Here is a 57,033-nt window from a genome sequence, read left to right on the forward strand (position 1 = left end):
ATCCACAACACCGCTTCCATGAACAGTCGATTGTTAGTCCCGCTGCGCCCGGGGTCTGTCGGCTTACCCAAGCAATGCGGTTCCATCTTCGCCCATTGGGCGTCCGTCAATACAAAGCGTTACATCCGGAGTGTGAATCACAACTCCAACAAAATGGGAACCCTAAATCCCTACAACCCTTAGAAGGCGAAATCCATGCCCAGGCGGACGGTGCGAGGGCGCATGGGGGTGTAGTCGTCGCCGGAAAGATCGAACGGCGTGCCCAGTGCGAAACGGTTGCCGGCGGCGTCGGCGATATTCGTCATGCCCAGCGACAGCCGCCATTGCCCGCGTGACAATGCCGCGGTGATGCCGGTATCGACATAGTCGCCCTGGCGGGTGCCCACCCGCGGCCCCACGCCCAGGCGGGAGGAGCCGACATAGCGCGCATTGGCCGACAGGCGCAGCAGCGATCCGTCGCCCAGCACCAGCCGGTAGTCCGCCGCCAGCCGTCCGCCCAGCGCCGCGACATTGGGCAGGGTCAGCTTTTCGCCGGCAAAGCTGAGCAGCCGCACGAAGCTTTCCGGGCGGCTGAGGCGGCTGTCATTGTAGATGATGGACCCGTCGACCGTGAAGCCGGCGATCGGGTGCAGCGTCAGCCGCGCTTCGGCGGTGTAGATGCGCCCGTCGCCGATGTTGACCGTGGTCGGCAGGCCGCGCCGGTCGATCAGGTCGGCCTGGATATCCTGCCAGTCGGTCCAGGCGATGCTGCCCGAAACGGCCACCGGGTCGATGCCGGGCAGGCCATGGCGGATGCCCGCTTCCACCGTCGTCGTGCGATCGTTGCGATAGCTCTGGGCGCGATAATCGTCGATCGAAAGCCCGCCGGGGCGAAATCCCTGCTGGAAGCGCAGGAACATCGTCGTGTTCGGCAGCGCGTCGGACAACAGCGCGAAGGAGGGCAGGAAGATCGTTTCATGGCGGTTGGAGGCGGCCACCGCGCGGGCCACGTCCGTCACGGCGAGCATAAGCGGCAGCGGCCCTTTCGACGTGCCGCTCAATGTGCTGCGGGTCAGCCTGCCGCCGGCGGTCGCGACCAGGCCGGGGCGCAGCTCGATCGAGGTTTCGCCAAAGGCCGTCCATTCGCGCTGCTCGTTGCGGACCCCGGCCGATGGCGCGGGCGCGCCCGGCGGGCCGAGCGTGCGGTTGATGTCCGACCGGCTGTCGAGATAGCTGAAGCCCACCAGCCAGCCGATGCCGTCATGCAGATCGCGGCTGAGGCGGGTTTCGGTGGAAAACATGCGCGTGTCGTTGCGCTGATGCAGCAGCTCGGGCGGGCCGCCGGGCTCCGACGCGTCATAGCGTTCGGACAGTTTCTGCCCGACGATGCCGGCCGAGGTGACGAGCGTGAGGTCGTCCCAGCGCCGCTCCGCGCGGACATTGCCCAGCCAATAGTCGCTGCCGCCATTTTCGGCGAAGGGGCTGGCGCGGGTCAGTTCGCCGGCGCTGCGGCTGGCATATTGCGCGTCGTCATAGCGGATCGACTGGTAGAGGCCGGTCAGGTCGATGGTCCAGTCCGTTCCGGGCGTGTAGCGCAGGGAAAGGCGGCCGCCGGCGATATTGGTGCGGTTGATGTCATCGAGGGCGCGCAGGCTGTCGTCGATATAGCCCCCCTCGCGCACGCCATAGCCCACGGCGCGCACCGCCAGCACGTCGGCGACCAGCGGCAGGTTGATGGTGGCGGCAAGGTCGCCGCCCGGCTCGCCATGCTGGGTGGCGGAAACGCCTGCGCTGACCTCGGCGGAGGCGCGCGTCGCATTGGGCGCATTGGGGACGAGGCGGATGATGCCGCCCAGCGATCCCGCGCCATAAAGCGTGCCTTGCGGCCCCTCCAGCACCTCGACCCCGGCGATGTCATACAGGCGCAGGTCCGGGTCGGGCGTCGCATAGTTGAGGCGCATGTCGTTCAGATACTGGCCCGTCGTCGCCTGTGTCGGCCCGGAAAAGCCGGAATCGGCGATGGCGCGGATGAACAGCTTGTTGCGGCCCGCGCCGACATGGGTGGAGCTGATCGCCGACACCCGGCCCAGCAACGCCGCCGTGCCGCTGGCGGCGTCGGCGGCGGGGAAGGCGTCCGACAGCATCTCGATCGTGCCGGCATAGCGGGCGAGCGGCATCGGGCGCTTGGCGGCGGTGACGATCACCTCGCTGTCGTCGGCCTCGTCCAGGATGGCGGGCGCCGGCATGGCGCGGGGGGCGGGGGCCGGCGAGGGGCGCTGGACCGGCGCGCGACGCGCGACGATGCGCCATGTCCGCGCGTCGATCCGCTCCGCGCGGGCGCCGCTGCCTGAAAGCAGGCGATCGAGCGCGTCGCCGGCGCTCATGCGGCCCCTGATCGCGCGGATGGGCAGGGCCGCGACGGCGGGATCGGTGGTGCCGATATTGCTGCCGGTCTGCCGGGCAAGCAGCACGATGGCGTCGCCCAGCCTGCCGGCCGGCACGTCGACCGCCTGTCTTTCGGTTGGCTGTGCTGCCCCGGCGGCCTGGGCAAGGCCTGCGGGAAGGGCGATCAGCAGCAGGGGACCGACGCAGGCTTTCAGGATGATGTCACCGCGGCGCGGCATCCTGTGGCTCCAGCATCCATGCGCCGTCCCGCCGGCGCGCGCTGACGCCCAGCAGCGGCGCGGCACGGGCGAAGAAGTGCCCGGCATCGCGGTCGATCAGGATCGTGCCGGTAAAGTGCATCGTCGCGACCCCGGGGGCCGCGCGCACCGGCACGCCCAGGCTGCGCGCGATATCGGCGGCGATCTCGTCCATGGGGGCATTGTTATAGGTGAGCCGGCCCGTGCGCCAGCTGCCGACGGCATCGGGCGCGACGGCGGCGAGCTGGACGGTGCCGTCGGCATCGCGCGCGGTGAGGCCGCGGCCGGCGGGCAGGGCGATGGCCTCCGCCTGCGGATTATAGACCACGGCGCCTTCGGACACGCCGATGCGCGTCATCCCGCCGGCATGGCTGATGTTGAAGACGGTGCCGACATCCTCGAACACCGCGTCGCCCACCTGCACGCGGAAGGGATCGCGCGGATCATGTGTCACGGTGAACAGCGCTTCCCCCTTTTCCAGGGCGGCCAGGCGTGGACGGGCATGGTCGAGCCGCACTGTCGTGCCGCCGTTCAGCACGATCTTCGTGCCGTCGGCCAGCGCGATCTCGCGGGTCTGGCCGGGCGCGGTGGCGACGCTGTAGGGATCGGCGCGGGGAATGGCGACAAAGGCGACCAGCGCGGCTGCGACGGCGGCGATGCCTCCGCCCGCGACCCAGCGCCAGCGGCGCGGCGGCGCGTCCTGGTCGTTTGCGGGGATGACGGGCGCGGGATGGCGCGCGGGGCTGGCATGGGGCAGGGCGGCGGGCAGATCGGCGTCGATCGCCGCCAGCCGGTCATAGGCCCGGGCGTGGGCCGGATCGCCCTCCAGCCATCGGGTAAAGGCTTCCCAGTCCGCAAAGTCCGGATCGCGGACGCGGATCACCCAGGCAAGTGCTGCCTCCTCTGTCATGGCCGTTGCGCCGATCATCGTTCCATTACCCCTGAAGGGTCAGACGCCGCCATCACCGGTCTTCCGTATCGAAATCTTGGCGCAGCGCCGTCATCGCCCGATAGGCCTTTTGCAGATCTTTCTCCACCGTCGTCAGGCTGACGCCCAGTTCCTGCGCAATGTCCCGCTGGCCGACGCCCTCCATGCGGAACCGGCGGAAGACCGTTTCCACACGGGCCCCAAGCGCGGCGAGCGCGGCCTGCGCCCGTTGCAGCCTTTCCGCGGCGATCATCTGCTCGTCCGCGGCGGGGGCGGGATCGCGTTCGGCCATCACCCCGGCGGTGGCGCCCGTCATGCCCTCATTCCAGTCCTGCTCGCGCCGTTCGCGCCGGGTGGCGGAGCGGTAGCGGTCCAGCATCAGGTTGTTGGCCATGCGGTACAGATAGGGCACCGGGTCCGCGATGGGGCCGTCCGGGCGGCCGCTGACCTTCAGCCACATCTCCTGCAGCAGGTCCTCGGCACTGTCCGCCGCGCCACGCGCCCGCAGGAAGCGGAGCAGCATCGCGCGTTGTTCCAGAAATATCGCTTCCAGTCCGCTTGGCATTCGTTCGGTTTCATTGGCCGCCCGCCGACGCGCAGCCGCGCCGGATGGGACATCTGTCATGAGGAGGCTTCAATCGTCGCTCATCAGCCCAAAGGCAAGGGTCGATCCATAAAAGGCGACGGCATCGTCCAGCGACAGCCGCGCCGCCCACCAGCGCATGTCGCACGCGGCATTGACGGTCGCGAGCACATTCTGCGCGGCAATCAGCGGATCGACGGCGCGGATCGAGCCATCGGCGACCCCGTCGGAGATCATCCCGGCATAGCGGCGGGCGAGCCGGTTGGATTGCGCCACGATGGAAGCGCGCACCGGCTGCGGGAGCACCTGCAGCGCGGTGGATCGCAGCAAGGGCGATCCGGCGCTGAACTGCAGCCGCAGCAAGCGGTCGATGGAGGCGCACAGCCTGTCCCAGTGCCGGATGCCGCGCACGTCCACCTGCGCCCGGGTGATCGCATCGAAACTGCGGCTGAAACAGGCGAGGACCAGATCGTCCTTCGTATCCAGATGATGGTAGAAGCTGCCCTTGGTGACGTTGATCTCCGACGCGATGCGGTCGACCGACGCCCCCTGATAACCCTTTTCGTTGATGAGGCGCGTCGCCGCCTGCAGGAACTGTTCCTGGCCGATGGCGATGGCTTCCTCCGGCAATGGTTCTGCCGGGACATCTGGCAGCGCGCTCCAGCGCATGCCCGGCGCGGCGATGCCCCACAGCAGCAGGTCCGTCATCCGCGCCTGCACCCTGGGGAAATCCGACGGATCGTAGCGGTCGATCCAGAAGGGCAGCCAGAAGATGGTTTCCAGCAGCACGAAAGTGCGGGCGGTCAGCCGGGCATGGGCGTCCGGTTTCCCGTCGGCACCCAGTGTCGCGCGCAGTCGGCGGAACAGGGCCTGGTAGCGCGACATCGCCTCGGCATGGGCCTCACCCTCCAGCGTGCGCAATTCCGAGAGCAGGGCGATGGGCGCGCGGTCCCCCGCATAGACCGCCTCAAGATCGGCGAAGGCGGCGGCGATGAAGGCGGTGATGGCCGCGCGCGATCCGCGCTTGTCCTCGGCCTGCGCCACGAAGCCCTCGAAGCGATTGAGGGCGGCATGGTAGCAGGCGAGCGCCAGCTGATCCTTGCGGCGGAAATAATAGGTGACGCTGGTCGTGTTCAGCCCGACGCGGCGGGCGACATCGGCGAGCGTCATGCCGAGCGCGCCGGTTTCGTTGATCAGCTCACATGCGGCGTCGACGATCCTGTCGCGCTTTTCGCGATAGCGCTTCGTCCCCTCCTTATGCGCCGTGCCTGTTTCTGCCCGTGCCATGGCGGTGGCTTATCAAGCAAGGCGGGCTGCGTCATCAGTAAATCGAACGATCGGTATGGAGGGCGGTATGGAGCGGGCGGTACGATGCGGGCGCGGCGATGCCCGAAGGGCGCATGGGCGGGGCCGTGTGCCGCGGTTTTCGTGGAAAGGCTGTTGTGATGCCGGTGGCGCTCGTGCAATCCTTGTCGACTGCCTATTCAGGGGGATTCGGGGATGAACCGCAACAGCCAGACCAGCCTGCCACGGCCGGCGCCGCGACAGTCCGACCCCGAGACCCTGGCGAGCGAGATCGTCGAGCGGCTGACCTATCGCATCGGCAAGGATGCCGCCGCCGCCAAGCCGCATGACTGGCTGCACGCCGTCATCCTCTCCATCCGCGACCGGGTGATCGACGCGTGGATCGATTCCACGCATCGAACCTATGAGGAGGAGGGGCGGCGGGTCTATTATCTCAGCCTTGAATTCCTGATCGGCCGGTTGATGCGCGATGCGGTGTCCAACATGGAACTGCTCGATGAAATGAGCGAGGCGCTGTCCTCGCTGGGCGTGGAAATCGACATCATCGCCGAGCTGGAACCCGATGCCGCGCTGGGCAATGGCGGCCTGGGGCGCCTTGCCGCCTGCTTCATGGAGAGCATGGCGACGGTGGATGTGCCCGCCTATGGCTATGGCATCCGCTATGTGAACGGCATGTTCCGGCAGGAGATTTCCGACGGCTGGCAGGTGGAGCTGCCCGAAACCTGGCTGACCCACGGCAATCCCTGGGAATTCGAGCGGCGCGAGGCGAGCTATGAGATCGGCTTCGGCGGCCTTGTCGATCCGGCCGACGATGAGGACGCGCACCCGCACCAGATGCACTGGAAGCCGGCCGAACGCGTGATCGCGACCCCCTATGACACGCCGATCGCGGGCTGGCGGGGCAGGCGGGTCAACACACTGCGGCTGTGGACGGCGCAGCCGATCGACCCGATCCTGCTCGACAAGTTCAACGCCGGCGACCATCTGGGCGCGCTGGCGGAAAGCAACAAGGCGGAGGCGCTGACCCGCGTGCTCTACCCCGCCGACAGCTCGCCCGCCGGGCAGGAACTGCGGCTGCGGCAGGAATATTTCTTCTCCTCCGCGTCCCTGCAGGACATCGTGCGCCGCCACATCCAGTATTTCCAGGACATCCGGACATTGCCGGACAAGGCCGCGATCCAGCTCAACGATACCCATCCGGCGGTGGCTGTCGCCGAGTTGATGCGCCTGTTGCTGGACGAGCATGGCCTGGATTTCGATGAGTCATGGGACATCACCCGCCGCACCTTCAGCTACACCAACCACACGCTGTTGCCAGAGGCTCTGGAAAGCTGGCCGGTGCCGCTGTTCGAACGGCTGCTGCCCCGGCACATGCAGATCGTCTATGCGGTGAACAGCCGCCTGCTGGCCGAGGCGCGGCGCAAGGGCCTGGGCGATGGCGCGATCTCCGCCATCTCGCTGATCGACGAGGGCGGGGAGCGGCGCCTGCGCATGGGCAATCTCGCCTTTTGCGGGTCGCACAGCATCAATGGCGTCTCCGCGCTGCATACCGACCTTATGAAGCAGACGGTGTTCGCCGATCTGCACAGCCTCTATCCCGATCGCATCAATAACAAGACCAATGGCGTCACCTTCCGCCGCTGGCTGATGCAGTGCAATCCGGGCCTGTTCGCGCTGATCCGCGAGGCGATCGGCGACCGCTTCATGGACGATGCCGAGGCGCTGCGCGATCTGGACGGCTTTGCGCATGACGCCGCCTTCCAGGAAAAATTCCGCGAGGTGAAGCGCGAGAACAAGGTGGCGCTCTCCAACCTGCTGCGCCAGCGGCTGAACGCGCGGATCGACCCGGCATCGTTGTTCGACATCCAGATCAAGCGCATCCACGAATATAAGCGCCAGCTGCTCAACATCATCGAGGCGGTGTCGCTCTACGACCAGATCCGCTCGCACCCCGAGCGCGACTGGGTGCCGCGGGTGAAGCTGTTCGGCGGCAAGGCGGCGTCCAGCTATCACAATGCCAAGCTGATCATAAAGCTGGCCAATGATGTCGCCCGCGTCATCAACCATGATCCGGCGGTGCAGGGGCTGCTGAAGGTGCAGTTCGTGCCCAATTACAATGTCTCGCTCGCCGAGGTGATGATCCCGGCGGCGGACCTGTCCGAACAGATTTCGACCGCCGGCATGGAGGCGTCGGGCACCGGCAACATGAAATTCGCGGTCAACGGCGCGCTCACCATCGGCACGCTGGACGGCGCCAATGTGGAGATGCGCGACCATGTGGGGGCGGAGAATATCTTCATCTTCGGGCTGACCGCTGACGAGGTGAACGCCCGCCGGGCGGAAGGCTATGAGCCGCGCAAGATCATCGAGGGCAGCGTGGAACTGTCGCAGGCGCTGACCGCGATCCGCTCGGGCGTGTTCTCGCCCGGCGACCGGGATCGCTATGCCGGGCTGGTCGACGGGCTCTACGATCATGACTGGTTCATGGTCGCGGCCGATTTCGACAGCTATGCCGCGACCCAGCGTGATGTCGATGCTTTGTGGAACGATGGCGCCGCCTGGGCGTCCAAGGCAATCTATAATGTGGCCCGCATGGGCTGGTTCTCTTCGGACCGGACCATCAGGGAATATGCGAGAGAGATCTGGAAGGTAATTCCGTGACATTGGACGGCATGTGGGTGATCTGAGCCCGGACCTGATCGAAAGACTGGTCCGGGGGCGGGAAGACGATCCCTTTGCCTGGCTGGGGGTACACCCGGCCGGGAAGGGCATGGTCGCGCGCGCGCTGCTGCCCGGCGCGCAGCAGGTGACGGCGCAGACGCTTGCGGGCAAGGCCGTGGGGACGCTGGCGCGGCTGCACCCCGACGGGCTGTTCGCCGGGCCGGTATCCGTCCGCGAGCGCCAGCCGCTGCGTTATGTCGCGACCTATGCCGATGGCGCCCGGTTCGAGATGGTCGATCCCTACAGCTTCGGCCCGGTGCTGGGGCCGATGGACGATTATTTCATCGGCGAGGGATCGCATCTGCGCCTGTTCGACCGGCTGGGCGCGCATGTCATGGCCCATGAAGGCGTGGAGGGCACGCATTTCGCCGTCTGGGCGCCCAATGCCCGGCGCGTGTCGGTGGTGGGCGATTTCAACCTGTGGGACGGGCGGCGTGCGGCGATGCGGTTGCGGCGCGACACCGGCATCTGGGAAATCTTCCTGCCCGGCGTCGCGGCAGGCGCCCATTACAAGTTCGAGATCGTCGGGCCGGATGGCGAGACCCTGCCGCTCAAGGCCGATCCCTTCGCCTTCCGGTCGGAATTGCGCCCCGCCACCGCCTCCATCGTCGCGCCGCCGCTAGATCATGACTGGGAGGACGAGGCCCATCGCGCCTTCTGGCGCGCCGCCGATCCGCGCCGCCAGCCCATGGCGATCTATGAAGTCCATGCCGGGTCATGGCAGCGCGACGAGCATGGCGGGTTCCTCGGCTGGGATGCGCTGGCCGACCGGCTGATCCCCTATGTGGTCGACATGGGCTTCACCCATATCGAATTCATGCCGATCAGCGAGCATCCCTATGATCCGAGCTGGGGCTATCAGACGACGGGGCTCTATGCGCCGTCGGCGCGTTTCGGGGAGCCGGAGGGGTTTGCGCGCTTCGTGGACGGTGCCCACCGGGCCGGCATCGGCATCATCCTCGATTGGGTGCCTGCGCATTTCCCAACCGATGCCCATGGTTTGGCGCGTTTCGACGGCACCGCGCTCTACGAGCATGAAGACCCGCGCAAGGGCTTCCACCCGGACTGGAACACCGCGATCTACAATTTCGGTCGGCGGGAAGTCTCCTCCTTCCTCGTCAACAATGCGCTGTTCTGGGCCGAGCGCTATCATGTCGATGCGCTGCGGGTCGATGCCGTCGCCTCGATGCTGTATCTCGATTATTCCCGGAAAGAGGGTGAATGGCTGCCCAATGCGCAGGGCGGGCGGGAGAACTGGGAGGCGGTGGAATTCCTGCGCACCACCAATGCCGCGCTCTATGGCGCGCATCGCGGCGCCTTCACCATCGCCGAGGAATCGACCAGCTGGCCCGGCGTATCGCGCCCCGCGTATGACGGCGGGCTGGGTTTCGGCTTCAAATGGAATATGGGCTTCATGCACGACACGCTGCGTTATCTGGCCCGCGACCCCGTGCATCGCTGTCATCATCATGACGACATCACCTTCGGCCTGCTCTATGCCTTTACCGAGAATTTCGTGCTGCCGCTCAGCCATGACGAGGTGGTGCATGGCAAGGCGTCGCTGCTGCACAAGATGGCGGGCGACGACTGGCAGAAATTCGCGACCCTGCGTGCCTATTATGCGATGATGTGGGGCTATCCTGGCAAGAAGCTGCTGTTCATGGGGCAGGAATTCGCCCAGCGCGCGGAATGGAGCGAGGAACGGGCGCTCGACTGGCACCTGCTGGACCATGCGCCGCATCGCGGCGTGCGGTTGCTGGTGGGCGATCTCAACCGGCTCTATCGTTCGCGCCCGGCGCTCCATGGCCGGGATTGCGAGATCCAGGGCTTCGAATGGCTGCTGGTCGACGCGGCGGAGGATTCCGTCTTCGCCTGGATTCGCCGGGCACCGGGAACGAAGCCGGTGGTCGTCATCAGCCACTTCACCCCCATCTACCGCCATGGCTATCGCCTGCGCATGCCCAGGGGCGGCCGCTGGCGCGAGATACTGAACAGCGACGCGGCCGAATATGGCGGCAGCGGCGCGGGCAATTACGGCTTTGTCGATGCTGACGAGGAAGGGTGGGCGCATGTCACCATCCCCCCGCTCGCCACGCTCATGCTGGAATCGGAGGATTGAGGATGACGACCAGGCACCAGCCCCTTGCGCGTGACGCGATGGCCTATGTGCTGGCTGGTGGGCGTGGCAGCCGCCTGGCGGAACTGACCGATGTGCGCGCGAAGCCCGCCGTCCATTTCGGCGGCAAGGCGCGGATCATCGATTTCGCGCTGTCCAACGCGCTCAACAGCGGCATCCGGCGCATCGGCGTCGCCACCCAGTACAAGGCGCATTCGCTGATCCGCCACCTGCAGCGCGGCTGGAACTTCTTCCGCACCGAGCGCAACGAGAGCTTCGACATCCTGCCGGCCAGCCAGCGCGTGTCGGAATTCCAGTGGTATGAGGGGACGGCCGACGCGGTCTTCCAGAATCTCGACATCATCGAATCCTATGCGCCCGAATATATGGTCATCCTGGCCGGCGACCACATCTACAAGATGGACTATGAGCTGATGCTCCAGCAGCATGTGGACAGCGGCGCGGACGTGACCGTCGGCTGTCTGGAGGTGCCGCGCAAGGAGGCGTCCGGCTTCGGCATCATGGCGGTGGACGAGAAGGACGTCATCACCGCCTTTGTCGAAAAGCCGGTCGATCCACCCGCCATCCCCGGCCAGCCCGACACCGCGCTCGCCTCCATGGGCATCTATGTGTTCAGGACCAGCGTGCTCGCCGGCCATCTGCGCCGCGATGCCGCCAATCCCGGGAGCAAGCGGGATTTCGGCGGCGACATCATCCCCTATATCGTGGAGCACGGGAAGGCGGTGGCGCACCGCTTCGCCAGCAGCTGCGTGCGGGCGGAGAGCGAGACGGGCGCCTATTGGCGCGATGTCGGCACCATAGACGCCTATTGGCAGGCCAATATCGACCTGACCGATGTTGTGCCGCCGCTCGACATCTACGACACCAGCTGGCCGCTCTGGACCTATGCCGAGGTCACGGCCCCGGCGAAGTTCGTGCATAATGAGGATGGCCGGCGCGGATCGGCCACGTCATCGCTGATCGCCGGGGGCTGTATCGTTTCCGGTTCCTCTCTGCATCGTAGTCTTTTGTTCTCGGGCGTGCGCACGCACAGCTTCTCGTCCGTGACCGAAAGCGTGATCCTGCCCAATTGCCAGATCGGGCGGGGCGCGCGGCTGCATCGCTGCGTGCTCGATTCCGGCGTCATCATCCCGCCGGGGCTGATCGTGGGCGATCATCCCGAGCATGATGCGGAGCGTTTTCATCTCAGCGAGGGTGGCATATGCCTCATCACCCGCGCCATGATCGAGCGGCTGGCGTAAAAGGGACGGCTGCGGGGCATGACATTGCCCTAATCCTGTTGCCACCGCGCCCGTTCCTGTGTTAGCCGCCCGCGCTTGATCCATGGGCGGCTGCGCCTGTGAAACACCGGACATATGAAAGCTTTTCCATGCTTATAACCCCAGCCCTTGCCCAGACTGCTGGCGGATCGGCCTCCGGCGTCAGCCTGATTGCCCAGATCGCGCCGCTGGCCCTGATCTTCGTGGTCTTCTGGTTCCTGCTCATCCGTCCGCAGCAGAAGCGCGTGAAGGAGCACAAGGCCAAGATCGACGCCGTGAAGAAGGGCGATCAGGTCGTCACCGGCGGCGGCCTTGTCGGCAAGGTCGTGCGCGTGGACGAGACTTACGCCGATGTCGAGCTGGCGCCCGGCATGAAGGTGAAGGCGGTCAAGTCCACCCTGACCGACGTCATCGATCCCACCGCCCGCCCGGCCAACGACTGAGCCCATATCCATGCTGAGCTTCCCCCGCTGGAAAGTCCTGCTGATCGTCCTGCCGCTGCTGCTCGGCATGCTGTGCGCCGTGCCCAGCTTCCTGCCCGAGAGCACGGTCATGCAGCTGCCCTCGGCGCTGCGGACCAAGGTGAACCTGGGTCTCGACCTTTCGGGCGGCAGCCATCTGCTGCTGGAAGCGAGCCCGGACGAGATCGCCGTCCAGCGCCTGACCAATATGGAGGATCAGGTCCGCACCGAGCTGCGCCGGGCCGATCCGCGCATCGCCATCGGCGATATTTCCCGGCGCGACGGCAAGCTCAGCTTCATGGTGCGCAACCCGCAGCAGGTGGACGCCGCCGTCGAGCGCATCCGCACGCTGACGCAGGGCGCGGCGATGACCGGCCAGCGCGACTTCAATGTGGAGGTGGTCAACAGTTCCACCATCGTCATCACGCCGACCGCGGCGGGCATTTCCAACGCCGTCGACAGCGCGATGGAGGTGGCGACCGAAGTCATCCGCAAGCGCATCGACGAAATGGGCACGCGCGAGCCCACCATCCAGCGGCAGGGCGACAACCGCATCCTGGTGCAGGTGCCGGGTCTCCAGGACCCCAAGGCGCTGAAGGACCTGCTCGGCCAGACCGCCAAGCTGGAATTCAAGCTGGTCGACTATACCGCCGACCCCGCAGAACTGGCGCAGGGCCGCGCGCCCGTGGGCAGCGAGATCGTGCCCTATCCCGGCAACCCCGCCGGCCCGCCGGTGATCGCGGTCAAGCGGGAGGTGATGGTCTCGGGCGATGAGCTGGCCGACGCGCAGCAGGGCTTCGACCAGCAGAACAACCAGCCCAATGTCTCCATCCGCTTCAACGGTTCGGGCGGCCGCAAGTTCGGCAAGGTGACGACGGAGAATGTCAACCGTCCCTTCGCCATCCTGCTCGATGGCAAGGTGCTGTCGGCGCCGAACATCAACGAGCCGATCCTGGGCGGTTCCGCCTCCATTTCCGGCAGCTTCACCGTGGAAAGCGCCAACCAGCTTGCCATCGCGCTGCGATCGGGCAAGCTGCCCGTCGCGCTGAAGGTCGTGGATGAACGCACCGTCGGCCCGCAGCTCGGCGCGGACTCGATCCATGCCGGCATCCTCGCATCGGTGATCGCCGCCGGTGGCGTGATCATCTTCATGCTGCTGAGCTATGGCCGCTTCGGCGTCTATGCGAATATCGCGGTGGTCATCAACGTCTTCGTCATCCTTGGCGTGATGGGCATCCTGAACGCCACGCTGACCTTGCCCGGTATCGCCGGTTTCGTGTTGACCATCGGCACGGCGGTCGACGCCAACGTGCTCATCTACGAGCGTATCCGCGAGGAGCGCCGACGGGGCAGGGGCGTCGTCCAGTCGGTCGAGTTCGGCTACAAGGAAGCCAGCCGCACCATCTTCGAGGCGAACGTCACCCACGCCATCGCCGGCGGCATCATGCTCGCGCTGGGCTCCGGCCCGGTCAAGGGCTTCGCCATCGTGCTGCTGATCGGCATCGCGACATCGGTGTTCACCGCCGTCACCTTCACTCGCCTGCTGGCGGCCTATTGGCTGCGGCACCAGCGCCCGACCGATATCCGCATGGGCCGGCTGCGCATCGTGCCGGACAACACCAATATCGGCTTCGTCGCGCTGCGCAAATGGGCGTTCGGGCTCACCGCGTTGCTGACCGTGGCCGCCGTGGGCGCGACCGCGCATCAGGGCCTCAACCTGGGTGTCGATTTCGTCGGCGGCCTGATGATCGAGGAAAGCTTCCCAACCCCGCCCGATCTTGAGAAGGTGCGTAGCTCGATCGACCGGCTGGGCGTGGGCGAAAGCTCGCTGCAGCAGTTCGGTGATCCCAAGACGGTCTCGATCCGCCTGCCGGCGCCGCAAAGTGCGGATGACGGGGCGACCAACGCCGTCGTCACCAAGGTGCAGCAGGCGCTGGAAAAGGATTTCCCGGGCGCCAAGTTCAGCCGCTATGACGCGGTGTCGGGCAAGGTTTCGGGCGAGCTGATCCAGAACGGCGTGCTCGCGGTGATGCTGGCGGTGATCGGCATCGCGATCTTCTCCTGGTTCCGTTACGAATGGCAGTTCGGCGTCTCCACCTTCGTCGCGATCATGCACGACGTGCTGATGACGCTGGGCTTCTTTGCGATCACGCGGCTGGAGTTCGATCTCAACATCGTCGCCGCCGTGCTGACCATCGTGGGCTATTCGATCAACGACAAGATGGTGATCGACGACCGCATCCGCGAGAATATGCGCAAATATCGCAAGATGGACATGAAGAGCCTGATCGACCTGTCCGTCAACGAAACCCTGCCGCGCACCGTGATCACCTCGCTGACGATCATGCTGGCGCTGGGCGCGTTGCTGCTCTTTGGCGGCCATGTGCTGCGCGGCTTCACCGCCGCAATGATGCTGGGCATTGTCGTGGGCACCTATTCGTCGGTCTATGTGTCCTCCTCGCTGCTCATCAGCCTTGGCCTGAAGCCGCAGCTGACCGACAAGAAGGCGAGCAAGGGCATCGCCGCCCAGGCCGAGCGCATGACCCGCAACGATGGAGCGACGCCCTGACCATCGGCGATCTGCGTGGCGGGCCCGCCGGCTCGCCATCCGGGGGCGGTAGCGGCATCCGCCTGCATCGCGACGACGATGGGATCGGGCCGCTCGTCACCGGCTTTTCCGGCCGCGGTTTCCGGGTGCGCGATGCGGTGTTTCCCGCTGGCCTGCTGCTGACGCCGCTCAGCGCCATGGCGTGGGACGCCGTGCCCGCGACGGTGGAGACACTGACCGTCGATGCGCTCGGCAACATGCTGGCGCTGGAACGCTTGCCCGAATTTCTGCTGCTGGGCACCGGCGCGTCGCTGGTCCAGCCGCCACGCCCCTTCGTCCGGGCGCTGGAAGGGCTGGGCATCGGCGTCGAACCGATGGACAGCCGCGCCGCCGCCCGTGCCTGGGGCGTGCTGAGGGCGGAGGAACGCTGGATCGTCAGCGCCCTGATGGGGCTCTGAACTGCCTCCCCCGTGCTCCTGCCTTCGCAGGAGCACGATGCCTTATTTCCCCGCGATCTTCCGCAGATGGGCTTCCAGCGCGTCGCCATTGGCTGTCCAGGTAAAGCGTAGCGCGGTTTCGCGGATCGCGTTGCGATCGGGCGGGTCGGCGATGAGGTCGCGGATGGCGGTGGCGATGGCCTCGACATTGCGCTCCACGATATGTCCCGCGTCCGGCCTGTCCAGCAATTCGCGCGCGCCACCCACGTCGCAGGTGACGACCGGCGTGCCGCTGGCCAGCGCCTCCACCCAGGCATTGGCGAGCCCTTCGGAGGAGGATGGCAACGCCATCACATCGGCGGCGGAATAGAGCGGCGGCAGATGGTCATGCGGCACCGCACCGAGCAGGCCCAGCCGACCGGCAACGCCCAGCTGGGCGGCAAGCGCACCCAGCATGTGCCGGTCCGGCCCTTGTCCCGCCAGGATCAGCGTCACCCCCGGCAGGCCGGGCAGGGCGCGCACCAGCAGTTCCTGCCCCTTGCGCGGAATGAGCGCGCCCACGCACAGCACCACTGGCCCGGAAAGGCCGAAGGCGGCCTTGGCCTCGGCCCGGTCGACGGGGTGGAAACGGTCGAGATCGACGCCGGTATAATGGACGGCGATCCGGTCCGCATCCATGCCCAGCTCGATCATCGTGCGGCGCATCGCGCCCGAGACGGCGAGCATGCCGGCGGCGGCATCGGCCGCCTTTTTCACGGCGCGGCGCGTTGCCGGGCGGCGGCCCCAATAATGGATGTCGGCGCCCCGCGCCTTGATCGACAGCGGGATGCCCAGGGCCCGGGCGATGCGCGCGCCCACCGGGCCATCGGGGTAGAAGAAGCTCGCGTCGATGACGTCGAAGGGCTGCTCGGCATGCAGCCGCCGGACCAGCGGCATGATCGCGCGGGTCATGCTGAGCACGTTCAGCCGCCCGCTCATGCGCGGGATGATGGGGAAGCGCGGGCGATGGACGGTCAGGTCGCGCCACCGCTCGACCTGCGGCAGGTGGCTGAGCGCCTTGTACCGGCCCATGCCGGAAAAGGGGGCGGGCGGCAGGCCGACGGGCGCGATGACTGTCACGTTCACATCCGGCCGGCTGGCCAGCTCCCGCGTCTGCCGCTCCACGAAGACGCCGAAATTCGGGCGGCTCAGGTCCGGGAAGAGCGTGGAGAGGGTGAGGACGTTGAGCGCCATGCCACTGGACCTATACCGCCATGGTTAACGCGGCGTTAGAGCAATTTCGCGCCGGGCCGGATCGTCCGACGGCCCGGACATCGCGGCATCGCGGCATCCGGAGCGTTTCGGTGTAAACGGATCACGTAAACGGACCATGTTGAGTGGACGATTAATGCCAGGGTGGATCGCCACGCAGCACATCCGGGTCCGAGAAGCGCTGGAACGAGTCCCGTGCTCCGTTTCAAATTCTGCGTTCGGGTGCGCGAAAATCACGCTTCTGCCCTGCGGTCGCCTGAACCGCATAGCTATCGACCCCGGCGCGCGATCATAGCGACCGGACGAGCCGCACCGCAACCGCGGCCCATGGCGGATCGCTCATCACCTGCTGCCGGGCGCCGGGACCGGAGGGCAGGATATGGACCATGCCGTTCTCCCGCCCGATCAGCCGACCGAACAGGAAGCGGCCGCCCGGGCGCGGCACCAGGATGTCGCGATTGAGCGCGCCGGCCAACGCCTCGGCCGTGATCCGGTCGCACCAGATCTGGTCGCCCGCGCGATAATCCCCCACGCCGCCGCGCACCGCGATCGCGACCTGACCGGGCGCGGGCAGTGGCGGGGTGAAGCGCAGCGGCCTGCTTGGCGCATGCGCGCCTTCATGGTCGAGCAGGGCGGCGACGGGCAGCGCTTCCTGCCCCGGCATGTCGACCAGTTCCGCGGCGGTCACGTCCAGCGCGGCGGCGATCCGGTTCAGCCATTTGACCGATACGGTGCGGGTGCCGGTTTCCAGCCGCCCGATGGTCTGTGCCGTGGTCGGCGGCACGCAGCGCGCGCCCACCTGTTCCAGCGTCATCCCCTTTGCCTTGCGGACTTCCCTTATGCGGGTGATCATCGGTGGGCCTCGCAGTTTCACAACCAATATGGTTTGCGTTCTGTCCTACAGATTATCCTACATGGCAAGAGCGGGCAAAAGGAGATGCCATGCCCGCCACAAGAGACACCCATGCCGGAACGCGCCAGTCAGGGGGCGAAAGACGCGCGCCCGCCGGCCAGAGTGTGGAACGGCTGATCGAAGGACCGGACGGCGTTGCCCGCCGGTTGCAGGTCAATCTGGGCGAATCGCCGCTGTCCTGGCTGCATGCGCGGGGGAAGCTCAGCGACCGGCGCTATCGTGCGGGTGAGATGCTGCGGCGCGACTGGGAGCGTGCCGGCCTTGGCCCGCGCGTCACCATGTCGTGGAGCCCGGCGCCGTCCACGCCGGGGCGTCGGGGGGCGCCCGATGGCCGCGATCCGACATTGGCGGCGCTGTCGGCGCGGGAACGGTTCGATGGCGCGATGCGCGCGGCAGGGCCGGGGCTTGGCGACATCCTCTGGCGCGTCGCCTGTGCCGGGGAGGGGTTGGCGGCGGCCGAACGCGCCCTCGACTGGCCCACGCGGGCGGGAAAGCTGGTCCTGGCACTGGCGCTGGACCGGGTGGCGGATTTCTACCGGATCGGGTGAAAGCGGCGGAAAGGCCGATCCGTATTACCCCGCCAGCCCTTCGGCCTTTTCCGCCAGTTCCAGCCAGCGTTCTTCGGCCGCGTCCTTTTCCGCGCGGGCGGTGTCGATGGCCATGGTCAGTTCGGCAAAGCGCGCGGGGTTGGCGGTGTAGAGCGCGGAATCGGCCAGCGCCTCTTCATGCTTCGCGATCTGCGCCTCCAGCGCTTCGATGCGGGAGGGCAGCAGGTCGAGGTCGCGCTGGTCCTTGTAGCTGAGCTTGGCCGATGTCGGGCGCGGCGGGGCGGCGGAGGCTTCCGCTTTCTTCGCGGCCCTGGGCGCGTTGCGCGGCTTGCGCTTGGCTTCCCAGTCGGCATAGCCGCCCACGATCACGTCCACCGTGCCGCTGCCGTCCAGCCCCAGCGTCACGGTGACGGTGCGGTCCAGGAAGTCGCGGTCGTGGCTGACGATCAGCACCGTGCCGGCATAGTCGGCGATCACTTCCTGCAACAGGTCGAGCGTTTCCAGATCGAGGTCGTTGGTCGGCTCGTCCAGCACCAGCAGGTTCGATTCGCGGGCGAATTCGCGCGCGAACAGCAGGCGGGAACGTTCGCCGCCCGAGAGCGTGCCGACCTTGGCCTCGGCCAGCGAGGGATCGAACAGGAATTCCTTCAGATAGCCGTGGACATGCTTGCGCACGCCGCGCACGTCGATCCAGTCGCCGCCCTCGGCCAGCACATCGCGCACGCGCTTGTCGGGCTGCATCAGGCTGCGCTGCTGGTCGATGATGATGCTGTCCAGCGTCTTCGCCAGGGTCACGGTGCCGCTGTCGGGTTCGATCTCGCCGGTCAGCAGCTTGAGCAGGGTGGATTTGCCCGCGCCATTGCCGCCGACGATGCCGATGCGGTCGCCCCTCTGGATACGCAGCGAGAAGTCGTCGATGACCGTGCGCTGATTGTCTCCGGCGCCAAAACGCTTGGTCACATGCGCCGCGCTGATGACGCTCTTCGTCTTGCTGTCGTCGCTCGCCACGGCGATCTTGGCGGTGCCCTGCGGCCCGACCATCGCGGCACGCGCGGCGCGCATGTCGTACAGCTTGGCGAGGCGGCCCTGGTTGCGCTTGCGCCGGGCGGTGACGCCGCGCTCCAGCCAGTGCGCCTCGATCTTGAGCTTCGCGTCCAGCTTGTCGGCGGCGCGGGCCTCCTCGGCATAGACGGCTTCCATCCATGTTTCGAAGCCGCCGAAACCCACTTCGTTGCGGCGGATGGAGCCCCGGTCCAGCCACAAGGTCTGCCGGGTGAGCCGGGTCAGGAAGGTCCGGTCATGGCTGATGACGATGAACGCGCCATTATAGCGCGCCAGCCAGCTTTCCAGCCAGTCGATGGCCGAGATGTCGAGATGGTTGGTCGGTTCGTCCAGCAGCAGCAGGTCGGGCTGGCTCGCCAGCGCGCGGCAGATGGCGGCGCGACGCCGCTCGCCGCCGCTGGCCGTCGCCGCCTCGCGGGAAAGGTCGATGCCGAGCTGGTCGGCAATGGCTTCCACCTCATGCGCGGGGGGCGTGTTCTCGCCCGCCAGCGCGAAATCGCGCAAGGTCGCATAGGGGCGCACATCGGGGTCTTGCTCCAGCATGATGACCCGGCTGCCCGGCGTCACGCTGCGCGTGCCTTCGTCCGCTTCGACCTGGCCGGCCAGCAATTTCAGCAGCGTGGTCTTGCCCGCGCCGTTGCGGCCGATCAGCGCCAGCCTGTCCCGCTCCCCCACGAAGATGTTGAGGCCACGGAACAGCCAGCCGGTGCCCTGGTTGAGGCCGAGATTTTCGAAGGAGAGAATTGGTGCCGCCATGCTGGGGCAGCTAGGGCCTGTGGAGGCAATCGGCAAGATGCTTGCGCAATGCTGACGACATGGGTCAGGCACAATTCATCTCGTGAGGTGTTAAGAGGCCGCGACCAAAGGACGCGGAGCAGCGACCAATGGCGATATTATGGAGACATGAGAGAGATGACTTCTGCCACCCCCACCGCCCTGCCGACCGCCCTTGTCGCCTCGGCGCTGATGCTGTCGGCCGCCATGGCCTCCACCGCGCGGGCGCAGACCAGCGTCACCATCGCCGAAACCGCGCCGGTGGTGACGCTGAACGTGACCCGCAGCGTCGATCATGCGCCGGACATCGCGACCGTCGGCACCGGCGTCGAAACCCGCGCGCCGTCCGCCAGGCAGGCGATGGCGGACAATGCCGGCAAGGCGCAGGCGCTGATCGCCGCGCTCGCCAAGGCGGGCATCGCGAAGAAGGATATCCAGACCAGCGGCGTGCGCCTGTCCGCCCAATATGATTATGGCCAGCGCAACCCCGACGGATCGCAGACGCAGCCGCGCTTCCTGGGCTATGAGGCGTCGAACCAGCTGTCCGTCATCGTGCGCGATGTGCCGAAGGTCGGCGACGTTCTGGACGCCATGGTCGCGGCGGGCGCGACCAGCATCAACGGGCCGACCTTCGGCATCGACGATGTCGAGCCGCTGGTGGTGCAGGCCCGTGGCGAAGCGCTGAAGGCGGCGCAGGCGCAGGCCGATTATTATGCGAAACAGGCCGGTTTCCGTGCCGCGCGGCTGGTGTCGATCACCGACAATGGCGGATCGGGCGGCGCGCAGCCGGTGCCGATGATGGCGATGATGAAGGCCGACCGCGCCGCCGGCACGCCGATCGAGCCGGGGCAGGTCTCCGCCTCCGTCACGCTCACCGTGCAATATGCGCTGGAACGCTAAAGCAACGTGCGCAGAAGTGGGAATCGGCTTTGCGCAAAAAACGATGCGATAACAAGGGATGAGCGCGGGCGCCCTGCGTCGGATGTAACGCGGCGCGCTCCAGGGCCGATCGACATCCAGTCGATGCGGTGCGGGCGGCGATGCATCGGGTCGTCGTCGCCCGCGCTCCATTCACGGGCTGTTCAATGCCGTTGCGCTATGCCAAACCCATGTCGATGATCTTGAAATCCGCCTCCACGCTTGTTCTGGCGCTGGCCGCGATCGCCAGCCTGCATGCGCCCCCGGCCGATGCGCTTGGCCGCAAGGACGAGCAGGATGCCGCCCGGCGTGCGTTGCTCGACGGACAGGTCATGCCCTTTGCCATCATCAAGCGGCGCGTCGAATCCGAAATGGGCGACGCGACCTATCTAGGGTCGGAATTCATGCGCGAGAGCAACCGCTACCGTCTGAAATATGTTAAGGACGGCAAGGTTGTCTGGGTTGATGTGGACGGCCGCACAGGCGATATCACCGGCTGGGCGCGCTGAAGCGTGGCCGTGCTTTCTTTATTGGGGAATATGTTATGCGGCTGCTGATCGTCGAGGATGAACCCAGCCTGGGCCAGCAATTGAAGGCGACGCTGGAAGGCGCGGGTTATGCTGTCGACCTGGCGACCGATGGCGAGGACGGCCATTTCATGGGCGCGACCGAAAGCTATGACGCCGTGGTGCTGGACCTTGGCCTGCCGGAGATCGACGGCCTCACCGTGCTGGACCGCTGGCGCAAGGAAGGCCGGGGTTTCCCGGTGCTGGTGCTGACCGCGCGGGACAGCTGGTCCGACAAGGTCGCCGGGCTCGATGCGGGCGCGGACGATTATCTCGCCAAGCCGTTCCAGAGCGAGGAGCTGATCGCGCGGCTGCGCGCGCTCATCCGCCGCGCCTCGGGCAATGCGTCGAGCGAACTGATCGCGGGCGACGTGCGGCTCGACACCCGCTCGGGCAAGGTGACGCTGAAGGGCGAGCCGGTGAAGCTGACGGCGCAGGAATATAAGCTCCTGTCCTACCTGCTCCATCACAAGGGCAAGGTGGTCAGCCGCACCGAGTTGATCGAGCATATCTACGATCAGGATTTCGATCGCGATTCCAACACGATAGAAGTGTTTGTCACGCGTATCCGCAAAAAGCTGGGCGCGGACGTCATCACCACCATCCGCGGCCTTGGCTACAGCCTCGACGAGCCGGTTGCCTGATATCGGGCGGCGCAGCGCATCCCGCGCCGCGCCGCCGGCCGGAACCTGTTGATGGACCAGGCGCAGGACATGATCGACGTCCGGTCCACCGGATCGCTCGGCCGCCGCATGATCGGCATCGCCGCGCTGTGGATTTTCCTGTTGCTGGTGGGCGGCGGCGTGGCGCTGGACCGGGTGCTGTCGGACGCCGTGACCCGCAATTTCGACGACGGCATGAACTATGTGCTGACGGCGATGATCGCCTCGGCGGAAATCGGGCCGGACGGCGAGGTGCTGTTCAACCGCGAACCGGCCGACCAGCGCTTTCTGGAGCCCAATAGCGGCGCCTATTACCAGATCAGCGGCAAGGGGCATGAGGACTGGCGGTCCCGCTCGCTCTGGGACCGGGCGCTGAAGGTGGACCTGAGCCACGCCGACCGGGATTTCCACGTCTATGACAGCAAGCAGTTTCCCGGCGAAGACCTGCGCGTGCTGGAACGGACGGTCATCATCCCCGGATCGGATACGCGCTGGCTGTTCATCGTGGCGCAGGCGCGCGCCGGGCTGGATGCGCAGATCAAGACGCTGCGCTCGACGCTGATCAAGAGCTTTGCGTTGCTTGGCCTCGGCCTCATCATCATGACGGCGCTGCAGACCGGCTATGGTCTGATCCCGCTGCGCCGGGTGCGGCTGGAAATCCAGCGGATGCGGGCGGGCACCAAGAACCGCGTAACCGAGCCGATGCCCGCCGAAGTGCTGCCGATGGTGGAGGAACTGAACGCGCTGCTCGCCCATAATGAGCGGCAGGCGGAAGAAGCGCGGACCCATGCCGGCAACCTTGCCCATGCGCTCAAGACGCCGCTGACCGTCATCATGAACGCCGCCACCGCGCAGGCGCCCGACCTGAACGAAACGGTGATCCGCGAGGCTACGACCATGCGGCGGCAGGTCGACCATCACCTTGCCCGCGCCCGCGCCGTTGGCCGGCGCGGCTCGGCGCATAGTCGCGCGGAGGTGTGGGCCAGCCTGGAGGCGGTGGAGCGCGCCGTGGCGCGGCTCTATCCCGATGTCCGCATCGACATGGACGGGGTGAAGGATGCCAGCGTGCGGGTAGAGCGGCAGGATCTGGACGAACTACTGGGCAATCTGGTGGAGAATGCCGCGAAATATGGCGGCGGCAGCGTGTTCGCGACGGTGCAGCGGGCCGGGGACATGGTGGAAATCCTGGTCGAGGATGATGGCACGGGCATTCCCGAAGCCGACCGGGAGCGGATTTTCGACCGGGGCGTGCGGCTGGATTCGGGCAAGCCGGGCACTGGCCTTGGCCTTGCCATCGTGCGCGACGTAGCGGAAATCTATGGCGGCGCGGTCAGGCTTGAGGAAAGCGAGGATCTGGGCGGCCTGCTGGTGCGCCTGCGCTTGCCGACGGCGGAATAGGGCCTGGGGTCAGGCAAGGGAAAAGCCCCCGGGACCAGGTCCCGGAGGCTTTGCCTGATGGTGCGCGATCTTAATGAAAGCTGTTGGCGATCACGGCGCCGATGATGCCGCTGCCGATGGCGATCAGCACCGCGTCATTGCCCGAACGCACCCACTGGTGGCCGCGCGGCGGCGTGGACAGGCGATAGCTGCGGGGGTTCTTGATCACCGTGTAATGCGTCGCATAGCGGCGGTCGAAGCGCTGGCCCTTGGCCCAGCGGCGGCCATTGTCCTTGCGCACGCCATTATCCCTGCGAACGTCATTGCCCTTGCGAACGACGGTCTGCTTCTTGACGACATGGCCATTGGGGCCTTGCTTCACGGTCGTATGCACGACGCGCTCGGGCGCGCGGGCCTGGGCCTGGGCGGAAACCAGCGGCGTGGCGATCATCGTCGTCGCGGCCAGCGCCATCAGAAATTTCTTCATGTCTTTGCTCCTTGTCCTGTCTCGGCGCCCCTCTCGGCGTCGAACACAGAGATAGAGGTCTATTGTCGCGAACTTGTGTCGCGAACAGCGAAAAGATGTCAAAAAATGTAACAAAAACATCGGTTTGATGAACGGTTGTTCAGGTTACTCGTGGCGCAGCGCGTCGATCGGGTTGAGCGCCGCCGCCCGCCGCGCCGGGAAATAGCCGAAAACGACGCCGATCGCCGCCGAGAACAGGAAGGCGAGCAGATTCACCTTTACATCGAAGATGAAAGGCACCTTCATCAGCGGCGAGATGATGATCGACGCGATGAGCGCCAGCAGCAGGCCGATGAGGCCGCCCAGGCAGGAAAGCACGATCGCCTCCACCAGGAACTGCATCAGCACCTCGCGCGCGACCGCGCCGATGGCAAGGCGGATGCCGATTTCCCGCGTCCGCTCCGTCACCGACACCAGCATGATGTTCATGATGCCGATGCCGCCCACCAGCAGCGAGATCGCGGCCACCGCCGCCACGATCTGCGTCAGGATGGTGGTGGTGCCGGTCAGCGTGTCGCTGATCTGCTTGGTGTCGAACACGTTGAAATTGTCGGCGGTGCCCGGTTTGATCTTGCGCCGCTCGCGCATCATGTCTTCCAGCGTCGATTGCACGGCGCTGGTTTCATAGGCGTCGTCCACCGCGACCATGATGAGGCTGATGTCGCGATTGCCGGTGAAGCGGCGCTGCACGAACTTGATCGGCATCATCACGACATCGTCCTGATCCTGCCCGAAGCCGCCCTGGCCGCGTGTCGCGAGCAGGCCGATGACCTGGCAGGAGACGCCCTTGATGCGGAAACGCTTGCCGATGGGGTCCGCCTGCCGGAAGATATTGGTGCGCAGCGTCGATCCGATGATGCAGACGGGTTTCCCGGCGGCTTCCTCTTCCGGCATGAACAGCCGGCCGCTGTCGATCTTCCACTGCTGCGCCTCGAAATAGGCGGCGGTGGTGCCGTTGACGGTGGTGGACCAGTTATTGCCTTCATAGATCGCGGTGCCGCTGGTCTGGGCCAGCGGCGCGACGGCGCGCACGCCGGTGATCTGGTTGGCGATGGCGGTCACGTCCTCCGGCTTGAAGTCGGGTGGGCGCGGGCCGCCGCCGCCGCGGCCGAAGCCCTGGCCAGGGCGCAGCTGCAGGATGTTCGCGCCCAGCGAGGAGATCTGCTGGCGCACCGCCGCCGTGGCGCCATTGCCCAGCGTGACCATGGTGACGACCGCCGCCACGCCGATGATGATGCCCAGCGTCGTCAGGAAGGAGCGCAGCTTGTGCCGCATGATCGCCCGGAAGGCGAGGGTGATGGTGGTGCCCAGCATCAGCCCCGCGTCCCCGCTTCGATGCTTTCGACCAGGCCGTCGCGGAAATGCACGATGGTGCGGGCGAATGCGGCCATTTCCTGCTCATGCGTGACCATCAGCACGGTGATGCCGCTGTTGCGGTTGAGGTCCGTCAGCAGCTTCATGATCTCGATCGAGCGTTCCGTATCCAGATTGCCGGTCGGCTCGTCCGCCAGCAGCACGTCGGGCTGGGTGACGATGGCGCGGGCGATGGCGACGCGCTGCTGCTGACCGCCGGAAAGCTCCGCCGGCGTATGATCCCACCAGGGTTTCAGGCCGACCTTGTCCAGGGCCGCCATGCCCAATTCATTGCGCGCGCGCTTGTCCTCGCCGCGATAGAGCAGCGGCAGCTCGACATTCTCCAGCGCGGTGGTGCGCGACAGCAGGTTGAAGCCCTGGAACACGAAGCCCAGATAGCGCCGCCGCAACAGCGCGCGCTGGTCCCGGTCCAGCGTCTCGACATGGCGGCCCTTGAACAGGAAGGTGCCGCCGCTGGGCACATCCAGGCAGCCCAGGATGTTCATCGTGGTCGACTTGCCGGAGCCCGATGGCCCCATGACCGCCACGAAATCGCCCTGCGCGATGTCGAGGTCTATGCCCTTCAGCGCCTGGAACGCCGTCGGGCCCTCGCCATAGACCTTGGTCACGCCGCGCATGCTGATGATCGGCTGGTCGGCCATCGCGATCAGCCGGCAACGACGCGCTGCGCCCGCAGCGGATCGGGAAGCTGCCGGGAGAGGGGAAGGGCGGCCGCCATGGCCGGCCCAGCGACGGACAGCCTCCGTTCCTCCAGCGCGACCCGCGGCGGATGTTCGCGGCGATCATGCGGCGGACGTTTCGCGGGGGTGGCGGCGGCGCTGTTGCCGCCGGCCTTCCTGTCCTGGCCGCTGCCATTTGCGGTCGCGTCGGGCTCTTCGGGCGCGGTCTGCCCGGCGGCAAGCTGGCCGGTGATGACCTTCATCCCTTCCTTCAACGCGCCGCCGGCGACGGCCGTGCGGGTGCCGTCACTGTCGCCGATGGTGATCTGCACCGGCTGCGGCTTGCCATCGTCGCCCAGCACATAGACCGTCTGGCTGCTGCCCGCGCCGAAGCTGACGGACTGCACCGCGCTGTTGCCACGCCGGGGGCGGGGCATGAGGGAACTGGTGATGCCGCCGCCGCTGCTCGCCGTGCTGGGCTTGAACCGCAGCGCGGCATTGGGAATGAGCACGACGTCATGCAGTTTCTTCGTCACGATGTCCGCCGTCGCGGTCATGCCCGGACGCAGCGTTTCATCGGCATTGTTGACGGAAAGCACGGCCGTATAGGCGACGACGGTGTTGGTACTGCTGGTCGTGCTGGACGTCGAGGAGGATGACGAGGAGGAAGAGGACGACGCGTTCGACCCCACATTGACGCGGGTGATGCGGGCGGGGAATTCCCGGCCGGGGAAGGCGTCGACGCTGAAGGAGGCTTCCTGGCCGTTTTTCACCTGGCCGACATCCGCCTCGTCCACGGAAACCTCGACCTCCATCTGCGTCAGGTCTTCGGCGATCGTGAACAGCACCGGCGCGTTGAACGACGCGGCCACCGTCTGGCCCGGCTCGATATCGCGGGAGAGGACGACGCCCGTCACCGGCGAGACGATCTGGGCGATGGAAAGATTGGTCTGCGCGGTCGAAAGCTGCGCCTGCGAGACCTGCACCTGCGCCTTGGCCGATTCGAGCGCGGCCTGTGCCTGGCGATAGGTGGCGCGCGCCGAATCCAGCTCGGTCTTGGCGGGCACGCGGCCGCCCGAAAGGCGATAGACGGTCTCCTGCCGGTCCAGCGTCGCCTTTGCGAGCGCGACCTGCGCTTCGGCCTGCGCCACGCCGGCGTTGGCGGCGGCGACCTGCGACTGGTTCTGGTTGACGGAATCGACCAGGCGCCGGGTATCCAGTTCGGCGAGCTTCTGCCCCTTTACCACCCGGTCGTTCACATCGACATAGATGGCGGTGATCTTGCCCGACTGTTCGGAGCCGACATCCACCTGGTTGATGGGCTTGAGGTTGCCGGTGGCGGATACGGTGACGGTCAGGTCGCCCGTGCGCACCGTGCGGGTTGCGTAGCTCGGGCCGTCGTCGCCGCCAAAGCAGCGGGACAGCAGGAACAGCAGCACCAGCAGCACAAAGCCGATGACGCCCCATTCCACCCATTTGCGCCACGGCTTGTTGGGATGGACGCCCAGAAAGTCGTCCAGATCATGCTGGGTTGCCGGTGGCGGGCTCGTCTCTTCGGTCATTTCGGCGTCTCGTCCATGTTCTGCCATCCACCGCCCAGTGCCCCATAGAGCTGGGCGACGGCCAGGACTTCGTCGGATTGCGCGCCAGCCAGGCTGTTGCGCGCGGAAAGCAGGGTCTGCTCGGCGGTGAGCAGGTTCTGGAAATCGGTGAGGCCGGCGCGATACTGGGCGCGGACCAGGATGGCGGCATTGTTGGCCGCATCCTCTGCGACGGTGAATTGCGCCTTGCGGATGCGCGCGGCGGACAGCGCGTTCATGGCGTTCTCGATATCCTCGATCGCGGTCAGCACGCTGCTCTTGTAGGCGGCAAAGGCGCCGTCCGCGGCGGCGCGCTGCGACCGCAGCTGGGATCGGCGCGCGCCGCCATCGAAGATCGTCTGGGCAAGGCTGGCGAAGATGCCGCCGGTCACGATGTCGGTCAGGCTGCGGAAGGCGGTGGCGCTGGTGCCGATATTGCCGCTGATACCGAGCGCGGGGTAGAGCGCGGCCTTGGCCACGCCGATCCGCGCCGTCGCGGCGGCAAGGCTGCGTTCGGCCGAGCGGACATCGGGGCGCTGGCGCAGCGTGTCGGCGGGAATGCCGGACGCAATGGCATAGGGCGCCGTCGGGATCGCCTGAGGCGTTTCCAGCGCGCCGGTGGCCTCGCCCGGCGCCTCGCCGGTCAGCACGGCGATGCGGTTGAGCGCGGCCTTGGCGCTGTTTTCGAAGGTCGGGATGGTGGCGGTGGTCTGCGCCAGCTGCTGGCGCGCCTGTTCATTGTCCAGCGACGAGACGAGGCCCGCCTTCAGCCGCCATCCGGCGATGTCGGCATTGTCCTGCTGATAGGACAGCTGCTCGCGGGCGATGCGCAGCTGCTCCTGCGCCAGACGCGCCTGGATATAATTGGAGACCAGTTCGCCGATCATCGCCACGCGCACGGCGGCCAGGTCATAGCCGCTGCCGGCATAATCGGCCCGCGCCGCCTCCGAAGACCGGGCAAGGCCGCCGAACACGTCCGCCTGCCAGCTGGCATCCGCGCCGACCGAATAGCTGCTGGACCAGCTATTGTCCGACGTGCCGATGACATTGCCGTTGCTGTCGAGCTGGACGCCACTGGTGCCGCTGCGATAGTTGCGGCCGGCGCTGCCCGTGGCGCTGACCTGCGGCAGCCGGTCGGCATTGGCCTGCACCAGCGCTTCGCGCGCCTGGCGCAGCCGGGCCGTGGCCTGGGCGATGTCGAGATTGTTGGCGAGCGCCTTTGCGATCAGCCCGTCGAGCGCAGAGTCGCCGAACTGCTTCCACCATGTCGCCAGCTCCTCGGCGCCCGCGGCCGTCTCGCTGCCGGCATTCTCGCTCCCGGAACTATAGCGTGCGGGCACCCCCAGGGACTCGGGCGCGGGCGGGCGATAATCGGGGCCGGCGGCGCACCCCGAAAGGGTGCTGGCCGACAGAATGCAGGTCGACAGGGCGATCGCAAGGCCTGAGATCGGGGCGATCCGGTAACGCACAGATGTCCTTTACATGGCTGCCACGGGATGAGGCAAATGGCGAAAATGCGCACGCTGCGCTTGCACGCGATAGCAGCGCTCTTTAGTTCCTGCCCAATTCGCGGCGGGGGCTCAATGCCATTTATGTCGCAAAATGTAACTCTGCCCCGTAACAATGGCCAAAAACGGGGCTTTTGCAAGGATTAGGGGTCGATGCGGGCATTCATCTTTCCAGGGCAGGGCAGCCAGTCGGTCGGCATGGGCAAGGCACTTGCCGATGCCAGCCCGGTGGCGAAGGCGGTGTTTCAGGAAGTGGATGACGCTTTGTCGCAGCATCTGTTCCGCATCATGGTGGAAGGCCCGGAAGCGGACCTGACGCTGACCGCAAATGCGCAGCCGGCGATCATGGCCAATGCCATCGCGACATTGCGGGTGCTGGAGCGGGAAGGCGGCATCAGCATCGCGCAGAAGGGGGATTTCGTCGCCGGCCATTCGCTGGGCGAATATAGCGCCCTGTGCGCGGTGGGCGGCTTTTCGCTCCCCACGACGGCGCGGCTGCTCAAGCTGCGCGGCCAGGCGATGCAGGCCGCCGTGCCGGTGGGCGAGGGCGCGATGGCGGCGCTGCTGGGCGCGGACATCGAAAAGGCGACTGCGCTGGCCGCAGCCGCGGCCGAAGGCGAGGTCTGCACCGTCGCCAATGACAATGATCCGGGCCAGGTCGTGATCTCCGGCCATCGCGGCGCGGTGGAGCGCGCGGTCGCCATGGTGAAGGATCACGGCATCAAGCGCGGCGTGCTGCTGCCCGTATCCGCGCCCTTCCACTGCCCGCTGATGCAGCCTGCCGCCGACGCGATGGCGGCCGCGCTGGCCGAGGCTGAACTGTCCACGCCGCTGCTGCCGGTCTACGCCAATGTGCTGGCCGCGCCGATCGCCGCGCCGGACGAGATTCGCGCGCGGCTGGTGGAGCAGGTGACGGGCCGGGTCCGCTGGCGCGAATCGATCGCGGCCATGTGGGATGCGGGCGTCACCGATTTCGTCGAGCTGGGCGGCAAGGTCGTCGGCCCGATGGTGAAGCGCATCGCGCCCGACGCCACCGTGACCAGCGTCATGACGATGGACGATATCGAGGCGGTTTTGAAAGCGCTCTGACCATGGCCGATCTGCTGAAGCTCTCCCGTGACGGCGCCATCCTGACGGTGGCGCTGAACCTGCCGGAAAAGCGCAACCCCATTTCCGATCCGGACATGGTGGATGCGCTGTGCGCGGCGTTCGGGCAGGCGGATCGCGACATCGGCGTCCGCGTCGTGATCCTGACGGGGGCGGGCAGCGCCTTTTCCTCGGGCGGGGACGTCAAGACGATGAAGCCAGGCCTGGGGCCGCTCAACGCTCCGGCGGCGGTGCAGACCCGGCGCAACTATAAATATGGCATCCAGCGCCTGCCGCTGATGTTCCAGGCGCTCGAAGTGCCGGTCGTGGCGGCCATCAACGGGCCGGCGATCGGGGCGGGCTGCGACCTTGCCTGCATGTGCGACGTGCGGATCGCCGCGCAATCGGCGAAATTCGCCGAGAGCTTCGTGAAGCTCGGGATCATTCCGGGCGATGGCGGCGCATGGCTGCTGCCGCGCATCGTCGGTTTCTCGAAAGCGACCGAACTGGCGCTGACCGGCGAGACGATCGACGCGGACGAGGCCCTGCGCATCGGCCTTGTCTCCAGCGTCGTGCCGGACGACGCGCTGATGGACGCCGCGCGCGCCGTGGCGCAGAAGATCGCCGCCAATCCCCCGCACGCCACCCGCATGACCAAGCGGCTGCTGCGCGAATCGCAGACCGGCACCTTGGCCCAGACGCTGGAGATGTCGGCCGCGATGCAGGCGCTGGCGCATGGGACGGCGGACAATGCCGAGGCCATCGACGCCTTTATCGAGCGCCGCCCGCCGGCGTTCAGGGGCGACTGAATTTCAAGAGGATGAAGACCATGTTCGATCTTACAGGAATGACCGCGCTAGTGACGGGCGCTTCGGGTGGCATCGGCTCCGCCATCGCCAGGGCGCTGGCCGCGCAGGGCGCCACGCTGGCGCTTTCGGGCAGCAATGAAGGGAAGTTGCAGGCCTTTGCCGCCGAACTGGGCGGGGACCACAAGAGCCTGGTCTGCGACCTGGGCGACTCCGCCGCCGTCGATGCGCTGGTGCCGCAGGCGGTCGAGGCGCTGGGCGGCAAGCTCGACATTCTCGTCAACAATGCCGGCATCACCCGCGACAACCTGATCCTGCGCATGAAGGACGAGGAGTGGGAGCAGGTGATCTCGGTCAATCTGGAGGCCGCGTTCCGCCTGTGCCGCGCCGCCGCCAGGCCGATGATGAAGGCCCGTTTCGGCCGTATCGTCTCGATCACCTCGGTCGTCGGCGTCACCGGCAATCCGGGCCAAGCCAATTATGCCGCGTCGAAGGCCGGCATCATCGGCATGTCGAAGGCGCTGGGGCAGGAACTGGCCAGCCGCGGCATCACCGTCAACTGCGTGGCGCCCGGCTTCATCCGCTCGGCGATGACCGATGCGCTCAACGACGCGCAGAAGCAGGCCATCACCGCGAAGATTCCCGCCGGCCAACTGGGCGAGGGGGGCGATATCGGCGCCGCCGTCGTCTATCTTTCCAGCAGGGAAGCAGGCTATGTCACCGGCCAGACGCTGCATGTGAACGGCGGAATGGCGATGATCTGAAGAACGGCGTGGGGGCGCGGTGCATGCGCCTTGCCTCTTGCCTCCCGTTCGGCTTCGCACTAGGGCGTGTGGCTGAACGGACGTTAATCGGCCATGTCAGTTTTTGCTAAGAAGAAGGACCACCCATGAGTGAGACCGCGGATCGCGTAAAGAAAATCGTCGTCGAGCATTTGGGCGTCGAGGCCGAGAAGGTCACGGAAGACGCGAGCTTCATCGACGATCTGGGCGCCGACAGCCTTGATATCGTTGAACTCGTGATGGCGTTCGAAGAAGAATTCGGCGTCGAGATCCCTGACGATGCGGCCGAGAAGATCGGCACCGTCAAGGATGCCATCGATTATATCGACAGCAAGCAGTAAGGGCCGTTGCGCCGTTCCGCACGTCGGGATGGCGAGGCAATGCATGCATGCAGGCGGCTCTCCGACCCGGCATTGGCCGTGGCTGGAGGGCCGTTTCGCATCTGGCCCTTGGGGAATTTGATCGTTAAGCCCGTTCGCGGCCCATGGGGCCGTGACGGCAAGGGGGCTTACCCCCTGCAAGTATCTGGAGCAGGAATATGCGTCGTGTCGTCGTAACCGGCCTTGGCATGGTGACCCCGCTGGGTGGGAATGTGGAAACCACCTGGAAGAATATTCTGGCGTCCAGATCGGGCGCGGCCACGATCACCCGTTTCGATGCCAGCGAATATAAATGCCGCATCGCCTGCGAAGTGAAGCCGGCGGACCATGAATATGGCTTCGATCCCTATAAGGAGGTCGATCACAAGATCCAGCGGCAGGTCGATCCGTTCATCGTCTTCGGCATCGCCGCCGCGAGCGAGGCGCTGCAGGATGCCGGCCTCACCGGAATGACAGAGGAGGAGCGCCTGCGGGCCGGCTGTTCCATCGGTTCGGGCATCGGTGGCCTGCCGGGCATCGAGAGCGAATCGCTGGTGCTGGCCAACAAGGGGCCGAACCGGGTTTCGCCGCATTTCGTCCATGGTCGCCTGATCAACCTGATCTCCGGGCAGGTCAGCATCAAATATGGCCTGATGGGGCCGAACCATGCGGTCGTCACCGCCTGTTCCACCGGCGCGCACTCGATCGGCGACGCCGCGCGGATGATCGCGATGGACGATGCCGACGTGATGCTGGCGGGCGGCGCGGAAGGCGCGATCTGCCCGATCGGCATCGCCGGCTTCGCGCAGGCCCGTGCGCTTTCCACCAATTTCAACGACACGCCCGAAAAGGCGAGCCGCCCCTATGATGTCGACCGCGACGGCTTCGTCATGGGCGAGGGTGCCGGCGTCGTCGTGCTGGAGGAATATGAGCGGGCCAAGGCGCGCGGCGCGAAAATCTATGCCGAAGTGATCGGTTATGGCCTGTCGGGCGATGCCTATCACGTCACGGCGCCGCATCCCGAGGGGTTGGGCGCCTTCCGTTCGATGGAAATGGCGCTGAAGAAGTCTGGCCTGTCGCTCTCCGACATCGATTATGTGAACGCGCACGGCACCTCCACGCCGATGGGCGACGAGCTGGAGCTGGGCGCGGTCCGTCGCCTGTTCGGCAGCGATATCGGCCATATCTCGATGAGTTCGACCAAGTCCGCCATCGGCCATCTGCTGGGCGGCGCGGGCGCGGTGGAGAGTATCTTCTGCATCCTGGCGATGCGCGACCAGATCGTGCCGCCGACGCTCAACCTCGACAATCCCAGCGAAAGCTGCATCGGCGTCGACCTGGTGCCGCATGTCGCCAAGCAGCGGAAGGTCCGCGCGGTGCTGAACAACAGCTTCGGTTTTGGCGGCACCAACGCCTCGCTCATCATGAAGGCGATCTGAGGTCAGCATCATGCGCCGCCTCGGCTGCCTGATCCTGATCATCGGCATGGCCGTGGCGGCGTTTGTCGCCTTTCAGTTCGTGCATGGCTGGAAACAGGCCGGGCCGGCAAAGGCGGACATCAGCGTCGTCGTGCCCGAAGGCGCGACGCTGAAAAGCATGGCCGCGCAGTTGCAGCGCGCGGGCGCTATCACGTCGGCCGAAACCTTCCTGACGCGGGCGAAGCTCCTGGGGTCGTCCAAACCGATCAAGGCGGGCGAATATGTCCTGCCCAAGGGGGCGAGCAACGCCGAGATTCTTTCGATCCTGCAGGGCGGCAAGGCGATCAGCCGCCTGATCACCATTCCCGAGGGCATGCCTTCGGTACTGGTGCATGACCGGCTGATGGCGCAGGAGGAACTGACCGGGACCATCGCCGTGCCCGAAGAAGGCAGCGTGTTGCCGGACAGCTATGCCTTCGAGCGGGGCGAGAGCCGTCAGGCGGTGCTGGCGCGGATGCAGGCGGCGATGACGAAGGCGCTGGCGCAGCTATGGGCGGATCGCTCCGGCGCGGCGGTCGTCAAGACGCCCGGCGAGGCCATCACCCTGGCCAGCATCGTCGAAAAAGAAACCGCGGTTCCGGCCGAACGGCCGATCGTTGCCGGCGTCTATGGCAACCGCCTGCGCACCGGCATGCGGCTGCAGGCCGATCCCACGATCATCTATCCGATCACCAGGGGGCGCCCGCTGGGGCGCCGGATCAAGCGGTCGGAGATCGTGGCGGTCAACGATTACAACACCTATGCGATGGCCGGCCTGCCCAGGGGGCCGATCGCCAATCCGGGCCGGCTCTCCATCCTTGCCGTGCTGCAGCCTGCGCAGACCAAGGCGCTTTATTTCGTGGCGGACGGGAAGGGCGGGCATATCTTCGCCGATACCCTGCAGCAGCATAATGAGAATGTGCGCAAGTGGTTCGACATCCGCCGCCAGCGCGGCGAGTTGTGACGCGCGTTCAGCGCAGCACGCCCTTCACCACCATCGCCCGCGCATAAAGAAACTGCGCGATGCCCAGCACCAGGATCAATGCCGGGAACAGGGCCGCTGCCCAGCCTTTCATGGCCAGCAGGTCCGTGCCGAGGAAACTGTAGCTGAACTGCACGATGATCGCGAGCAGCGACAGTGCATAGAGCGGCACGGCGATCGCCCGCCGCAACAGCATCAGCACGGTCGCCAGCGTCGCGCCCCAGACGGCGATGGCATAGGCCGACCATGCCCATGCCGGCATGCTCGCAAAGGTTCGGGCGGTATAGGGATCGGTCTTCGCGAGCGCGCCCAGATCCATCGTCACCTGCATGAGATAGGCGACATCGCCCATCATGTTCCAGAGGAAGGCGGCAATGCCGATGGCATAGAATGACCTTGGCGGCGTAACCATGGCTCTCTCCATATCGCGACGCTGGAGCGTCTCCTGATTTGAGCGGAAACGCTCTGTCCGCCACTGCGCCATGATATCCTATTTCGCGCCCGGTTCGATGTTGGCGATACCGATCTTATGGGGCTGTTTGATTGAGAGAAGCGATCAGTCTGTGCCAATGCTTGCGTTGGCCCTGCCATGCATGGTCTGTCTATGGCCGGCGCGGGCGAAGGGCAGTTGCATGTTCGCCCATCATCACCAACGGAGACCATCATGCTCGGACGCAAGATTCCCGACGTCACCCTGAAGACCCGCGTGCGCGATGAAAGCGTGGGCGGCCCCAATCCCTTCCGCTGGCAGGAGGTCGGCACCGGCGCGCTTTTCGCCGGCAAGCGCAGCGTCGTCTTCTCGCTGCCCGGCGCGTTCACGCCGACCTGCTCGACGGAACAATGCCCGGCCTTCGAACGCATGTATGAAGCGTTCAAGGCGGCGGGCGTGGATGAGGTCTATTGCCTTTCCGTCAACGACGCCTTCGTGATGTTCCAGTGGGGCAAGCATCTGGGCTTGAAGAACGTCAAGCTGCTGCCCGACGGTTCGGGCGATTTCACCCGGCGGATGGGCATGCTCATCAGGAAGGACCATCTGGGCTTCGGCGAGCGCAGCTGGCGCTATGCGATGGTGGTGGACGACGGCACGATCGTGGCCTGGTTCGAGGAGCCCGGCATCAACGATGTCGGCGCGGACGAAGACCCCTATGGGGAAAGCCGCCCCGAGCCCGTGCTCGACTGGGTGAAGGCGCATCCGGAGGCGGTGGCTGCCTGATCGTCCGGACGGGCCGTCCGGCGGCATCGCGACGCCGGACATCGCGCGCGCGCCCATCATCGTCTCGGCGACGATGGGCGCGGCCGACTTCGCCTGGGCGGATGGATTGCGCCGCGCGCATTTCCCGCCCGAGCGCAACCGGTTGCCGGCGCATCTCACCCTGTTCCATCATCTGCCGCCTTCGGTGGAGGCGGAATTGCTGCGGCGGCTGGCGGCGCTCTGCGCCTCGCCCCCGCCGCCGGCGCGCCTTGCCGGTTTCATCGACCTGGACGGGGGCGTGGCGCTGCGGATCGAAAGCCCGGCGCTGATGGCGATGCGCGACGAACTGGCCAGTGCCTTTGCCGGCATGCTGACGCCGCAGGACCGGGCGACGCCGCGCCTGCATGTCACCATCCAGAACAAGGTGCCGCCGGTCCGTGCCCGCACGCTTCAGGCCGCGCTGGAGAAGGGATTTCGCCCACGCCCCTTCATGATCGCCGGGCTTGCGGCGTGGCGTTACATGGGCGGCCCATGGCTGCCGATCCGCGCCATGCCCTTTCGCGGCTGAAGGGGGAGGGCGGGGCATGCCCGCCTCTCCCCATCGCAGGCCGGATCAGGCCAGGTCGACTTCCTTGAGCGGGCGCGACGCATCGGCAAGCTGTGCCTGGTCCAGCACCGCGCCGGACAGGATGTGCGCGCGGGCCTGTACATAATCCTTCACCGCGTTCACCGCGTCGATCGCGATCAGCCGGCCCGCCTTCAGATAGAGGACGGAGAAGCTGCGAGTCGCCGGATCGCCGCGCAGGATGGCCGTGTCATGCCCGGAGGAGATGCCGACGGTCTGCAGCTTGAGGTCATATTGGTTGGACCAGAACCAGGGCACCGCATCATAGGGCTTGGCATCGCCCAGGATGTGCTGGACGGCGACCTTCGCCTGGTCATTGGCGTTCTGCACGGATTCGAGGCGGATCTGCAGGCCGCCGGCATAGCCATTCACATGCGATGCGCAGTCGCCCACGGCATAGATGTGGGGCAGGCTGGTGCGGCAATAGCCATCCACGTCCACGCCATTGCCGCCGCTGGCGCCAGCCGCGATCAGCGGCCCGGTCTCCGGGATGATGCCGATGCCGACGATGATCATGTCCGCCGGCACCCGGCTGCCGTCCGCCAGCAGCACGCCGGTCGCATGGCCGTCCTTCGTCTCGATGGCCTCCACCATCGCCCCGGTGCGCAGGTCGACGCCATGGGCACGGTGCTCGGCCTCGTAGAAGCGGGACAATGCCTCGCCGGCGACGCGGGCGAGCACGCGGTCCAGCGCTTCCAGCAGCGTGACCTTGCGGCCCAGCTTGGTCAGCACGGCGGCTGCTTCCAGCCCGATATAGCCGCCGCCGACGATCGCGACATGCGCGACATCGGGCAGGGCGGCGATCATCGCATCGACATCGGTGCGGCGGCGCACGGCATGAATGCCGCTGGCGTCCGCGCCGGGGCAGGAGAGCATGCGCGGGCTGCCGCCTGTCGCCCAGATCAGCGAGCCATAGCCGACGGTCCGGTCGTCCGTCAGCGTCACGGTCTTTGCGGCGGGATCGACATTGCGGACGCGCTCGCCCAGGCGCAGGTCGATATCGCGCTCACCCCAGAAAGAGGCGGGGCGGATCAATATCCGTTCGAAGGTCTTTTCGCCCGCAAAATATTCTTTGGAGAGTGGCGGACGCTCATAGGGCGGCTCATGCTCGTCGCCGATCATGCCGACGCTGCCCTGAAATCCTGCCTGCCGCAGGGTGATCGCCGCCTGCGCGCCGGCATGACCCGCCCCCACGATCAGAACATCATAATTGCTCATTTGCCCTTGCCTCCGCCACTTCATATTCTTTGGGCGCTGCTTGGCGGGCTTTTTTCGTCATTGCAAGAGCCGCGAACGTCGCGGGCCGATGCAGGACGGAAAAGCCGATGAAAGGACCGTTGACCACTCCCGCAAGCCTGAGTATAGCGCCCCCTCGCCACGTCGCGAAGCGGCCGGTGGGTTCTGAAACATGACGGCGCGTCGGCGTGTGTCACGATCGGGGCGGAGTAGCTCAGCTGGTTAGAGCAGCGGAATCATAATCCGCGTGTCGGGGGTTCAAGTCCCTCCTCCGCTACCATATCCAATCTGATCGCGTTCCGGCGCCGGGCCGGACCCTTTCCGTCGGCGGCCAGGGCGCAAGCGCAGCATGGGCTGCCGCAAAAAAATGCATATGATCGTGCCGCGTGATCGAAAGGGAGACAGGATGCCGGGGCCAGTCCATGTTGCGTTGGTCGGTTATGGCCTGGCGGGAAAGACCTTCCACGCGCCGTTGATCCTGTCCACCGATGGCATGGCCCTGACGACCGTGGTGTCGAGCGATCCCGGCAAGGTGCATGCCGATCTGCCCGGCGTCGACGTGGTCGGCGATCTGGGCATTGCGCTGGCGGATGCTGCTGTCGGCCTTGTCGTTCTCGCCACGCCGGACATGCTCCATGCCGAACAGGCGCTGGCGGCGCTGGATGCGGGCAAGCATGTGGTTGTCGACAAGCCGTTCGCGCCCGGCCTTGAAGAAGCGCGCAGCGTGGCGGCGCGGGCGGCAGCGACGGGCCGGATGCTCTCCATCTATCATAACCGGCGCTGGGATGGGGATTTCCTGACCGTCAGGCGTCTTCTCGGGCAAGATATGCTGGGCGAGATCCTGCAGTTTGAAAGCCATTTCGATCGCTTCCGTCCGGATGTGACGGATCGATGGAAGGACAGGCGTGCCGCGGGGGTCTGGCAGGATCTGGGCCCGCATCTTGTGGATCAGGCGTTGCAGCTGTTCGGCATGCCGGAGGCGTTGTTCGCGGACATGGCCAGGCAAAGGCCGGGGGCATCGGCCCCCGATTATGCGCATGTCGTCCTCCGCTATGGCGCGCGGCGCGTGATCCTCCACGCGTCGCAGATGGCGCAGGCCCACGGGCTGCGCTTCGCCATCCACGGGACGCGGGGCAGCTATGTCAAACATGGTCCCGATCCGCAGGAGGGGCAGCTGAAGGCGGGCCTGACACCGATGGCTCCCGACTGGGGGATCGATCCCAGGCCGGGGCTCCTCACATCGCTGGATCGGCATGGCCGGGCGCAGGAGACCGCCGTCGAAAGCGAACGCGGCAATTATGCGGCCTTCTACGGCGCCCTGCGCGATGCACTGCTGGAGCGGGGCCCCAACCCGGTGCCGCCCCAGGAGGCCCTGGATGTCATGACCGTCCTTGAGGCGGGGCGGATCAGCGCTGAGGAAAGGTGTGAGGTCCGCCTGTAACCCGACAGGCGGCACTGGCAGGATTATCGGCGCCTCCGCCCGCCCGCCGGGCCCCTGTGCGCATGGGCAGGCTTTCCCTTTCCCTGCGCACTCCCCGGCGATGATCGACGGCATGCCATAGCGGCGGCGGCGCGATTCCACGTCGGTGCATGACGCTTCCGATCATCGGTCGCGATGCGGCGCGGCGATCGGGGCGTCATGCGTTGCAGCTCACAGGCCCTTCAGATGCGTCAGCCCCCATGCGAAGACCTTGCGGTTGTTGTCCTCCTCGGCCTGCAGGCGCTCCATGGGCGTCCGCGTGCTCAGGATCGGCAGGTCGGACGCCCTGGCCTTGACCATCGCCATCCACGCGTCGCGGCGTGCCCTCCGTTCCGGGAAGGAGCGATAATAATCGTCGGTCAGGACCGGGATCTTCAGGGGATCGCGGGTGATCAGCTCGGTCACGGCATTCAGCTTCGGATTATGCCTGCGCATCAGCTTGAAGAGCGCGGTCTGATCGTTGACGCCGGTGTCGAAAGGCACTTCGGCCAGCAGGAAGCCCTGCGCATAGGGCGCGACGCCCATGTCCTTGAGCGAACATGCCTTCACATAGGGGGCAAGCGTGGTCACGGTCTCGGTGGCGCTTTCCATGAAGGCCATGTTGTTGCCCGGATCGATCAGGCAGCCGAGATATTCGCTGCTGGCCTTCTTGAGGAAGGCGGCAAGCTGGTCGGCGGTGCGGTCCTTGTGGTTCTCCAGCGCGATGGCGACCTTGTGGCGTTCCGCGATGGGCAGGCATTTGAGCACGATGGCGTCGGCCTGCGCCTGCCATTCGCCGAACTGCGCGGCGGAGGCGAACGCTTCGTAGCGGCGGCCGGAGGTCCGGGCCGGCGGCCGGCTCACCGCACGCACGCATGGCGCGCCCAGTGCCTTGGCATTGACGATGGAGCGTTCGAAATCGGCGGTGTCCATGTCGAGCGAGGTGGGCAGGGCAGCTTCGCCTTCATAATACATCTCCAGCTCCTCCAGCCGTTTCCTGAAGGCGGGAATGTCGGTGCTCACCCCATGCTGGACCCCGCCGGCGCCGAGCGAGCGGCAATATTCCAGATAGGCTACGGGGTTCGCGCGCAGGCCGGGCACCACGCCCTCTATGCCGCGCAGATGCGCGCCCATCGCGGTGGTCGCGATGCCGCAGGGCGACTTGGGCGGCAGCGTGCCCTGTGCGACGGCGCGGCCATAGGCGCCCAATATCGCTCCCAAAGCGACCGAACCGATCATGAATTCACGCCGTGTCGACATCATCTTCTCCCGGCAGGCCCGGATGGCCCGCACATGCGTTGAACCGTCTTGGGACCGTCGGCGGCAGCGTCGCGCGGCCGGCGGTCCAGATCATGGCCCCGCTATGGCCCCGTCATGGACCGGGGCAGGTCGATCAAGGCAGCGCATAGGCGATCAGATAGTCGCCATGCTTCGTTCCCAATGCGCCATGTCCGCCCGCGGAGATCACGATATATTGCTTGCCGTTGCTGTTGAGCCGGAAGCTCATCGGCGTGGCCTGGCCGCCGGCGGGCAGGCGCGCCTTCCACAGTTCGGCGCCGGTCTCCGTGCTGAATGCGCGGATGAAGTTGTCGCTCGCCGCGCCGATGAAGACGAGGCCCGACGCGGTGGAGAGCGTGCCGCCCTGGTTGGGCACGCCGATCCTGCTCCAGACCGGCCAGGGCGCCTGGTCCCGCGTGCTGCCCAGCGGCACTTCCCACTTCTTCTTGCCGGTGTTCATGTCGAGCGCGGTGAGCCGGCCCCAGGGCGGCCGGTTGCACGGCGCGCCGAAGGCCGAGAGAAAGGGCTCGAACTTCATGATATAGGGCGTGCCGGTCAGCGACACCCGCTTCAGCTCTTCGGGCGTCGCCTTGCTCCTGAGCTTCAGCGAGTTCGCGCCGGCGACATTGCTGGTGTTGATGATCAGCAGGTTGCGCCTGGGGTCATAGGAGGCGCCGCCCCAGTTGGAGCCGCCCACCGTCACCGGATAGATCAGCGTCGGCTGCGTATCGATCGGCGTGAACATGCCCTGGTTCTTGAGCTCGCGATAGCGGGCCACGCAGGATTGCCGGTCGATCTCGGTAAAGCCCCACATGTCCTTCTCGGTCAGCCGGCTGGTGGGCAGCAGGCGATGATCGGCCAGGCGCGGCATCGGCTGGGTGGGGGAGAGCAGATCGGGTCGGACCCCGCCGCGCGGCACCGGCACCTCGTCCACGGGGAAGATCGGCTTGCCGGTCTCGCGGTTGAGGATGAAGACGAAGCCCATCTTCGTCGTCTGCACCAGCGCCGGGATCATCTTTCCGTCCGGCGCCTTGTAGTCGAACAGCAGCGGCTGCGCCGGCGTGTCATAGTCCCAGATGTCGTGATGGACGAGCTGATAACTCCACACGCGCTTGCCGGTGTCGCTGTTCACCGCGACCACGGCGCTGCCATAGCGGTCGAGATCGCCACGCCCGCCCGCATAGAAATCCACCTGCGGATTCCCCGTCGGCAGGAAGATCAGGCGGCGTTGCAGGTCGACCGAGGGCGGCGCCCAGACATTGGGGGTGCTGCGGGGGAAGGCGGGCCGGACGGCAGGCGTCGCGGTCGCCGGCTTCGGCGTGGTGGCGCCGTCGGTCGCAGCGGTGGGAGGAAGGGGGGCGGGAGAGAGGGCGGCGGCGGGACGGACAGTGGCGGTCGGCGCGTCATCCTCCAGCCCCGTCCAGGCCCATTCGATGGCGCCGGTGCGCGTGTTGAAGGCGCGCACCACGCCGCTCGGCATATCCGAATGGCGGAAATCGATGATCTTGGAGCCGACGATCACCCGATCGCCCACCACCGTCGGCGCGGAGGAGACGCCATATTGGCCGGGCAGTTCGATCGGGCCCAGATCGCCCTTGAGCGAGACCGCCCCGTCCTTGCCGAAACCCGTGCAGCGGCGCCCGCTATCGGCGTCGAGGGCCAGGAGCCGGCCGTCGATCGTGCCCGCGAAGATCCGCTTGGCGCAGGACGCGTCGGATGATCCGGCCTGGCTGTCCTGCCAATAGGCGACGCCGCGGCAATTGACGACGGTGGAACCGTTGGTGTCCGGCTTTGCGTCATACATCCATTTCTGCTTGCCGGTCTGGGGATCGAGCGCGATCACCCGGTTGCGCGGCGAACAGAGATAGAGCGCATTATTGGCCAGTATCGGCGTCGCCTCCATGGCCGGCCGCACTTTCATGCCTTCATCGAAGATGTCGCCGGTGCGATAGGTCCAGGCGACCTTCAGATGGGCGACATTGGCGGGCGTGATCTGTTCGTTGGCCGAAAAATGCGTGCCCTTTTCGTCGCCGCCCCAGATCGGCCAGCCCGCCACCGGGCCGCCATGGAGATCGACAGCGTCATTCTGGCCGCAGCCGGTGACGGCCAGCGCCGTTCCAAGAAGGATGAGATGCCTGCGCTTCAATATCCGCCCCTTTCCCTGATTTTGGTATATAATAATCAGATTCATTTGCGCGCATCTCTGCAAATTTCCCGGAAAAATTCAATGCAAAAATGACCGACATATGGGAATAAATCCGGAATATCTTGAAATATCCTGCCAAAGAGGCTTTCAACAGTGGCGCAAGGCGGAAGGCTACGATAGGGTTTATGGTATACAGAAAGGTGTCGCATGGACGAGATCGCTCTTTACCCCTCGCGTCGCGCGTTGCTGGCGTCGGGGCTGGCTGCCGGCGCGCTGACGCTCGCCGGTCGCGGCAATGCGCGCTCCGCTCCCCGCCCGGTCTTCGGCAAGGTTGAGCGTCTCGATCCCGCGCTGGACGCGCTGGTCGATGCCGATGCGGTGGTCGAGGACGTCATGGACGGCTTCGCCTGGAGCGAAGGGCCGGTATGGGTCGGCGGCGCGGATGGCCGGTTGCTGGTGTCCGATCCGCGCGGCAACCTCATCCGGCAATGGTCTGCCCGCACGGGCGCGTCGGAATGGCTCAAGCCGTCGGGCTATGCGGGCGCGGATGGCGCGAAGCTGCGCGAACCGGGCACGAACGGGCTTTTCCAGGGGCGCGGTGGGTTGGTGGTCGCCGACAGCGGCAATCGCTGCATCGGGCATATCGATCTCAAGACCCGCAGGAAGACAGTGATCGCGGACCGTTTCGAGGGCAAGCGGTTCAACAGTCCCAACGATCTGTGCATTTCGCCGGTCGACGGCGCGATCTATTTCTCCGATCCGCCATGGGGGCTGCAGGGCGGGCTGGAATCGCCCGACCGCGAACTCGACTATACCGGGGTGTTCCGCGTCGCGCCGGACAACAGCGTGTCGCTCGTCGGTAAATATGACATGCCCAACGGCGTCGGCATTTCGCCCGACGGGCGGACGCTTTATCATACGGACGGCAAGATCGGCTGGGTCGCGCACAGGCTCGACGCCGGGGGCCGGTCCGTCTCCGAACGCCCGTTCATCGATCGCGCCGCCCAGAAGTTCACGGGCAACAGCGGCGACAGCCTGAAGGTCGACCAGGCGGGCAATGTCTGGCTGTCGGGCCGGGATGGCCTCAGCATCGTGGACCCCGCCGGTCGACGCATCGGCATCGTCCGCGTGCATGACGTCGTGTCCAATTGCGAGATCGGCGCGGACGGGCATCTCTACATGACGTGCAACCACAAGGTCGCACGCGTCCGGGTGAAGGCGCGTAAGCTCAAGTCACGCACCTAGGGCATCGTGCGGAAAGTGGGAACCGGTTTTAGCTGCGCTGAACGCCGTTTCCGCAAAAGAACGATGCGACAAAAAAGAAGGGCGCGCGCGACTTGCGTCCGATCAAACGCAGCGCGCTCTATACTTTTGATGTGACGCATTTTCCGAGCCATCGGATGATTGGCTGCGCCGAACTGCGTTTCCACCCGACTGGAAAATGCTTTAAGGCGTTATCAGGCAACGGAATGGAAAGGGGTGGGCGGATGAATGGCGGGGCGTCGTTCGTTCAGCGCGCCAGCTCGTAAAAGCCGAGCGACGCCGCGCGGATCTGCGGGACCAGCAGGCGATTGCGCCTGGAGTCCCACCCGATCGCGGCGGGCACCGTGATATCCTGGGCCACGACTTCCGCCTTGCCGTCGGCCGGAACCCGATAGACATTGTGTCCATCTTGGCTGGCGACCAGCAGCGTGCCGCCGGGCAGGGGGATGATGCCGTCCATGCGCCCGGTGGGCAAGGACCGTTCGCGAAGAATGGTGCCGGATCGGTCGCGGAAGACCAGGTTCACGCCGCGGCCGCCATGCACCACGGTGCCGTCGGCCATGACGGCGATGCCGTTGGGGCGCTCGACCGCGTCGTCGCGCCTGGCGAAAAGCGAAGGCTTGCCGTCGCGAATGGCATAGATCGCGCCGGCGTTGTCGTCGCTGCCGCTGTCGGAGACATAGATGGTGCCATCGTCGGCAACGGCCAGGTCGTTGAGCCGCACCGCGCCGGGAACGGCGATGCTGCCTCTGGGCGTGCCGCTCCTGCGGTCAAGCATGTGGACGGTCCGGAGATCGGCCACATAGATGAGATCGCCCTTTATGAAGAGGCCGAGCGGCTGGACCAGCGTGACCCCGTTCCGGCCGCCTTCGATCCATTTGAGCTGGGTGACGGTGCCATCGGGCGAAACCCGCGAAAGGAAACCGTCATTGGCATCCCCGCCCTGGTTGAGGTTGGAAACGATATAGTCGTCCGCGCGATCATCGTAGCGGACGCATTCGGAGCCGGCGAAGCCGACATCGGCCAGGATTTTCGATGGCGGGGGCGCGACGGAGGCCGCGGGTGCCTGGGCCAGCGCCTGGGCCAGGGCGGCGGGCATCGCGACTGCCGGGAGAAGGATGGTCAGGAACGCGCGGATCATGGCTTGTCTCCTCTGCATGGGCGCAAGGAAAGCGTGGCGGCACCCGCTTTCCGGAACGATCGGGACTTCCTCATTCTCGCCGGTCATGAACGGCGCTTCGTCCGACGCCGGCAGAACCGCGGCCCCGGCAATCTCCTCGGGCTTGCCGATCCGGGCCATCGGCGGGCGCGTGTTCCTGATCTTGGGCCATTGCTGATCATCAGGATCGTCCAGGATTGAATACAACATGGGGGCGACTAAAATGCGTTATTCACGCTAATATACTGCTCTTATTGCCTCTGCATGACCGATCTTGGTTCTCTTGACAAGATGGAGGTGAAATTTAGTATACAGAATGGGAAGAATGGAGCCGGGGCGAGGAGGCCGGTGCGGCGCGGGCTTCCAGGAGCTGCCGGTTCCTCAATCCCGATGTCCAAGGAGAGCTGATCCATGTCGTTTCTCAAGAGAAGTCTCGTCGTCATCCTGTCCTATGTCGCGGCGTCCTTCGTCGCGGGCGTGGCATGGATATTCCTTGCGCTGGTGCTCCGGGGGCCGGCGATCGTTTACGGCTACGGCCCGTTCGACCTTGTCACCCTGACGGCCTTCATCGCCTTGTTCGCCGGCCTGGCATCGCTTGCCGTCATCATCCTGGCCGAGTGGCTGCGGATCGGTTCGCTTGCTTATTATGGCGCGGGTGGGCTCGCCGCCGCGATGTTCACGGTGGGCTATTTCGCTTATGGCGCGTTCGATCCGCAGGACGCGGCCGATTATGCCCTGTATGCGGCGGCCGGCGCGCTGGGCGGCATCGCCTTCTGGATGCTCGCGGCGCGCGCGAAGCCCGTCATGCGGACCGGTGCGGCCTGATAATCCCGATCCGTCGGACAGGGCACACACGTCCGGCGGCGTTGCTCTCCTGATGCCCGGCGAGGCGATGTCCTTCAGTTGGGGTTGAGCAAATGCTGCGTTCGGGAATGCCGGCGGTTCAGCCCAGTCCCGCGCGGGCAAGCAGCGCCTGCGCCTGCTTGAGATGGGGGGCGTCGATCATCTTGCCGTCCAGCTGCAGGGCGCCGGCGCCGGGATTGGCCGCGAAGGCTGCGACTATGGCCTTCGCATGGGCGACCTGCTGGTCCGTGGGGGTGAAGGCGGCGTTGATGGTGGCGATCTGGCCGGGGTGGATCGCCATCATGCCGGTAAAGCCGTCTCGCGCCGCGCGCGCCGCATAGGCGGCCAGGCCCGCCAGGTCGCGGAAATCGGGATAGACGGTTTCGATCGCGGCGACGCCGGCGGCATGCGCCGCGAACAGCGTCAGGCTGCGGGCCATTTCATAGGGTGGCAGCAGCTTGCCGGCATCGTCCCGGCTGGTTGCGGCACCGATGGCTGCGGGCAGGTCTTCCGCCCCCCAGGTGAGCCCCATGAGCTGCGGCGCGACTTCGCCATAGGTGCCGAGCGTGAAGATCGCGGCCGGCGTTTCGGTGGCGATCGGCAGGATCGGCGGGCCGTCCGGCAGGCGCTCCCGCAGCAGCCGCACCGATGCGGCGCCCTCGGCCTTGGGCAGGACCACGCCATCGGGGCGATGGCCGGCCAGCAGGGTCAGGTCATCGGCGATGAACGGGCTGTCCAGCGGATTGATGCGTACCAGAATCTTGACGTCGCTCGCCGGGCGCCGGGCGAGGAAATCCCCGACGGCTGTCCGCGCCTCCCCCTTTTTCTCCAGGGAAACGGCGTCCTCCAGGTCCAGGATCAGCGCGTCGGCGCCAAGGCCGAGCGCCTTTTCCATCCGCTCCGGCCGGTCGCCGGGCACGAAGAGCAGCGAGCGCAGGGTCATGCCGGCGCCTTCAGGATCAGAGCCGAACGCAGGCACTGGCAGACGATCTGGTCGCGCTGGTTGATCAGGCGATGGCTGAAGGTGACAATGCCGGCATTGGGGCGCGAGCGGCTCTCCTTCAGCTCCACGACCTCGCTTTCGGCCCGCATGGTATCGCCGATGAAGACCGGGGAGGGGTGGACCAGCTTGTCATAGCCCAGATTGGCGACCAGCGTGCCCAGCGTCGTGTCGCCGACCGACAGGCCGATCATCAGGGCGAAGGTGAAGGTGCCGTTGACGAGGATCTGGCCGAATTCCGATGCCTTGGCCGCCTCGGCATCGATGTGCAGCGGCTGGGGATTGTGGGTCATGGTGGAAAAGAGGAGGTTGTCTGTCTCCGTCACCGTGCGCCGGATGTCGTGGACCAGCCTGTCGCCGACCTGCCATTCATCGAACCAGCGTCCGGCCATCACGCGTCCTCCGTCTTGGCGATGCGGGCGAGGACGAAGCCCTCGCTCACCTGTGCGCCGCTGGTTGCGGCAAGAGTTTCGACGATCCCGTCAAAGGGTGCAAGCATGGCCTGTTCCATTTTCATCGCTTCGAGCACCAGCAGCTTCTGACCTTTGGTCACGCTGTCCCCCTCCGCGACCTCCACGGCGATGACGCGCCCCGGCATGGGCGAGAGGATCGCGCCATCCGAGACCGCACCGCCGCCGCCGGCATGGTCGGCACGGGGCAGGCCGTAACGCCATGCCTCGCCATCGAGGAAGAGGACGGGTTCGTTCGCGATTCTCCCCATGGTGGCGGCAGGGCCGTCTCCCGCCAGCGTGACCAGATGGGGGTGGCCATCCACCTCCACCAGCACGCGGGCGTCGGGCGCGGCATTGGCGCGGAAACCGGGAAGGCTGACCCAGGGATCGCCCGATGGCTGCGGCAGGATCGCGCGGGCCGCCGCCTGCAGCACCGCGTCGGAGGGCGCGGTGCCGGGCACCAGCCGGTCGCTGTGGCGCTCGATGAAGCCGGTGTCGATCCGGCCCGCGACGAAGTCCGGATCGGCGGCGGCGCGAGCAAGGAAGGCCGCATTCGTCTTCACCGGCCAGACCTGCGTCCGCCGGGCCGCGTCGGAGAGCTTGCGGGCGGCGGCGGTCCGGCTGGGGGCGTGGACGATGAGCTTGGCGATCATCGGGTCGTAGAACGGCGTCACCTCGCCGCCTTCCTCCACGCCGCTGTCGACGCGGATATCCGTAGGGAAGCGCAGCCGGTGCAGTGGGCCGGTCGACGGCAGGAAGCCGCTTGCGGGATTTTCGGCATAGAGCCGCGCTTCCATCGCCCAGCCGTTGATGGACAACGCTTCCTGCGCCAGGGGCAGCGGCTCGCCACTGGCGACGCGCAATTGCCACTCGACCAGATCCTGCCCGGTGATCGCTTCGGTCACGGGATGCTCGACCTGAAGCCGGGTGTTCATTTCCATGAACCAGATGCGGTCGGCGCGCAGCCCTTCGGAGGCGTCGGCGATGAACTCGATGGTGCCCGCGCCCACATAATCCACGGCCTTCGCGGCCTTCACGGCGGCGTCGCACACCGCCTGCCGGGTGGCCGCATCCATGCCGGGGGCGGGGGCTTCCTCGATCACCTTCTGGTGACGTCGCTGGAGCGAGCAGTCGCGTTCGAACAGGTGGACGACATGGCCATGCGTGTCGCCGAAGACCTGCACCTCGATATGGCGGGGGCCGAGGATATATTTCTCGATCAGCACCCGGTCGTCGCCGAAGGATGCCGCCGCCTCGCGCTGGCAGGAGGCGAGCGCGTCGAGGAAATCGGCTGGGCTATCCACCCGCCGCATGCCCTTGCCGCCACCGCCGGCCACCGCCTTGATCAGCACGGGATAGCCGATGCCGTCGGCCTCTGCCTTCAGATGATCGGGGCGCTGGTCTTCGCCCAGATAGCCGGGGGTGACGGGCACGCCCGCCGCGATCATCAGCGCCTTTGCCGCGTCCTTCAGGCCCATGGCCCGGATCGCGGCCGGCGGCGCGCCGACCCAGACGAGCCCGGCCGCGATCACCTTTTCCGCGAATTCGGCATTTTCGGACAGGAAGCCATAGCCGGGATGGATCGCCTCCGCACCGGTCGCCCGCGCGGCTTCCAATATGCGGTCCTGCACCAGATAGCTTTCGCGCGCCGGGGCCGGGCCGATGCAGACCGCTTCGTCAGCTTCGCGGACGAAGGGCATGGCGGCATCGACATCGGAATGGACGGCGATGGTGCGGATGCCGAGCGTGCGTGCGGTGCGGATGATCCGCCGGGCGATTTCGCCGCGATTGGCGATGAGAAGGGAAGCGATCATTTGCATCACATCCTGAACAGGCCGAAGCGGGGCGCTTGCGGGATAGGCGCATTCAACGCCGCGGCGAAGGCGAGGCCCAGCACGTCGCGGGTCTGGATGGGGTCGATGATGCCATCGTCCCACAGCCGCGCCGTGGCATGATAGGGATTGCCCTCATCCTCATATTTCTGGCGGATCGGCGCCTTGAAGGCTTCGGTTTCCTCCGGCGTCCATGTGCCCGCGTCGCGATGGACGGTGGCGAGCACCGATGCGGCCTGCTCCCCGCCCATCACGCTGATCCGCGCATTGGGCCAGGTGAAGAGGAAACGCGGCTGATAGGCGCGGCCGCACATGCCGTAATTGCCCGCGCCGAAGCTGCCGCCGATCAGCACCGTCACCTTGGGCACGCTGGCGGTGGCGACCGCCATCACCAGCTTGGCGCCATGTTTGGCGATGCCCTCCGCCTCATATTTGCCGCCGACCATGAAGCCGGAGATGTTCTGGAGGAACAGCAGCGGGATGCGGCGCTGGCAGGCAAGCTCGATGAAATGCGCGCCCTTCTGCGCGCTTTCGGAAAACAGCACGCCGTTATTGGCGAGGATCGCCACCGGCATGCCCCAGATGCGGGCAAAGCCGCAGACCAGCGTGGTGCCGTACAGCGGCTTGAATTCATGCAGTTCGGAGCCGTCGACGATGCGCGCGATGACTTCATGCACATCATAGGGCGCGCGCACATCCTGCGGCACGATGCCGTAAAGTTCCTGCGGATCGTAGAGCGGCGGGCGGGGTTCCGCGATGTCGATATCGACCGATTTGACGCTGTTGAGCCGGCTGGCGATCTCCCGGACGATCTGCAGCGCATGCTCGTCATTCTCGGCGACATGGTCGACCACGCCGGACTTGCGGCCATGGGTATCCGCGCCGCCCAGTTCCTCGGCGGAGATGATTTCGCCAGTGGCGGCCTGCACCAGCGGCGGGCCGGCCAGGAAGATCGTGCCCTGATTGCGCACGATCACGGTTTCGTCCGACATCGCCGGCACATAGGCGCCGCCCGCCGTGCAACTGCCCATGACGCAGGCGATCTGGGGAATGCCCTGCGCCGACATCTGCGCCTGATTGTAGAAAATGCGACCGAAATGCTCGCGGTCGGGAAAGACCTCCGCCTGATGCGGCAGGTTCGCGCCGCCGCTGTCGACCAGATAGATGCAGGGCAGGCGGTTTTCCTGCGCAATCTCCTGCGCGCGCAGATGCTTCTTCACCGTCATCGGGAAATAGGCGCCGCCCTTCACCGTCGGGTCATTGGCCAGGATCATGCACTCGCGGCCCGACACGCGGCCCACACCGGCGATCACGCCGGCGCCGGGCGCGCCATTGCCATACATGCCGTTGGCGGCGAGCTGGCCGATTTCCAGGAAGGGCGCGCCGGGATCGAGCAGGCGATGGATGCGGTCGCGGGGCAACAGCTTGCCGCGCCCGACATGGCGCTCGCGATGCTTCTCCTCGCCGCCCAGCGCCGCCTTCGCCACATGGTCGCTCAGATCGGCGGCAAGCGTGCGGTTATGCGCGCTGTTGGCGTGGAAGGCTTCGGACGCCGGATCGATCAGGGTCGACAGGATGGTCATGCCGCACCCACCAGTTCCCGCCCGATCAGCATGCGGCGGATCTCGTTGGTGCCCGCGCCGATGTCCAGCAGCTTGGCGTCGCGCATATAGCGTTCGACCGGCCAGTCCTTCGTATAACCAGCGCCGCCCAGTGCCTGCACGGCCTCCAGCGCGACCTTCACCGCATTCTCGCTCGCCAGCAGGATCGCGCCGGCGGCGTCGAAACGGGTCGTCTGCCCCGCGTCGCAGGCGCGGGCGACGGCATAGACATAGGCGCGGGCGGAATTGAGCGCGACATACATGTCGGCGATCTTCGCCTGCATCAGCTGGAACGCGCCGATCGGCTGGCCGAACTGCTTGCGCTCCCGCACATAGGGCAGCACCGTGTCGAGGCATGCCTGCATGATGCCGAGCTGGATGCCGGCAAGCACGGTGCGTTCATAGTCGAGGCCGGACATCAGCACGCCGACGCCGCCGTTGAGCGGCCCCATGACATTTTCCTCGGGCACTTCGCAATCGTCGAAGACCAGCTCGGCGGTCGGCGATCCGCGCATGCCGACCTTGTCGATCTTCTGCCCGATGGAGAAGCCCTTGAAGTCCTTCTCGATGATGAAGGTGGTGATCCCGCGCGATCCCTCGCCGGTCCGGGCATAGACCACCAGCACGTCGGCACAGGTCGCGTTGGTGATCCAGAATTTCGTGCCGTTGAGGATGTAGCGGTCGCCCTTCCTGTCCGCGCGCAGCTTCATGGAGACGACGTCGGAGCCGGCGCCCGCTTCCGACATGGCGAGGCTGCCGACATGCTCGCCCGAAATCAGCCTGGGGAGATAGGCGCGCTTCTGCGCATCATTGCCCCAGCGGCGGAGCTGGTTGACGCACAGATTGGAGTGGGCGCCATAGCTGAGCCCGACCGAGGCGGAGGCGCGGGCAACCTCTTCCTGCGCGACGACATGCTCCAGATAGCCCAGGCCGAGGCCGCCATATTCCTCCTCCACGGTGATGCCATGCAGGCCGAGCGCGCCCATTTCGGGCCACAGCGCGCGCGGGAACCAGTCTTCGGCGTCGATGCGGACAGCGAGCGGGGCAATGCGATCCGCGGCGAAACGGGCGGTTGCATCGCGAATGGCATCTGCGGTTTCGCCAAGCGCGAAATCCAGGCCGGGCATCGACATGGCAGCTATCCTCTCCAGCTTTTCCGGGCGCTTCGGGCTTTTGATTGAGCGCATTTTCCGAGCCGTCAGGTGATCCCACCTGACTTGAAAATGCTATTAGCATCGTTTCATGTCGCGGCGAAATTGAATGATTCCGCGCAAAGGTATAGATGGCATCTATGATCGACCGCTATCTGCTCCGCTATTTCCTGGCCGTCGTCGATGCCGGCAGCTTTTCCCGCGCGGCGGCGCAGGTCAATGTGACCCAGCCGACGCTCTCTGTCGGCATCGCGAAGCTGGAGCGGCTGGTGGGCACGCCGCTGTTCCATCGCACCAGCCAGCGCGTCCACCTGACGGAGGCGGGCGCGCGGCTGGTCGCCCATGCGCGGCGCATCGAAAACGACTTCAACCTGATCGCGCAGACGGTGGCGGATACGACGGATGCGCCGGTGGTGCGGGTCGGCGTACTCTCCTCCATCCCGACGGACATGCTGGAACGGATCGTCGCGGAACATCGGCGCACCGAGGAGCCGGCGCAGATCGAGTTCGTGGAGGGCACGGAGCGCGACCTGGTGTCGCGGCTGGGGCGCGGCCGGATCGACATGGCGCTGACGGTGCTGCGGGCCGGCGGCGAATGGCGGCAGCAGCCGCTCTACCGGGAAGGCTATGCCCTTGCCCTGCCGCGCTGGCACAGATTTGCCGGGGCGGCATCCGTGAGGCCCGAGGACCTGGCCGAGGAAACCATGATCATCCGCCGCAATTGCGAGGCGCTGTCGGAAACCAGCCGGCATTTCACCAGCCATGGCGTGCGCCCGCGCTTCAGCTTTCGCACCACCAATGACGATCGCGCGCTGGCGCTCGTCCGCGCTGGCCTCGGCATCACGGTGATGCCCGACGCCTATCGGGATGCGGAGGTCGCGCGGCCGCGGCTGGCCGGGTTCGAACTGATGCGAGAGGTGGGCATCCTGCGTGGCGAAGGCGCCAGCCACGAAGGCGCCGACCAATGCCTTCCCATCATCGACATCATCCGCACGGCGATCACGCGCGGGAAGCCGGAGCGGAGCTAGAGCATGATCCGATCAGATTGAATCGGACCATGCTCTATTTATCTTTTGTTTTCCGCATTTTCCGAGTCGTCAGATGATCCCATCTGACTAGAAAATGCTCTAGGTAGGCGCCCTATTTCGCCAGTGGAATCGCGCTGGCGACCATTTCGGTGGCGCCCCGGCCGATGGACCAGATGCGGTCTTTTGCCACCGGGTCCCAGTTGATCGCCTGGCCCGGCGTGGCGATGCCGATGGTGCGGCGCAGTTCCAGCACCGATCCCGCTTCGGGAAAGGCGAGTTCGTACAGTTCCGGGCGGTCGTGGCCGGTCACATAAAGCTTGCCGTCGCTGCCCCAGCTTGCGCCGGAACAGCTGAAGGGGGCGAAGCGGGCCAGCACCTCCGGCGGGAAGGTCCATGCGGCTTCCTGGCGGAACATATCGTCCATGCGCACCAGCAGCGTGTAACGATAATCGCGGCCCGGCTCGCCGCCCTTGCCCGCATAATTGGCGAACACGGCCCACCATTTGCCCTCATGCCGGTTCATGACCGTCAGCGATCCGGGGCCGAAGCCAAGGCTCACCGTGCGCAGATGGCGCAGCGTCGCGCTGTCGAAGAATTCGACGGCGCTGGTCTGCGGCACGGCGGGATAGTTGGATGCCGCGCATACCAGTTCGCGACCGACCAGGGTGCAGCTGTTCATATGGGGGAAGAGCCGGCGCTCCCCCTCCCAATGCGCGATCCGCTTGCCGGTCGCGATCAGATATTTGCCGATGCGGTTATTGTCGATCGCATAGACATGGGTGCCGTCCGACGCGACGCCCTGATGCGCTTCCGGCGCCGTCATGCGCAGCGCGACCGGCGCGACCGGCGGGGCCGGGGCATCCGCCGCCGCCTGTGCATAGGTGATGGCGGGCGCGAGAAAGGCGATGAGGCTGACGGTCGAAAGCGAGAGCCGTGGCATGTCTGGTTCCTCTGTTCGGGGAGCCGCTTAAGGCGCGAATGCTACGGCGAGATGACGAAGCCCTGCGCCCCTGCATCGCTATCGTGACGGCCCTCACACCCAGAATTTCCGGGCGTCGACCAGTTCGTCCAGCGCCTCGGCCGCCGAAGCGATGAGCCTGGTCTTGCCGATATGCGCAAACATGGCGCGGGCATCCTCGCTGTCCTGCAGGCCGAGATGATCGAACAGGGCGACGGCGGTCGCCCGGTCGTTGAGCGCCCCCAGATGATCCTGCAGCGCCTCAAGCCGGTCGATGAAGCGCCGGTGGCGGTGGCGTTGGCGCTTGCGGGGGAAAAGGCTCGCGAAGAATTCGCTGGCATAGCGCAGCTTCTTGGCGGTCTTGCGGATGTCGTGCCGGGCTTCGTCGTCGATCTCCTCAAGGTGGCGCCCGCGTGTCTTCAGCCGCTTGCGGAGCCGGGCGAGGGCGCCCGTGGCGAAATCGGCGGCGGTCCCGTCGCGGATGTCGGCAAGCGCGCGCGATTGCAGCCACGGGCCGGCGGCCAGCCATTCGGCCAGCGCCAGCATCAGCGTGCGCACCCGGGCCGACGCCAGCACCCGTTCGACATGGGCATAGGCATCGTCCGCGGCGCGCTGCAGCCGGTCGCGCAGCGCGCCGGGCGGCGCGTTGGCGATCAGCACGTCGATATTCCGGGCGTCGCCCAGCACGTTGCTCAGCCAGCGCAGCTCGATCCGGAAATGGTCGGCGCGGTGATCGGCGAGCATGGGCGCAAAGATGAAAAAGGCCGAACGCAGCCGGCGCAGCGCGACGCGGGCCTGATGCAGCGCCTCCGGCTGCCGGCCCTGCAGCAGGATCGCCTCGTTCAGCCGATATTGGCGCAGGCAGGCATGGGCAATCGCCTGAAACGCCTTCGCCGCCGTCGTGCCGGGGGGCAGGGCGATGGGCTCGGCCCGGCAGGCGCCGGGTGCCCGGGCGAGCAGCCGATAGCCGCGCTCCGCCTTGCTGAGCACGCCGAGCCTGAGCGGCGCGATGGCCGCCATGCGGTCGGCAAAGGCGAACAGGCTGGCGGGGGTGCCGGATTTCAGCTCCAGCTCGACCTCGCACACGGGTTGCCGCCGGGTGCCGGCGATCACCGCGCCGCGATCCAGCACCACCTCCAGCTGGGCGTCGCCCGCCGCCACATTCCAGCAGATGCGCTCGACCTGCACCGCAAAGACCGGGGCGATGGTGCCGGCGTCGGCGCCGGTCAACGTGGTGATCGGCGTGCGCGCATCGACAATCGGCGTCTCGGTCCTGACCGGCATCTCCCATTCGGGGCGGGCGAACAGGCCCGCGGCCTTGCCATCGTCGGCTTTCACGGTCTGAACCAGCTTGCCGCCGCTATTGCGGATGCGCAGCGACAGGCCATGGGCGAACAGCTGCCGATCCGGCGTGTCGAAATAGGTGGAGCGCTGGCTGGTGCGGGAGACAGGGATGCCCAGCAGCACCGATGCCTCCAGCGCGTCGCCCGCATCCGGTGTCAGTTCGAGCTTGAGTTCGATTTCCTCGGCCATGGCTCGCCTGTGTCGCTGTCCTGTCGCGGTTGCCGGCTTCGACTCGCCCACCGCGATCCAGCGCACAGTTTATCGCCATTATGGGGCTTTGCCCTGAGCTTAATCAAAATCGGGCGGTCGCCGCCTATTTCATCTGCCGCTTTTCGAGCTTCCGCGCCAGCGTCCGGCGGTGCATGCCCAGGCGGCGGGCGGATTCGGAGATGTTGAAATCGGTATCCACCAGCGTCTGGTGGATATGCTCCCATTCGATCGTCTTGATCGAGGACTGGCGGCCATCCACGGGCGCGTCGGGATCGCCATCCTCGCGGGCGAAGGCGGCCTCGATATCGTCGGTGTTGGAAGGCTTGGCGAGATAATAGGAGGCGCCCAGCTTGATCGCCTCCACCGCGGTCGCGATGCTGGCGAAGCCGGTCAGCACGACGATGCGCATCTCCTCGTCCATGGCGCGCAGCGTCTGCACGCAGGCAAGGCCCGATGCGCCGCCAAGCTTCAGGTCGACCACGGCGAATTGCGGGGTCTCGTCCGCCAGCAGCGCGAGCAGGTCGTCATGGCTGGCCGCCACGATCACGCGATAATCGCGCCGTTCGAAGGAGCGCTTAAGGGTGCGGGCGAAAGCGGCATCATCCTCGACAATGACGAGAAGGCGATCGGTCATCTTGGGGTGTCGTCCCGATAGGCGAGGGATTCGAGGGGGAGCGTGAGCCGGACGCGTGCGCCGCCCTCCGCCCGGTTGGCGGCCGATGCCTCCCCCCCCAGCTTGCGCAGCACATTGACCAGCAGGAAGATGCCCAGGCCCCCGCCCGGACGCCCCTTGGTGGAGCGATAGGGCTGGCCGAAGGCCGCCAGCATGTCGGCCGTGAAACCGGGGCCGCGATCGGCGATCTCCAGCACCAGCCGGTTCTGGTCGCGCCGGGCGGTGATGCCGATCCAGTCGGGGGACATTTCCGCCGCATTGTCGATGACGTTGCCGATCACCTGCTTCAGCGCGGGGTCGGACACGATCGGCGTGTCCGTCCCGAATTCATCGACATAGTCGAGCGTGCCGGGCAGGCGGCTGTCCCGCCATTCCGCCATGATGCCGTTCAGGAAGGCGCGCATCGTCGTCACCTTCGGCGCGACGCCGCGCGCCTCGCCGGCGGAGAGCAATATGCCGCTGACGATCGCCTTGCAGCGCGCCAGCGCGGCCTCCATCTCTTCCAGATCGCCCAGAAGCTCCGGGTCCTGCGCCAGTTTCGGCATCTTCTTCCAGTCGCCCAGCAGCACCGAGACGGACGAGAGCGGCGTGCCCAGCTCATGCGCCGCGCCGGAAGCGAGCAGGCCCATGCGCACGATATGGTCCTCCTCCGCCGCGCGCTGGCGGATGCCGGCGAGCGCCGCGTCGCGATCCCGCAGGTTGCGGCTGATGCGGGTGACGAACACCACCAGCAGCACCGCGATCAGGCCGAAACACACAAGGCTGCCCTGCAGGTACAGCGCCAGCGGATCGTCGCGATAGCGCGGCGGCAGGGAAAGCGGCTCGGGGTTGATGGTCAGCGTGCCCAGCGCAAGGGCCGTGGCGATGGCGATGCCCCATGAGGATGCGGGCGTCAGCAGGATGGCGCCGATCACTACCTGAAGCAGGAACAGCGAGGAGAAGGGATTGGCGAGGCCGCCGCTATGGTAAAGCTGCCAGGCCAGCGCGGCGACATCGAAGAGCAGCGCGCCGGTCAGCTCCGCATTGGTCACGGCGGCGCGGCGGTGGAGCAGGGGCAGGCTGATCAGGTTGATCACGGCCAGGATCGCGGGCGCGATCAGCAGCGGCGCCAGCGGCAGGCTGATGTCCATGAAGGTCTGGACCGCGGCGATCGTGACCAGCTGCCCCCCGACCGCAAGCCAGCGCAGCTGGATCAGCAGCAGCATGTTGCGCCGCCCCGCGTCCGCATCGGGCAGCATGGGCGTGGAAATGTGCGGTTCTGCCATCAGGTCGCGGCTTCATCCTGGCGTTCGCGGTCGCGCAGTATCCGCCATCCGGCCCAGCCGGACAAGACCGCCATCCCGAACCATGTGAGCGCATAGAGCAGGTGATTGTCGGAGAAGCGGATGACGGT

At 66.5% G+C, this 57,033-nt stretch carries 50 protein-coding genes and 1 tRNA gene (1 of these 51 only partly in view); 24 read left to right on the top strand and 27 right to left on the bottom strand.

Going from position 1 to position 57,033, the window contains the following annotated elements:
* Positions 1-179: 179 nt before the first annotated feature.
* From WFP78_RS15245 to WFP78_RS15260, 4 genes are all read right to left on the bottom strand, one after another.
* On the bottom strand, positions 180-2,603 hold the full coding sequence (locus WFP78_RS15245; RefSeq protein WP_336964056.1) for a TonB-dependent receptor: 2,424 nt from the start codon (positions 2,601-2,603) through the stop codon (positions 180-182).
* Positions 2,587-3,531: a FecR family protein gene (locus WFP78_RS15250; RefSeq protein WP_336964400.1), complete on the bottom strand. Its 945-nt coding sequence runs from the start codon at positions 3,529-3,531 to the stop codon at positions 2,587-2,589. Before WFP78_RS15250 ends, WFP78_RS15245 begins: the two co-directional genes overlap by 17 nt.
* 52 nt (positions 3,532-3,583) lie before the next feature.
* Complete coding sequence (locus WFP78_RS15255; protein WP_336964059.1) at positions 3,584-4,114, bottom strand: RNA polymerase sigma factor; 531 nt, start codon at positions 4,112-4,114, stop codon at positions 3,584-3,586.
* A 69-nt stretch (positions 4,115-4,183) separates the two neighbouring features.
* The gene (locus WFP78_RS15260) at positions 4,184-5,419 is read right to left on the bottom strand and encodes a TetR/AcrR family transcriptional regulator (RefSeq protein ID WP_336964062.1); all 1,236 of its coding nucleotides are present in this window, start codon (positions 5,417-5,419) and stop codon (positions 4,184-4,186) included.
* 213 nt (positions 5,420-5,632) lie between these two features.
* On the opposite strand from WFP78_RS15260, the gene WFP78_RS15265 reads away from it, so the two are divergent.
* The 6 genes from WFP78_RS15265 to WFP78_RS15290 all read left to right on the top strand — a co-directional run bounded on the left by WFP78_RS15265 (position 5,633) and on the right by WFP78_RS15290 (position 15,021).
* Positions 5,633-8,098, top strand: a complete 2,466-nt coding sequence (locus tag WFP78_RS15265; RefSeq protein ID WP_336964065.1) for a glycogen/starch/alpha-glucan phosphorylase — start codon at positions 5,633-5,635, stop codon at positions 8,096-8,098.
* A 13-nt stretch (positions 8,099-8,111) separates the two neighbouring features.
* The gene (gene glgB, locus WFP78_RS15270) at positions 8,112-10,277 is read left to right on the top strand and encodes a 1,4-alpha-glucan branching protein GlgB (protein ID WP_419722977.1); all 2,166 of its coding nucleotides are present in this window, start codon (positions 8,112-8,114) and stop codon (positions 10,275-10,277) included.
* Between the two features lie 2 nt (positions 10,278-10,279).
* Positions 10,280-11,536 carry a glucose-1-phosphate adenylyltransferase gene (gene glgC / locus WFP78_RS15275; RefSeq protein WP_336964068.1) on the top strand — a complete coding sequence of 419 codons (1,257 nt, stop codon included), beginning with the start codon at positions 10,280-10,282 and terminating at the stop codon, positions 11,534-11,536.
* 128 nt (positions 11,537-11,664) lie between these two features.
* Positions 11,665-11,997, top strand: a complete 333-nt coding sequence (gene yajC, locus WFP78_RS15280; protein ID WP_336964072.1) for a preprotein translocase subunit YajC — start codon at positions 11,665-11,667, stop codon at positions 11,995-11,997.
* A 10-nt stretch (positions 11,998-12,007) separates the two neighbouring features.
* Complete coding sequence (gene secD / locus WFP78_RS15285; RefSeq protein ID WP_336964075.1) at positions 12,008-14,584, top strand: protein translocase subunit SecD; 2,577 nt, start codon at positions 12,008-12,010, stop codon at positions 14,582-14,584.
* Between the two features lie 83 nt (positions 14,585-14,667).
* Positions 14,668-15,021, top strand: coding sequence for an Mth938-like domain-containing protein (locus tag WFP78_RS15290; protein WP_336964406.1), 354 nt, complete (start codon positions 14,668-14,670; stop codon positions 15,019-15,021).
* 42 nt (positions 15,022-15,063) lie between these two features.
* On the opposite strand, the gene WFP78_RS15295 is transcribed toward WFP78_RS15290, so the two are convergent.
* Both WFP78_RS15295 and WFP78_RS15300 read right to left on the bottom strand, forming a co-directional pair.
* Positions 15,064-16,233 carry a glycosyltransferase gene (locus WFP78_RS15295; protein WP_336964077.1) on the bottom strand — a complete coding sequence of 390 codons (1,170 nt, stop codon included), beginning with the start codon at positions 16,231-16,233 and terminating at the stop codon, positions 15,064-15,066.
* 307 nt (positions 16,234-16,540) lie between these two features.
* On the bottom strand, positions 16,541-17,104 hold the full coding sequence (locus tag WFP78_RS15300) for a helix-turn-helix domain-containing protein (RefSeq protein WP_336964080.1): 564 nt from the start codon (positions 17,102-17,104) through the stop codon (positions 16,541-16,543).
* 89 nt (positions 17,105-17,193) lie between these two features.
* On the opposite strand from WFP78_RS15300, the gene WFP78_RS15305 reads away from it, so the two are divergent.
* A complete protein-coding gene (locus WFP78_RS15305; RefSeq protein ID WP_336964083.1) occupies positions 17,194-17,712 on the top strand; it encodes a DUF6456 domain-containing protein in 519 nt (172 codons plus the stop codon).
* A 24-nt stretch (positions 17,713-17,736) separates the two neighbouring features.
* Here the strand turns inward: WFP78_RS15305 and WFP78_RS15310 are convergent, their stop codons facing one another.
* Positions 17,737-19,530 carry an ABC-F family ATP-binding cassette domain-containing protein gene (locus WFP78_RS15310; protein WP_336964085.1) on the bottom strand — a complete coding sequence of 598 codons (1,794 nt, stop codon included), beginning with the start codon at positions 19,528-19,530 and terminating at the stop codon, positions 17,737-17,739.
* 156 nt (positions 19,531-19,686) lie between these two features.
* Here WFP78_RS15310 and WFP78_RS15315 point away from each other — a divergent pair, with 156 nt between their 5' ends.
* The 4 genes from WFP78_RS15315 (at position 19,687) to WFP78_RS15330 (ending at position 23,092) form a co-directional block, all read left to right on the top strand.
* Positions 19,687-20,448, top strand: coding sequence for an SIMPL domain-containing protein (locus WFP78_RS15315; protein ID WP_419722978.1), 762 nt, complete (start codon positions 19,687-19,689; stop codon positions 20,446-20,448).
* A 185-nt stretch (positions 20,449-20,633) separates the two neighbouring features.
* Positions 20,634-20,975: a hypothetical protein gene (locus tag WFP78_RS15320; protein WP_336964088.1), complete on the top strand. Its 342-nt coding sequence runs from the start codon at positions 20,634-20,636 to the stop codon at positions 20,973-20,975.
* A 35-nt stretch (positions 20,976-21,010) separates the two neighbouring features.
* A complete protein-coding gene (locus tag WFP78_RS15325) occupies positions 21,011-21,676 on the top strand; it encodes a response regulator transcription factor (protein ID WP_336964091.1) in 666 nt (221 codons plus the stop codon).
* A 108-nt stretch (positions 21,677-21,784) separates the two neighbouring features.
* Positions 21,785-23,092: a sensor histidine kinase gene (locus tag WFP78_RS15330; protein ID WP_336964412.1), complete on the top strand. Its 1,308-nt coding sequence runs from the start codon at positions 21,785-21,787 to the stop codon at positions 23,090-23,092.
* A 70-nt stretch (positions 23,093-23,162) separates the two neighbouring features.
* On the opposite strand, the gene WFP78_RS15335 is transcribed toward WFP78_RS15330, so the two are convergent.
* From WFP78_RS15335 to WFP78_RS15355, 5 genes are all read right to left on the bottom strand, one after another.
* Positions 23,163-23,558: an RcnB family protein gene (locus WFP78_RS15335; protein WP_336964094.1), complete on the bottom strand. Its 396-nt coding sequence runs from the start codon at positions 23,556-23,558 to the stop codon at positions 23,163-23,165.
* A 144-nt stretch (positions 23,559-23,702) separates the two neighbouring features.
* A complete protein-coding gene (locus WFP78_RS15340; protein ID WP_336964097.1) occupies positions 23,703-24,911 on the bottom strand; it encodes an ABC transporter permease in 1,209 nt (402 codons plus the stop codon).
* Positions 24,911-25,612 carry an ABC transporter ATP-binding protein gene (locus WFP78_RS15345; RefSeq protein WP_336964100.1) on the bottom strand — a complete coding sequence of 234 codons (702 nt, stop codon included), beginning with the start codon at positions 25,610-25,612 and terminating at the stop codon, positions 24,911-24,913. Before WFP78_RS15345 ends, WFP78_RS15340 begins: the two co-directional genes overlap by 1 nt.
* Positions 25,613-25,617: 5 nt before the next feature.
* Entirely contained in the window at positions 25,618-27,192 is a 1,575-nt protein-coding gene (locus tag WFP78_RS15350) for an efflux RND transporter periplasmic adaptor subunit (protein WP_336964103.1), read from the bottom strand.
* A complete protein-coding gene (locus tag WFP78_RS15355) occupies positions 27,189-28,679 on the bottom strand; it encodes an efflux transporter outer membrane subunit (RefSeq protein WP_336964106.1) in 1,491 nt (496 codons plus the stop codon). Before WFP78_RS15355 ends, WFP78_RS15350 begins: the two co-directional genes overlap by 4 nt.
* Positions 28,680-28,871: 192 nt before the next feature.
* On the opposite strand from WFP78_RS15355, the gene fabD reads away from it, so the two are divergent.
* The 6 genes from fabD (at position 28,872) to mltG (ending at position 34,172) form a co-directional block, all read left to right on the top strand.
* Positions 28,872-29,807: an ACP S-malonyltransferase gene (gene fabD, locus WFP78_RS15360; RefSeq protein WP_336964109.1), complete on the top strand. Its 936-nt coding sequence runs from the start codon at positions 28,872-28,874 to the stop codon at positions 29,805-29,807.
* Positions 29,808-29,809: 2 nt separating this feature from the next.
* Positions 29,810-30,613, top strand: a complete 804-nt coding sequence (locus WFP78_RS15365) for a crotonase/enoyl-CoA hydratase family protein (protein ID WP_336964111.1) — start codon at positions 29,810-29,812, stop codon at positions 30,611-30,613.
* Positions 30,614-30,633: 20 nt separating this feature from the next.
* Positions 30,634-31,374, top strand: coding sequence for a 3-oxoacyl-[acyl-carrier-protein] reductase (fabG, locus tag WFP78_RS15370; RefSeq protein ID WP_336964114.1), 741 nt, complete (start codon positions 30,634-30,636; stop codon positions 31,372-31,374).
* A 125-nt stretch (positions 31,375-31,499) separates the two neighbouring features.
* Entirely contained in the window at positions 31,500-31,733 is a 234-nt protein-coding gene (locus WFP78_RS15375) for an acyl carrier protein (RefSeq protein ID WP_006950224.1), read from the top strand.
* 197 nt (positions 31,734-31,930) lie between these two features.
* Positions 31,931-33,190 (top strand): beta-ketoacyl-ACP synthase II, encoded by a 1,260-nt coding sequence (gene fabF, locus WFP78_RS15380; protein ID WP_336964129.1) that lies wholly within the window; start codon positions 31,931-31,933, stop codon positions 33,188-33,190.
* A gap of 10 nt (positions 33,191-33,200) precedes the next feature.
* Positions 33,201-34,172 (top strand): endolytic transglycosylase MltG, encoded by a 972-nt coding sequence (gene mltG, locus WFP78_RS15385; protein WP_336964131.1) that lies wholly within the window; start codon positions 33,201-33,203, stop codon positions 34,170-34,172.
* 7 nt (positions 34,173-34,179) lie between these two features.
* On the opposite strand, the gene WFP78_RS15390 is transcribed toward mltG, so the two are convergent.
* A complete protein-coding gene (locus tag WFP78_RS15390; protein ID WP_336964134.1) occupies positions 34,180-34,602 on the bottom strand; it encodes a sugar transporter in 423 nt (140 codons plus the stop codon).
* Between the two features lie 252 nt (positions 34,603-34,854).
* Between WFP78_RS15390 and WFP78_RS15395 the strand changes: the two genes are divergently transcribed.
* Positions 34,855-35,403: a peroxiredoxin gene (locus WFP78_RS15395; RefSeq protein WP_336964137.1), complete on the top strand. Its 549-nt coding sequence runs from the start codon at positions 34,855-34,857 to the stop codon at positions 35,401-35,403.
* A 73-nt stretch (positions 35,404-35,476) separates the two neighbouring features.
* On the top strand, positions 35,477-35,950 hold the full coding sequence (locus tag WFP78_RS15400) for a 2'-5' RNA ligase family protein (protein WP_336964141.1): 474 nt from the start codon (positions 35,477-35,479) through the stop codon (positions 35,948-35,950).
* A 45-nt stretch (positions 35,951-35,995) separates the two neighbouring features.
* Here the strand turns inward: WFP78_RS15400 and WFP78_RS15405 are convergent, their stop codons facing one another.
* Complete coding sequence (locus WFP78_RS15405) at positions 35,996-37,225, bottom strand: NAD(P)/FAD-dependent oxidoreductase (RefSeq protein ID WP_336964144.1); 1,230 nt, start codon at positions 37,223-37,225, stop codon at positions 35,996-35,998.
* 221 nt (positions 37,226-37,446) lie between these two features.
* On the opposite strand from WFP78_RS15405, the gene WFP78_RS15410 reads away from it, so the two are divergent.
* Together WFP78_RS15410 and WFP78_RS15415 are read left to right on the top strand one after the other, a co-directional pair.
* Positions 37,447-37,523, top strand: a tRNA-Met gene (locus WFP78_RS15410).
* A 126-nt stretch (positions 37,524-37,649) separates the two neighbouring features.
* Positions 37,650-38,684, top strand: a complete 1,035-nt coding sequence (locus WFP78_RS15415; protein WP_336964146.1) for an oxidoreductase — start codon at positions 37,650-37,652, stop codon at positions 38,682-38,684.
* A gap of 210 nt (positions 38,685-38,894) precedes the next feature.
* Here WFP78_RS15415 and WFP78_RS15420 read toward each other — a convergent pair whose 3' ends face one another.
* Positions 38,895-39,962, bottom strand: a complete 1,068-nt coding sequence (locus tag WFP78_RS15420) for a sugar phosphate isomerase/epimerase family protein (protein WP_336964150.1) — start codon at positions 39,960-39,962, stop codon at positions 38,895-38,897.
* Positions 39,963-40,095: 133 nt separating this feature from the next.
* Complete coding sequence (locus WFP78_RS15425) at positions 40,096-42,126, bottom strand: pyrroloquinoline quinone-dependent dehydrogenase (protein WP_336964153.1); 2,031 nt, start codon at positions 42,124-42,126, stop codon at positions 40,096-40,098.
* A gap of 207 nt (positions 42,127-42,333) precedes the next feature.
* On the opposite strand from WFP78_RS15425, the gene WFP78_RS15430 reads away from it, so the two are divergent.
* Positions 42,334-43,371, top strand: a complete 1,038-nt coding sequence (locus tag WFP78_RS15430; protein ID WP_336964156.1) for an SMP-30/gluconolactonase/LRE family protein — start codon at positions 42,334-42,336, stop codon at positions 43,369-43,371.
* A 265-nt stretch (positions 43,372-43,636) separates the two neighbouring features.
* On the opposite strand, the gene WFP78_RS15435 is transcribed toward WFP78_RS15430, so the two are convergent.
* Positions 43,637-44,758, bottom strand: a complete 1,122-nt coding sequence (locus WFP78_RS15435) for an SMP-30/gluconolactonase/LRE family protein (RefSeq protein WP_336964159.1) — start codon at positions 44,756-44,758, stop codon at positions 43,637-43,639.
* 201 nt (positions 44,759-44,959) lie between these two features.
* Between WFP78_RS15435 and WFP78_RS15440 the strand changes: the two genes are divergently transcribed.
* Positions 44,960-45,373 carry a hypothetical protein gene (locus WFP78_RS15440; protein ID WP_336964162.1) on the top strand — a complete coding sequence of 138 codons (414 nt, stop codon included), beginning with the start codon at positions 44,960-44,962 and terminating at the stop codon, positions 45,371-45,373.
* A 118-nt stretch (positions 45,374-45,491) separates the two neighbouring features.
* Here the strand turns inward: WFP78_RS15440 and WFP78_RS15445 are convergent, their stop codons facing one another.
* From WFP78_RS15445 to WFP78_RS15465, 5 genes are read right to left on the bottom strand one after another with little or no spacing between them, the layout of a single operon-like run.
* Entirely contained in the window at positions 45,492-46,334 is an 843-nt protein-coding gene (locus tag WFP78_RS15445) for an HpcH/HpaI aldolase/citrate lyase family protein (RefSeq protein WP_336964165.1), read from the bottom strand.
* Positions 46,331-46,783: a MaoC family dehydratase gene (locus tag WFP78_RS15450; RefSeq protein WP_336964168.1), complete on the bottom strand. Its 453-nt coding sequence runs from the start codon at positions 46,781-46,783 to the stop codon at positions 46,331-46,333. Before WFP78_RS15450 ends, WFP78_RS15445 begins: the two co-directional genes overlap by 4 nt.
* Entirely contained in the window at positions 46,783-48,657 is a 1,875-nt protein-coding gene (locus WFP78_RS15455; protein WP_336964171.1) for an acetyl/propionyl/methylcrotonyl-CoA carboxylase subunit alpha, read from the bottom strand. Before WFP78_RS15455 ends, WFP78_RS15450 begins: the two co-directional genes overlap by 1 nt.
* Positions 48,658-48,662: 5 nt before the next feature.
* Positions 48,663-50,258 (bottom strand): carboxyl transferase domain-containing protein, encoded by a 1,596-nt coding sequence (locus WFP78_RS15460; protein WP_336964173.1) that lies wholly within the window; start codon positions 50,256-50,258, stop codon positions 48,663-48,665.
* A complete protein-coding gene (locus WFP78_RS15465; RefSeq protein ID WP_336964415.1) occupies positions 50,255-51,403 on the bottom strand; it encodes an isovaleryl-CoA dehydrogenase in 1,149 nt (382 codons plus the stop codon). The genes WFP78_RS15460 and WFP78_RS15465 overlap by 4 nt, the downstream gene beginning before the upstream one ends.
* Before the next feature lie 164 nt (positions 51,404-51,567).
* On the opposite strand from WFP78_RS15465, the gene WFP78_RS15470 reads away from it, so the two are divergent.
* A complete protein-coding gene (locus WFP78_RS15470; RefSeq protein WP_336964176.1) occupies positions 51,568-52,455 on the top strand; it encodes a LysR family transcriptional regulator in 888 nt (295 codons plus the stop codon).
* Positions 52,456-52,567: 112 nt separating this feature from the next.
* Here WFP78_RS15470 and WFP78_RS15475 read toward each other — a convergent pair whose 3' ends face one another.
* The 5 genes from WFP78_RS15475 to WFP78_RS15495 all read right to left on the bottom strand — a co-directional run.
* The gene (locus WFP78_RS15475; protein ID WP_336964179.1) at positions 52,568-53,395 is read right to left on the bottom strand and encodes a YncE family protein; all 828 of its coding nucleotides are present in this window, start codon (positions 53,393-53,395) and stop codon (positions 52,568-52,570) included.
* Between the two features lie 93 nt (positions 53,396-53,488).
* A complete protein-coding gene (locus tag WFP78_RS15480; RefSeq protein ID WP_336964183.1) occupies positions 53,489-54,946 on the bottom strand; it encodes a CYTH and CHAD domain-containing protein in 1,458 nt (485 codons plus the stop codon).
* A gap of 124 nt (positions 54,947-55,070) precedes the next feature.
* On the bottom strand, positions 55,071-55,601 hold the full coding sequence (locus WFP78_RS15485) for a response regulator transcription factor (protein ID WP_336964186.1): 531 nt from the start codon (positions 55,599-55,601) through the stop codon (positions 55,071-55,073).
* Entirely contained in the window at positions 55,598-56,905 is a 1,308-nt protein-coding gene (locus tag WFP78_RS15490; RefSeq protein WP_336964188.1) for an ATP-binding protein, read from the bottom strand. The genes WFP78_RS15485 and WFP78_RS15490 overlap by 4 nt, the downstream gene beginning before the upstream one ends.
* Positions 56,905-57,033, bottom strand: partial view of an SURF1 family protein gene (locus tag WFP78_RS15495; RefSeq protein WP_419722979.1) — the 3' portion only. Its footprint extends 624 nt past the window's final position; only the last 129 of its 753 coding nucleotides appear in the window; the start codon falls outside the window, past its right edge; the stop codon is at positions 56,905-56,907. Before WFP78_RS15495 ends, WFP78_RS15490 begins: the two co-directional genes overlap by 1 nt.

Origin of the sequence: Sphingobium aquiterrae (genome assembly GCF_037154135.1) — a bacterium.
Taxonomy (GTDB): Bacteria; Pseudomonadota; Alphaproteobacteria; order Sphingomonadales; family Sphingomonadaceae; genus Sphingobium; species Sphingobium aquiterrae.

Bases quoted from the DNA above. Each gene is read 5' to 3' on its own strand.
- WFP78_RS15245 (WP_336964056.1), bottom strand. From the start codon at position 2,603: ATGCCGCGCCGCGGTGACATCATCCTGAAAGCCTGCGTCGGTCCCCTG.
- WFP78_RS15250 (WP_336964400.1), bottom strand. From the start codon at position 3,531: ATGACAGAGGAGGCAGCACTTGCCTGGGTGATCCGCGTCCGCGATCCG.
- WFP78_RS15255 (WP_336964059.1), bottom strand. From the start codon at position 4,114: ATGCCAAGCGGACTGGAAGCGATATTTCTGGAACAACGCGCGATGCTG.
- WFP78_RS15260 (WP_336964062.1), bottom strand. From the start codon at position 5,419: ATGGCACGGGCAGAAACAGGCACGGCGCATAAGGAGGGGACGAAGCGC.
- WFP78_RS15265 (WP_336964065.1), top strand. From the start codon at position 5,633: ATGAACCGCAACAGCCAGACCAGCCTGCCACGGCCGGCGCCGCGACAG.
- glgC (WP_336964068.1), top strand. From the start codon at position 10,280: ATGACGACCAGGCACCAGCCCCTTGCGCGTGACGCGATGGCCTATGTG.
- yajC (WP_336964072.1), top strand. From the start codon at position 11,665: ATGCTTATAACCCCAGCCCTTGCCCAGACTGCTGGCGGATCGGCCTCC.
- secD (WP_336964075.1), top strand. From the start codon at position 12,008: ATGCTGAGCTTCCCCCGCTGGAAAGTCCTGCTGATCGTCCTGCCGCTG.
- WFP78_RS15295 (WP_336964077.1), bottom strand. From the start codon at position 16,233: ATGGCGCTCAACGTCCTCACCCTCTCCACGCTCTTCCCGGACCTGAGC.
- WFP78_RS15300 (WP_336964080.1), bottom strand. From the start codon at position 17,104: ATGATCACCCGCATAAGGGAAGTCCGCAAGGCAAAGGGGATGACGCTG.
- WFP78_RS15305 (WP_336964083.1), top strand. From the start codon at position 17,194: ATGCCCGCCACAAGAGACACCCATGCCGGAACGCGCCAGTCAGGGGGC.
- WFP78_RS15310 (WP_336964085.1), bottom strand. From the start codon at position 19,530: ATGGCGGCACCAATTCTCTCCTTCGAAAATCTCGGCCTCAACCAGGGC.
- WFP78_RS15315 (WP_419722978.1), top strand. From the start codon at position 19,687: ATGACTTCTGCCACCCCCACCGCCCTGCCGACCGCCCTTGTCGCCTCG.
- WFP78_RS15320 (WP_336964088.1), top strand. From the start codon at position 20,634: ATGCCGTTGCGCTATGCCAAACCCATGTCGATGATCTTGAAATCCGCC.
- WFP78_RS15325 (WP_336964091.1), top strand. From the start codon at position 21,011: ATGCGGCTGCTGATCGTCGAGGATGAACCCAGCCTGGGCCAGCAATTG.
- WFP78_RS15330 (WP_336964412.1), top strand. From the start codon at position 21,785: ATGATCGGCATCGCCGCGCTGTGGATTTTCCTGTTGCTGGTGGGCGGC.
- WFP78_RS15335 (WP_336964094.1), bottom strand. From the start codon at position 23,558: ATGAAGAAATTTCTGATGGCGCTGGCCGCGACGACGATGATCGCCACG.
- WFP78_RS15340 (WP_336964097.1), bottom strand. From the start codon at position 24,911: ATGCTGGGCACCACCATCACCCTCGCCTTCCGGGCGATCATGCGGCAC.
- WFP78_RS15345 (WP_336964100.1), bottom strand. From the start codon at position 25,612: ATGGCCGACCAGCCGATCATCAGCATGCGCGGCGTGACCAAGGTCTAT.
- WFP78_RS15350 (WP_336964103.1), bottom strand. From the start codon at position 27,192: ATGACCGAAGAGACGAGCCCGCCACCGGCAACCCAGCATGATCTGGAC.
- fabD (WP_336964109.1), top strand. From the start codon at position 28,872: ATGCGGGCATTCATCTTTCCAGGGCAGGGCAGCCAGTCGGTCGGCATG.
- WFP78_RS15365 (WP_336964111.1), top strand. From the start codon at position 29,810: ATGGCCGATCTGCTGAAGCTCTCCCGTGACGGCGCCATCCTGACGGTG.
- fabG (WP_336964114.1), top strand. From the start codon at position 30,634: ATGTTCGATCTTACAGGAATGACCGCGCTAGTGACGGGCGCTTCGGGT.
- WFP78_RS15375 (WP_006950224.1), top strand. From the start codon at position 31,500: ATGAGTGAGACCGCGGATCGCGTAAAGAAAATCGTCGTCGAGCATTTG.
- fabF (WP_336964129.1), top strand. From the start codon at position 31,931: ATGCGTCGTGTCGTCGTAACCGGCCTTGGCATGGTGACCCCGCTGGGT.
- mltG (WP_336964131.1), top strand. From the start codon at position 33,201: ATGCGCCGCCTCGGCTGCCTGATCCTGATCATCGGCATGGCCGTGGCG.
- WFP78_RS15390 (WP_336964134.1), bottom strand. From the start codon at position 34,602: ATGGTTACGCCGCCAAGGTCATTCTATGCCATCGGCATTGCCGCCTTC.
- WFP78_RS15395 (WP_336964137.1), top strand. From the start codon at position 34,855: ATGCTCGGACGCAAGATTCCCGACGTCACCCTGAAGACCCGCGTGCGC.
- WFP78_RS15400 (WP_336964141.1), top strand. From the start codon at position 35,477: ATGGGCGCGGCCGACTTCGCCTGGGCGGATGGATTGCGCCGCGCGCAT.
- WFP78_RS15405 (WP_336964144.1), bottom strand. From the start codon at position 37,225: ATGAGCAATTATGATGTTCTGATCGTGGGGGCGGGTCATGCCGGCGCG.
- WFP78_RS15415 (WP_336964146.1), top strand. From the start codon at position 37,650: ATGCCGGGGCCAGTCCATGTTGCGTTGGTCGGTTATGGCCTGGCGGGA.
- WFP78_RS15420 (WP_336964150.1), bottom strand. From the start codon at position 39,962: ATGTCGACACGGCGTGAATTCATGATCGGTTCGGTCGCTTTGGGAGCG.
- WFP78_RS15430 (WP_336964156.1), top strand. From the start codon at position 42,334: ATGGACGAGATCGCTCTTTACCCCTCGCGTCGCGCGTTGCTGGCGTCG.
- WFP78_RS15435 (WP_336964159.1), bottom strand. From the start codon at position 44,758: ATGTTGTATTCAATCCTGGACGATCCTGATGATCAGCAATGGCCCAAG.
- WFP78_RS15440 (WP_336964162.1), top strand. From the start codon at position 44,960: ATGTCGTTTCTCAAGAGAAGTCTCGTCGTCATCCTGTCCTATGTCGCG.
- WFP78_RS15445 (WP_336964165.1), bottom strand. From the start codon at position 46,334: ATGACCCTGCGCTCGCTGCTCTTCGTGCCCGGCGACCGGCCGGAGCGG.
- WFP78_RS15450 (WP_336964168.1), bottom strand. From the start codon at position 46,783: ATGGCCGGACGCTGGTTCGATGAATGGCAGGTCGGCGACAGGCTGGTC.
- WFP78_RS15455 (WP_336964171.1), bottom strand. From the start codon at position 48,657: ATGATCGCTTCCCTTCTCATCGCCAATCGCGGCGAAATCGCCCGGCGG.
- WFP78_RS15460 (WP_336964173.1), bottom strand. From the start codon at position 50,258: ATGACCATCCTGTCGACCCTGATCGATCCGGCGTCCGAAGCCTTCCAC.
- WFP78_RS15465 (WP_336964415.1), bottom strand. From the start codon at position 51,403: ATGCCCGGCCTGGATTTCGCGCTTGGCGAAACCGCAGATGCCATTCGC.
- WFP78_RS15470 (WP_336964176.1), top strand. From the start codon at position 51,568: ATGATCGACCGCTATCTGCTCCGCTATTTCCTGGCCGTCGTCGATGCC.
- WFP78_RS15475 (WP_336964179.1), bottom strand. From the start codon at position 53,395: ATGCCACGGCTCTCGCTTTCGACCGTCAGCCTCATCGCCTTTCTCGCG.
- WFP78_RS15480 (WP_336964183.1), bottom strand. From the start codon at position 54,946: ATGGCCGAGGAAATCGAACTCAAGCTCGAACTGACACCGGATGCGGGC.
- WFP78_RS15485 (WP_336964186.1), bottom strand. From the start codon at position 55,601: ATGACCGATCGCCTTCTCGTCATTGTCGAGGATGATGCCGCTTTCGCC.
- WFP78_RS15490 (WP_336964188.1), bottom strand. From the start codon at position 56,905: ATGGCAGAACCGCACATTTCCACGCCCATGCTGCCCGATGCGGACGCG.